Source organism: Pseudofrankia sp. EUN1h (assembly GCF_001854645.1).
In the GTDB taxonomy this organism is placed as follows: domain Bacteria; phylum Actinomycetota; class Actinomycetes; order Frankiales; family Frankiaceae; genus Pseudofrankia; species Pseudofrankia saprophytica.
Genome location: NZ_MBLN01000093.1, coordinates 1 through 57,671 on the forward strand (window position 1 = coordinate 1; position 57,671 = coordinate 57,671).

The 57,671-nt window shown below is 71.1% G+C and carries 49 protein-coding genes and 1 pseudogene (1 of these 50 running past the window's edge); 23 read left to right on the top strand and 27 right to left on the bottom strand.

Annotated elements, in window-relative coordinates; genetic code table 11:
• The first annotated feature begins 193 nt into the window (after nt 1-193).
• From BCD49_RS35520 to BCD49_RS35535, 4 genes are all read left to right on the top strand, one after another.
• Nucleotides 194-952 carry an ABC transporter permease gene (locus tag BCD49_RS35520; RefSeq protein WP_035928033.1) on the top strand — a complete coding sequence of 253 codons (759 nt, stop codon included), beginning with the start codon at nt 194-196 and terminating at the stop codon, nt 950-952.
• 80 nt (nt 953-1,032) lie between these two features.
• Nucleotides 1,033-2,241, top strand: coding sequence for an amidohydrolase family protein (locus BCD49_RS35525; RefSeq protein ID WP_007512438.1), 1,209 nt, complete (start codon nt 1,033-1,035; stop codon nt 2,239-2,241).
• An 8-nt stretch (nt 2,242-2,249) separates the two neighbouring features.
• Nucleotides 2,250-3,056 carry an SDR family oxidoreductase gene (locus tag BCD49_RS35530; RefSeq protein ID WP_007512440.1) on the top strand — a complete coding sequence of 269 codons (807 nt, stop codon included), beginning with the start codon at nt 2,250-2,252 and terminating at the stop codon, nt 3,054-3,056.
• 557 nt (nt 3,057-3,613) lie between these two features.
• On the top strand, nt 3,614-4,846 hold the full coding sequence (locus BCD49_RS35535; RefSeq protein WP_007512442.1) for a radical SAM/SPASM domain-containing protein: 1,233 nt from the start codon (nt 3,614-3,616) through the stop codon (nt 4,844-4,846).
• 50 nt (nt 4,847-4,896) lie between these two features.
• Here BCD49_RS35535 and BCD49_RS35540 read toward each other — a convergent pair whose 3' ends face one another.
• Both BCD49_RS35540 and BCD49_RS35545 read right to left on the bottom strand, forming a co-directional pair.
• The gene (locus tag BCD49_RS35540) at nt 4,897-5,700 is read right to left on the bottom strand and encodes an MBL fold metallo-hydrolase (RefSeq protein WP_007512444.1); all 804 of its coding nucleotides are present in this window, start codon (nt 5,698-5,700) and stop codon (nt 4,897-4,899) included.
• Between the two features lie 324 nt (nt 5,701-6,024).
• On the bottom strand, nt 6,025-6,630 hold the full coding sequence (locus BCD49_RS35545; RefSeq protein WP_007512446.1) for a hypothetical protein: 606 nt from the start codon (nt 6,628-6,630) through the stop codon (nt 6,025-6,027).
• Between the two features lie 184 nt (nt 6,631-6,814).
• On the opposite strand from BCD49_RS35545, the gene BCD49_RS35550 reads away from it, so the two are divergent.
• Together BCD49_RS35550 and BCD49_RS35555 are read left to right on the top strand one after the other, a co-directional pair.
• Nucleotides 6,815-7,939: a YeiH family protein gene (locus BCD49_RS35550; protein WP_007512447.1), complete on the top strand. Its 1,125-nt coding sequence runs from the start codon at nt 6,815-6,817 to the stop codon at nt 7,937-7,939.
• Nucleotides 7,940-7,953: 14 nt separating this feature from the next.
• Entirely contained in the window at nt 7,954-9,021 is a 1,068-nt protein-coding gene (locus tag BCD49_RS35555) for a LysR family transcriptional regulator (protein WP_007512449.1), read from the top strand.
• 59 nt (nt 9,022-9,080) lie between these two features.
• Here the strand turns inward: BCD49_RS35555 and BCD49_RS35560 are convergent, their stop codons facing one another.
• The 3 genes from BCD49_RS35560 to BCD49_RS35570 form a co-directional block, all read right to left on the bottom strand.
• A complete protein-coding gene (locus BCD49_RS35560; protein ID WP_007512451.1) occupies nt 9,081-10,250 on the bottom strand; it encodes an RNA ligase RtcB family protein in 1,170 nt (389 codons plus the stop codon).
• 351 nt (nt 10,251-10,601) lie between these two features.
• Nucleotides 10,602-11,834 (bottom strand): ABC transporter substrate-binding protein, encoded by a 1,233-nt coding sequence (locus tag BCD49_RS35565; protein WP_071042398.1) that lies wholly within the window; start codon nt 11,832-11,834, stop codon nt 10,602-10,604.
• A gap of 209 nt (nt 11,835-12,043) precedes the next feature.
• Nucleotides 12,044-13,609 carry a carboxylesterase/lipase family protein gene (locus BCD49_RS35570; RefSeq protein ID WP_071042388.1) on the bottom strand — a complete coding sequence of 522 codons (1,566 nt, stop codon included), beginning with the start codon at nt 13,607-13,609 and terminating at the stop codon, nt 12,044-12,046.
• A gap of 366 nt (nt 13,610-13,975) precedes the next feature.
• Between BCD49_RS35570 and BCD49_RS35575 the strand changes: the two genes are divergently transcribed.
• The 4 genes from BCD49_RS35575 to BCD49_RS35590 all read left to right on the top strand — a co-directional run bounded on the left by BCD49_RS35575 (nt 13,976) and on the right by BCD49_RS35590 (nt 17,246).
• The gene (locus tag BCD49_RS35575; RefSeq protein ID WP_071042389.1) at nt 13,976-15,523 is read left to right on the top strand and encodes an alpha/beta hydrolase domain-containing protein; all 1,548 of its coding nucleotides are present in this window, start codon (nt 13,976-13,978) and stop codon (nt 15,521-15,523) included.
• Nucleotides 15,524-15,651: 128 nt separating this feature from the next.
• On the top strand, nt 15,652-16,299 hold the full coding sequence (locus BCD49_RS35580; RefSeq protein ID WP_007512459.1) for a TetR/AcrR family transcriptional regulator: 648 nt from the start codon (nt 15,652-15,654) through the stop codon (nt 16,297-16,299).
• Nucleotides 16,300-16,590: 291 nt separating this feature from the next.
• A complete protein-coding gene (locus tag BCD49_RS35585) occupies nt 16,591-17,034 on the top strand; it encodes a VOC family protein (RefSeq protein ID WP_071042399.1) in 444 nt (147 codons plus the stop codon).
• Nucleotides 17,035-17,039: 5 nt separating this feature from the next.
• Nucleotides 17,040-17,246: a hypothetical protein gene (locus tag BCD49_RS35590; RefSeq protein ID WP_007512462.1), complete on the top strand. Its 207-nt coding sequence runs from the start codon at nt 17,040-17,042 to the stop codon at nt 17,244-17,246.
• A gap of 248 nt (nt 17,247-17,494) precedes the next feature.
• Here the strand turns inward: BCD49_RS35590 and BCD49_RS35595 are convergent, their stop codons facing one another.
• Nucleotides 17,495-18,007, bottom strand: a complete 513-nt coding sequence (locus BCD49_RS35595; protein WP_131803632.1) for a hypothetical protein — start codon at nt 18,005-18,007, stop codon at nt 17,495-17,497.
• A 319-nt stretch (nt 18,008-18,326) separates the two neighbouring features.
• On the opposite strand from BCD49_RS35595, the gene BCD49_RS35600 reads away from it, so the two are divergent.
• Together BCD49_RS35600 and rph are read left to right on the top strand one after the other, a co-directional pair.
• Nucleotides 18,327-18,734 (top strand): DUF6069 family protein, encoded by a 408-nt coding sequence (locus BCD49_RS35600; RefSeq protein WP_071042390.1) that lies wholly within the window; start codon nt 18,327-18,329, stop codon nt 18,732-18,734.
• Nucleotides 18,735-18,902: 168 nt separating this feature from the next.
• Nucleotides 18,903-21,509: a rifamycin-inactivating phosphotransferase gene (gene rph / locus BCD49_RS35605; protein ID WP_071042400.1), complete on the top strand. Its 2,607-nt coding sequence runs from the start codon at nt 18,903-18,905 to the stop codon at nt 21,507-21,509.
• Between the two features lie 60 nt (nt 21,510-21,569).
• On the opposite strand, the gene BCD49_RS35610 is transcribed toward rph, so the two are convergent.
• Nucleotides 21,570-22,913, bottom strand: coding sequence for a cytochrome P450 (locus BCD49_RS35610; RefSeq protein ID WP_007512469.1), 1,344 nt, complete (start codon nt 22,911-22,913; stop codon nt 21,570-21,572).
• Between the two features lie 300 nt (nt 22,914-23,213).
• Between BCD49_RS35610 and BCD49_RS35615 the strand changes: the two genes are divergently transcribed.
• Complete coding sequence (locus BCD49_RS35615) at nt 23,214-24,200, top strand: LLM class flavin-dependent oxidoreductase (RefSeq protein WP_232794293.1); 987 nt, start codon at nt 23,214-23,216, stop codon at nt 24,198-24,200.
• 191 nt (nt 24,201-24,391) lie between these two features.
• On the opposite strand, the gene BCD49_RS35620 is transcribed toward BCD49_RS35615, so the two are convergent.
• Nucleotides 24,392-25,870, bottom strand: coding sequence for a DEAD/DEAH box helicase (locus tag BCD49_RS35620; protein ID WP_007512473.1), 1,479 nt, complete (start codon nt 25,868-25,870; stop codon nt 24,392-24,394).
• Nucleotides 25,871-26,170: 300 nt separating this feature from the next.
• Complete coding sequence (locus BCD49_RS35625; protein ID WP_007512475.1) at nt 26,171-27,121, bottom strand: AraC family transcriptional regulator; 951 nt, start codon at nt 27,119-27,121, stop codon at nt 26,171-26,173.
• Between the two features lie 126 nt (nt 27,122-27,247).
• Between BCD49_RS35625 and BCD49_RS35630 the strand changes: the two genes are divergently transcribed.
• The 7 genes and pseudogenes from BCD49_RS35630 (at nt 27,248) to BCD49_RS35655 (ending at nt 35,170) form a co-directional block, all read left to right on the top strand.
• Complete coding sequence (locus BCD49_RS35630) at nt 27,248-27,913, top strand: NAD(P)-binding oxidoreductase (RefSeq protein ID WP_007512477.1); 666 nt, start codon at nt 27,248-27,250, stop codon at nt 27,911-27,913.
• Between the two features lie 200 nt (nt 27,914-28,113).
• Nucleotides 28,114-28,242 carry a hypothetical protein gene (locus tag BCD49_RS46030; protein ID WP_269799825.1) on the top strand — a complete coding sequence of 43 codons (129 nt, stop codon included), beginning with the start codon at nt 28,114-28,116 and terminating at the stop codon, nt 28,240-28,242.
• Complete coding sequence (locus BCD49_RS35635) at nt 28,239-29,231, top strand: polyprenyl synthetase family protein (RefSeq protein ID WP_007512478.1); 993 nt, start codon at nt 28,239-28,241, stop codon at nt 29,229-29,231. The genes BCD49_RS46030 and BCD49_RS35635 overlap by 4 nt, the downstream gene beginning before the upstream one ends.
• Before the next feature lie 8 nt (nt 29,232-29,239).
• Nucleotides 29,240-30,153: pseudogene (locus tag BCD49_RS35640) on the top strand (MerR family transcriptional regulator).
• Nucleotides 30,154-30,549: 396 nt separating this feature from the next.
• The gene (locus tag BCD49_RS35645) at nt 30,550-30,819 is read left to right on the top strand and encodes a WXG100 family type VII secretion target (RefSeq protein ID WP_007512482.1); all 270 of its coding nucleotides are present in this window, start codon (nt 30,550-30,552) and stop codon (nt 30,817-30,819) included.
• 39 nt (nt 30,820-30,858) lie between these two features.
• On the top strand, nt 30,859-31,791 hold the full coding sequence (locus BCD49_RS42820) for a hypothetical protein (RefSeq protein WP_007512484.1): 933 nt from the start codon (nt 30,859-30,861) through the stop codon (nt 31,789-31,791).
• A 100-nt stretch (nt 31,792-31,891) separates the two neighbouring features.
• Nucleotides 31,892-35,170, top strand: a complete 3,279-nt coding sequence (locus BCD49_RS35655; RefSeq protein WP_071042392.1) for an FtsK/SpoIIIE domain-containing protein — start codon at nt 31,892-31,894, stop codon at nt 35,168-35,170.
• An 82-nt stretch (nt 35,171-35,252) separates the two neighbouring features.
• Here the strand turns inward: BCD49_RS35655 and BCD49_RS35660 are convergent, their stop codons facing one another.
• The 13 genes from BCD49_RS35660 to BCD49_RS35720 form a co-directional block, all read right to left on the bottom strand.
• The gene (locus BCD49_RS35660; RefSeq protein WP_035924799.1) at nt 35,253-35,723 is read right to left on the bottom strand and encodes a MarR family winged helix-turn-helix transcriptional regulator; all 471 of its coding nucleotides are present in this window, start codon (nt 35,721-35,723) and stop codon (nt 35,253-35,255) included.
• A 50-nt stretch (nt 35,724-35,773) separates the two neighbouring features.
• Entirely contained in the window at nt 35,774-36,661 is an 888-nt protein-coding gene (locus BCD49_RS35665) for a 4-hydroxyphenyl-beta-ketoacyl-CoA hydrolase (RefSeq protein WP_007512489.1), read from the bottom strand.
• Nucleotides 36,658-38,166 (bottom strand): acyl-CoA synthetase, encoded by a 1,509-nt coding sequence (locus BCD49_RS35670; RefSeq protein ID WP_007512492.1) that lies wholly within the window; start codon nt 38,164-38,166, stop codon nt 36,658-36,660. Before BCD49_RS35670 ends, BCD49_RS35665 begins: the two co-directional genes overlap by 4 nt.
• A gap of 91 nt (nt 38,167-38,257) precedes the next feature.
• Nucleotides 38,258-39,079 (bottom strand): crotonase/enoyl-CoA hydratase family protein, encoded by an 822-nt coding sequence (locus tag BCD49_RS35675; RefSeq protein ID WP_007512494.1) that lies wholly within the window; start codon nt 39,077-39,079, stop codon nt 38,258-38,260.
• Between the two features lie 171 nt (nt 39,080-39,250).
• Nucleotides 39,251-39,820 carry a DUF3237 domain-containing protein gene (locus tag BCD49_RS35680; RefSeq protein ID WP_007512495.1) on the bottom strand — a complete coding sequence of 190 codons (570 nt, stop codon included), beginning with the start codon at nt 39,818-39,820 and terminating at the stop codon, nt 39,251-39,253.
• An 8-nt stretch (nt 39,821-39,828) separates the two neighbouring features.
• Nucleotides 39,829-41,172, bottom strand: coding sequence for an ABC transporter substrate-binding protein (locus BCD49_RS35685; RefSeq protein ID WP_027140614.1), 1,344 nt, complete (start codon nt 41,170-41,172; stop codon nt 39,829-39,831).
• A gap of 47 nt (nt 41,173-41,219) precedes the next feature.
• Nucleotides 41,220-42,905, bottom strand: a complete 1,686-nt coding sequence (locus tag BCD49_RS35690) for a CocE/NonD family hydrolase (protein WP_071042401.1) — start codon at nt 42,903-42,905, stop codon at nt 41,220-41,222.
• 438 nt (nt 42,906-43,343) lie between these two features.
• Nucleotides 43,344-44,852 carry an aldehyde dehydrogenase family protein gene (locus BCD49_RS35695; protein ID WP_007512498.1) on the bottom strand — a complete coding sequence of 503 codons (1,509 nt, stop codon included), beginning with the start codon at nt 44,850-44,852 and terminating at the stop codon, nt 43,344-43,346.
• Nucleotides 44,852-45,901 (bottom strand): branched-chain amino acid ABC transporter permease, encoded by a 1,050-nt coding sequence (locus tag BCD49_RS35700; RefSeq protein ID WP_007512499.1) that lies wholly within the window; start codon nt 45,899-45,901, stop codon nt 44,852-44,854. The genes BCD49_RS35695 and BCD49_RS35700 overlap by 1 nt, the downstream gene beginning before the upstream one ends.
• Nucleotides 45,898-46,776, bottom strand: a complete 879-nt coding sequence (locus BCD49_RS35705) for a branched-chain amino acid ABC transporter permease (protein WP_007512500.1) — start codon at nt 46,774-46,776, stop codon at nt 45,898-45,900. The genes BCD49_RS35700 and BCD49_RS35705 overlap by 4 nt, the downstream gene beginning before the upstream one ends.
• A complete protein-coding gene (locus BCD49_RS35710; protein ID WP_007512501.1) occupies nt 46,773-47,540 on the bottom strand; it encodes an ABC transporter ATP-binding protein in 768 nt (255 codons plus the stop codon). The genes BCD49_RS35705 and BCD49_RS35710 overlap by 4 nt, the downstream gene beginning before the upstream one ends.
• The gene (locus BCD49_RS35715) at nt 47,537-48,316 is read right to left on the bottom strand and encodes an ABC transporter ATP-binding protein (RefSeq protein ID WP_007512502.1); all 780 of its coding nucleotides are present in this window, start codon (nt 48,314-48,316) and stop codon (nt 47,537-47,539) included. Before BCD49_RS35715 ends, BCD49_RS35710 begins: the two co-directional genes overlap by 4 nt.
• Nucleotides 48,313-49,560: an ABC transporter substrate-binding protein gene (locus BCD49_RS35720; protein WP_083401897.1), complete on the bottom strand. Its 1,248-nt coding sequence runs from the start codon at nt 49,558-49,560 to the stop codon at nt 48,313-48,315. Before BCD49_RS35720 ends, BCD49_RS35715 begins: the two co-directional genes overlap by 4 nt.
• 184 nt (nt 49,561-49,744) lie before the next feature.
• On the opposite strand from BCD49_RS35720, the gene BCD49_RS35725 reads away from it, so the two are divergent.
• The 3 genes from BCD49_RS35725 to BCD49_RS35735 all read left to right on the top strand — a co-directional run bounded on the left by BCD49_RS35725 (nt 49,745) and on the right by BCD49_RS35735 (nt 53,267).
• The gene (locus tag BCD49_RS35725) at nt 49,745-50,593 is read left to right on the top strand and encodes an IclR family transcriptional regulator (RefSeq protein ID WP_007512504.1); all 849 of its coding nucleotides are present in this window, start codon (nt 49,745-49,747) and stop codon (nt 50,591-50,593) included.
• Between the two features lie 91 nt (nt 50,594-50,684).
• A complete protein-coding gene (locus BCD49_RS35730) occupies nt 50,685-52,142 on the top strand; it encodes an aldehyde dehydrogenase family protein (RefSeq protein ID WP_007512505.1) in 1,458 nt (485 codons plus the stop codon).
• 21 nt (nt 52,143-52,163) lie between these two features.
• On the top strand, nt 52,164-53,267 hold the full coding sequence (locus tag BCD49_RS35735) for an NAD(P)-dependent alcohol dehydrogenase (RefSeq protein WP_007512506.1): 1,104 nt from the start codon (nt 52,164-52,166) through the stop codon (nt 53,265-53,267).
• Nucleotides 53,268-53,305: 38 nt separating this feature from the next.
• Here BCD49_RS35735 and BCD49_RS35740 read toward each other — a convergent pair whose 3' ends face one another.
• The 5 genes from BCD49_RS35740 to pcaH form a co-directional block, all read right to left on the bottom strand.
• Nucleotides 53,306-54,490, bottom strand: coding sequence for a 4-hydroxybenzoate 3-monooxygenase (locus BCD49_RS35740; protein ID WP_007512507.1), 1,185 nt, complete (start codon nt 54,488-54,490; stop codon nt 53,306-53,308).
• A gap of 108 nt (nt 54,491-54,598) precedes the next feature.
• Complete coding sequence (pcaDC, locus tag BCD49_RS35745) at nt 54,599-55,774, bottom strand: bifunctional 3-oxoadipate enol-lactonase/4-carboxymuconolactone decarboxylase PcaDC (protein ID WP_071042393.1); 1,176 nt, start codon at nt 55,772-55,774, stop codon at nt 54,599-54,601.
• Complete coding sequence (locus BCD49_RS35750) at nt 55,771-56,982, bottom strand: lyase family protein (protein WP_007512510.1); 1,212 nt, start codon at nt 56,980-56,982, stop codon at nt 55,771-55,773. Before BCD49_RS35750 ends, pcaDC begins: the two co-directional genes overlap by 4 nt.
• Before the next feature lie 9 nt (nt 56,983-56,991).
• Nucleotides 56,992-57,540, bottom strand: coding sequence for a protocatechuate 3,4-dioxygenase subunit alpha (pcaG, locus tag BCD49_RS35755; protein WP_027140609.1), 549 nt, complete (start codon nt 57,538-57,540; stop codon nt 56,992-56,994).
• Nucleotides 57,541-57,542: 2 nt separating this feature from the next.
• Nucleotides 57,543-57,671: the end of a protocatechuate 3,4-dioxygenase subunit beta gene (gene pcaH / locus BCD49_RS35760; RefSeq protein WP_071042402.1), read on the bottom strand. It continues 654 nt past the right edge of the window; only the last 129 of its 783 coding nucleotides appear in the window; the start codon falls outside the window, past its right edge; it ends in the stop codon at nt 57,543-57,545.

Here is a 57,671-nt window from a genome sequence, read left to right on the forward strand (position 1 = left end):
CTAACCCGGACACCACGCCGTCCTGGTCACGGACTGACGGCGGACCTGAGGCGAACCCCCGACCTCATGCGGCCCCGACCTTCGATTGCGCCAGCGGACGGGCGTCACCACCAACCAGCCGATCAGCGTGTACACACTCGGAGCCACCGGAATCGCCTAGAGCCGAGGCGACGAGGAGGTCCGGTCGGTGCTGATGGACGCACATCTGATCATCGGGCTCGGCTGCCTCGTCGCGGTGGCGGTGGGGTGCCTGCTGTGGGCACGGGTCGACCGGGCACCGGCGGTGGTGACCGCGGTGGTGCGAGCGGTCATCCAGCTCACGCTGGTCAGTCTCGCGCTGCGCGGGGTGTTCGCGGCTCCGCCGGCCACCGCTGCGGCGTTGGCCCTGATGCTGACAGCCGCCGTGATCACAGCGGCCCGGAGGCTGACGGCCTTCCGACGGCCGGTCCTGGCCGTGGCCGGTTCGTGTGTGGCCGGCGCCGCCGTGACGCTGGGCATCGTCTTCGCCGTACCGGTGCTCGACCCCTCGACGCGGCACCTGATCGCGCTGTCCGGCAGCGTCTTCGGCGGCACCATGACGGCCTGCACCCTGGTCGGCCGCAGGCTGGCCGACGGGCTCATGCGCCGTCGTGACGAGGTCGAGGGGTGGCTCGCGCTGGGCGCCACGCCCCGGCAGGCCTGCGCGCCGATCGCCCGCGAGGCCGTGCGCGAGGCGCTGGTGCCAGCGCTGGACCAGACCCGCACCACCGGACTGGTGACCCTGCCAGGGGCGTTCGTCGGCGCGCTGCTCGGCGGCGCGAGCCCGGGAGACGCGGCCCGCTTCCAGATCGTCATCCTGACCGGCCTGCTCACGGCGGAGACGGTCGCCGCCGTCGTACTCGCCCACCTGCTCGGCGCGCCCCGGGTACTCCCCCTCAGCGGCCAGCCGGCTGACCGCCACAGCAACTCGTAGCACCGCCGGACCGGCTTGGCTCCGGGCGGCTAGGCGAGTAGAAATATCTACATCTCTTCACAGTCTGCAGGGAGGCTGCCATGGCGGCGCTACCAGGGCATGAACCGGCGGCGGCGCGGCCCGTCGACGCGGACAACCACTACTACGAGACGCTCGACGCGTTCACCCGCCACCTCGACCGGAAGTTCCGGCACCGCGGGGTGCGTGTCGTCCAGGACGGCCGCCACGTCGAGATGGTCATCGGCGGGAAGGTCAACAACTTCATCCCGAACCCGACGTTCGACCCCGTCATCGTCCCCGGCTGCCTCGACCTGCAGTTCCGCGGCCAGATCCCCGACGGCGTCGACCCGCGCAGCCTCACCAAGGTCGAGCCCATCCGGCCCGAGTACCGCGACCGGGAGGCACGGCTCGCCACGATGGACGCCCAGGGCCTCGACGCGGTGCTGCTCTTCCCCACGTTGGGCTGCGGCGTCGAACAGGCGCTCAGAAACGACATCCCCGCCACGATGGCGAGCCTCACCGCGTTCAACCACTGGCTCGAGGACGACTGGGGTTACTCCCACGAGGACAGGATCATCGCCGCGCCGATGATCTCGCTCGCCGACCCGGACGCGGCACTGGCGGAGATCGACCGTGTGCTCGGCCTCGGCGCCCGCGTCGTCCACATGCGCCCGGCGCCGGTTCCGACGGGGACCGCCAAGGGCCGCTCGCTGGGCGACAAGCTGCACGACCCGGTCTTCGCCCGCCTCGCCGCGGCCGGCGTGCCGGTCGCGTTCCACCTCGGCGACAGCGGCTACAACGCGATGATCGGAGCCTCCTGGGGTGGCGCCGAGGAGTTCGCCCCCTTCCGCGCGCCGGACCTCCTCGGCGGCGTCCTCATCGGTGACCGGGCCATCCACGACACCATGGCCAGCCTCATCGTCGGCGGCGTGTTCACCCGCCACCCGGACCTGAAGGTCGCCAGCATCGAGAACGGCTCCGACTGGGTCTATCCCCTGCTCAAGGGCCTGCGCAAGCTCGCGAACCGCGCCCCGTCGCTGTTCGCCGCCGACCCACTCGACACGATCCGGCGCCATGTCTGGGTCACGCCCTACTACGAGGAGGACCTGCGCAAACTCGCTGACACGATCGGCGTCGAGCGGGTCCTGTTCGGCTCCGACTGGCCACATGGCGAGGGCCTCGCCGAGCCGGCGTCGTTCACCGACGAGCTCACCGCCTTCAGCCCCGACGAGGTCCACCGGATCATGCGCGCCAACTGCGCGGAGCTGGTCGGGCTACCCACTTCCTAGGAGTCGAGATGGATCTTGGCATCCGCGACCACGGGTTCGTCGTCGTCGGCGGGACGGCGGGCATGGGACTGGCCACGGCGGAGGTGCTCGTCGCCGAGGGCGCGCGGGTGGTGCTCGTGGGCCGGGACGCCGACCGCGCGCGGGCAGCCGTCCGGCGGATCGATGAGGGAACCGGCGAGGGGCGGGCGACGGCCCTGGTAGGCGACGTCACCCACCCCGGCGCGGCGGAGCGGATCCTGGCCGAGGCGGTCGCCTCGCTCGGCTCGCTCGCCGGCGTCGCGGTGACGACCGGAACCTCCACGGCCGCGCATGCCGACCTCGACGGGGCCTCGGACGCGGTGTGGGCGAACGCGATCGACGACGTGCTGATGGGAACGGTGCGCACCGTACGCGCCGCCGTGCCGCACCTGGTCGCCGGTGGCGGGGGAACCGTGGTCACCACCGGGGCCTACGGCATGCGCGCCTATCACCCGGACCGACTGCCCTACGTCACCCTCAAGAGCGGCGTGGCAGCGTTCACCAAGACCGTCGCCCGCGCGTACGGCGGCTCGGGCGTGCGGGCGAACTGCGTCTGCCCGGGTGCCATCGAGACCGACTCACTCGCCGCCGTGCGCCAGGCCCTCGCGCGCGAGCGGGGCGTGCCGCCGGACGGGCTTCTCGAGCAGGTCATGGCCGACGAGTGGCACATGGACGTCGCCCTGCGCCGCCCGGGCAGACCCACGGAGGTCGGCGAGCTGTTCGCCTTCCTCCTGTCATCCCGGGCCGGATACCTCACGGGCGCCGTCATCAACATCGACGGCGGCACCCAGTTCTGATCGCCGGCCGGCGCGCGGGCGGGCCAGGCACCGCGCGGCCGAGGCCGGTGGGCGCGGGCAGGACGGCCGGCGTCAGAACCGGCCAGGCCCCAGTGTCCCCGGCGTACGGTCTGTCCTGGAAGCCGCCCCTACAGGACAGGAGACGTGCAGGTGATTCCAGCGGAGTCGTCCGAACCACGCCTGCCGCGAGGGCCTGGCCGTGACGAGCAGATAGGCCGTGAGCGGGACGACGCCATCGCGCGACGGCTCGCGGAGGAAGAGGACGCCGAGCGCGACGACACGATCCGTCTCGGTACCGACCGTTCTCCTTCCGGTTTCCCGCCACCCATCGCGCCGTCTCCCGACCCTCATCGGCTCGGCCCGCCGCCGGCGCCGGTCTACGGGGCACCGCCTCCACCGCCGCCGCCGTTTCCACCGCCTCCCATGCCGCCACCGCCGTTGCCACCACCGCCAGCGCCGGTCTACGGCGGTCCGCCGCCCTGGTCCCGTCAGGGCTATCCGCCGTCGCCTGGACCTGTTTCGGGATGGCGGCGGCTGCTGGACCGGCTGCGCCGTCGATGACCACCCCGCGTCGCACCTACGCGGTGTGGGAGCTGACGCTCGCGTGCAACCTGGCCTGCGGGCACTGCGGTTCCCGGGCGGGCCAGGCACGTCCGGCGGAACTCACCACGGCGCAGGCCCTCGACGTCGTCGCCCAGCTCGAACAGGCCGGCGTGGACGAGGTGACCCTCATCGGCGGTGAGGCGTTCCTGCGGCGCGACTGGCTGACGATCGCCGCCGAGATCACCCGTCGGGGAATGGCCTGCACCATGACCACCGGCGGATATCGGATGAGTGCGGCGATGGCCCGGGGTCTGCGGGCGGCCGGCATCGAGCAGTGCTCCGTGTCGGTCGACGGCATGACGGCCACGCACGATCGGCTCCGCGGCCGTACCGGCTCGTGGGACTCCTGCTTCGCCACCATCCGGCACCTGCGCGCCGCCGGGGTCACCGCCACCTGCAACACCCAGATCAACCGACTGACGGCGCCGGAACTGCCCGAGCTGTACCTCGCCCTGCGCGCCGCCGGGGTCGCCGCCTGGCAATGGCAGCTGACCGTCCCGATGGGAAACGCGGCCGACCACTCCGAGATGCTGCTCCAGCCGGTCGAGCTTCTCGACGTCTTCCCGATGCTCGCCCAGGTCGCGCGCCGAGCCGCGGCGGACGGCATCCGCATCCACGCGGGCAACAACGTCGGCTACTACGGCCCCTACGAACGGCTGCTGCGCTCGCCGGAAGGCACGGCATTCTGGTCGGGATGCCAGGCAGGGCTGACCACGCTCGGCATCGAGGCGGACGGCACCATCAAGGGCTGCCCATCGCTGCCCACTGGCGACTACGCGGCCGGCGACATCCGCGAGCGGGGACTGGTCGACCTGCTACGGGACGCACCCCAGCTGGCCATCAACATGACCGCCGGAACCGACGCCGCCACGGAGAACACCTGGGGGTTCTGCCGGTCCTGCGAATACGCCGACGTGTGCCGCGGCGGCTGTACCTGGACCGCGCACACCTTCTTCGGCCGCCCCGGCAACAACCCCTACTGCCACCACCGGGCGCTCACCCACCAGCGGGCAGGCACCCGCGAACGGCTCGTCCAGACCACACCCGCCCCCGGTACCCCCTTCGACCACGGCCTCTTCGAGATCGTCCAGGAAGAGCTCACCGCGCCGTGGCCCGCCGACCAGCGCCCCCGCCTCGCCCCCGAGGACATCCACTGGCCACCAGCGTGGGACAAGACGCGTCGTTGAGGAGTCGATTCCTCCGTCGCCGAGACTGTTTCCCCGGCGACGGGCCGCCTTCATCGCGCGATGCGCTGAAGTTGCCGTTCGTGCACGCCGGGAAGCCAATCCTTGCCGTACGCCGTCGGGCCGAGCCGCGGGTCGCTGGGAACCTCGGCATCGCGCAGGGAATGCAGGTACGCGCGATCCTGGTCGATCCGTGCGTGTACCTGACCACCTCCGCCGACGGACCCGTGACCCGGGATGACGACATCGACGCCGCCCGCCACGCCCTCGAGCAGCCGCAGCGCGACGAGGCAGTCCTCGACCGGGTCAGTGGTGCTGTTCAAGTCGAGCATAGGAATCAAGATGTCGGAAAGCATGTCGCCGGCGACGAGAACCCCGCGTCCCTCAATCAACAGCGCTGCATGGCCCGGGGCATGCGCTTGATGCTCGACAATCCGGACCTGCGGGCCATCCCAAGGAATCTGCGTCTCCCCGGCGGGCAGGCCGGTGATGACTCCGAGCAGGTCCAGCGGTACCTGCTCGGCGATGTCCGGCGGTATCAGCGAGGCGACGAAGGCCTTCGCGCGCGCGTCCGACAGCCGTTCTCGGACAGTGGACGCGCCGCGGGCCGTACCGTAACGAGGCGCCACGCCGAGCCGGGCGTCCCAGAGCAGGTGGTCCCAATGCGGATGCGTCGAAAACCCCGCCACCACAGGCTGGCCCAACTCGCGGAGGTCGTTCGCGAGGCAGGCGATTTCGTCGCCGGTCACCCCAGGGTCGATGAGCAACACGCCAGCCCGGCCCTGCACCACGATGGTGTTGCTCTGGAGGAACTCGCTCTCGTGGATCAGCACGCCCTCCACGACCTGCCTCAACACCGGTGGCTCCCTCCGCTTGTGGTTGCAACCGCTTGTCGGGAGCCTAGTGCCCGGCGCTCTGGCAAGAGTTCATGGACGAACCGCGCCACGCGCACCTTGGCTCCGGCACCCCACCGCGATCGCCCAGCGTTCGCGAGCGCCTGAACGCGGCCTACCGCGCTGCTACCAACTCCTCGTAGCCGTCAGGCAATCGACCATGTCCAAGGGCGACGACGGACGCCGCCCGAACCGCCTCACCTGTGGACCCCATGCCGACCCGGCAGCCCGCGACAGCGACCTCACCCGAGCAGAACAGGTGCCAGTCCCGCCGGCTACCGGTGCGTGCTAGCGGGCGACCACGCGCACGCCGATAGCCGCGGCTCTCGGGAAGTCGGGAGAATTGCTTACCACGACCGCTTCGTAGTCGCCGATCGGGAACGGTGGCGCCTCGCCGTTCTCGCACCGGGGCAGCGACGACCCGGCTACCGACGTCGACTCGTCCGAGGAGCAGCTGATGTACGTCGTGCGGATCGAGAGATCGAAACTCGTCGTGCCGGGCGGGAAGACGAGTGGCCGCAGTTCACACATCAGCGTGTAGGCGAACTGGACGGGCATCCCGGGTCGTTGGAGGCCGACCGTCCAGGCCGGGTGGCAGCCGTTTTTCTCTGTGATGCCGATGGCCTCGGTGGAACGATTGGTGACCGTGAGCGTGCCGGCAATCTGGCCGCCTTGAGCGACACTGGTCATGTCGAGGGCGATCTGCGCTGACAGCGTCGGCCCCTCGGCCGGCGGCTTGATGTCAGCCGGCGCATTGGTACTGTCCGCCGGCGCGACGGTGCCGGACGAGGTGAGCGAGGTCGCTCCGGTGGTTTCCGAGCAGCCGACCGCGCCGATGGCGGCGACGAATCCGATCAGCGTGACGATTCTTGCGTAGCGGGTCAGCCGCCGCACAGTTGTCCCCTCAACATCTCACGGTTCCACGACTCACAGAGGTCGAGTAGCCGGAGTTTTCCAGGCTGTAGCCCCATATGACAATGTTCGGCTAGTCCACGGGATCCAGCCATAGGGATTCCCTATGCCCATCCCTGGCAGTCGGTCGGTACCGAGGGGCCCGCGGCCGGCTGAGGCTGGGTCCATGACCACCGTCCCCGCCGGGCAACGCCATGTCGTCCGGCCCGCGCGGCTTCCGCCCACCGTGTCCGCCGTCTCCGGCGTGTCCGGCGGGCTGGCGTTCGCCATCGCGATCGGACTGGCCGCGACCGCCGTCGGCGTGGCCAGCCCGGTGATCGGCGCGCCCGTCGTGGCGGTCGTCGGGGGCGTCCTGCTCAGCCCACTCGCCCGGCGATGGCGGCGCGTCCTTCAACCGGGTCTCGACGTCGCCCGGACCCGGCTGTTGCGGGCGTCCGTCGCCTTGCTGGGCGCGCAGCTGTCCCTGGGTGAGGTGGCCGACGTCGGGGTGGCCTCGCTGCCGGTCATGCTGACCACCCTCGCCGTCTGCGTGGCCGGTGCGGCGCTGCTCGGCCGATGTCTCCAGGTCGGCCGTGACCTGCGCATCCTCATCGGGGTCGGGACGGCGATCTGTGGGGCGTCGGCGATCGCCGCCACGAGCCCGACGATCAGAGCCAAGGACGCCGACGTCACCTACGCCGTCTCGACGATCTTCGTGTTCAACGTCGCCGCGGCCCTGGTCTTCCCGCCGCTCGGGCACGCGCTCGGCCTGAGCCCGAGCGGGTTCGGCCTGTTCGCCGGGACCGCGGTCAACGACATGTCCTCGGTCGTCGCCGCGGCCAGCGCCTACGACCCGGCCGCCGTCCAGCAGGCGGTCGTGGTCAAGCTCGTCCGCACACTCATGATCATTCCGATCGTGCTGACGCTGGGCGCGCTCGCCTGCGACCGCGTGGCCCCTTCCGGCCCAGACGGTGGGCCGTGCCACCGGCCTCGCGGCCAGTCGCGCCGCCAGCCGCGGCACCGGTCACGTCGCCTGCTGGCCGTGGTGCGGCGCGGCGTCCGCCTCGTTCCCGGGTTCCTCATCGCGTTCGTGCTGGTGGCGTCGGCCAACTCGGCCGGGCTTCTCCCCGCCGCGAGCCACGAGCCGCTGCATCGCGCCACGATGATTCTCGTCGCCGTCGCCCTAGCCGCGACCGGCCTCGCCACGGACGTCGCGGCGCTGCGCCGCACCGGGTACCGGCCGCTCCTGCTCGGTCTGCTGCTGTGGGTCACGGTGAGCCTGACCAGCCTCACCGTCGCCAGGGTGGTGTGACACGCTGTCCGGCGATGTCCCTCCCGAGCTGGGCCACCGACCTGGCGACGCTCGACCTGCTCCTGTCCGTCGCCGAGACCGGCAGCGTCGGCCGCGCCGCCCAGGCGCACGGCATCAGCCAACCCAGCGCGAGCGAACGGCTGGCCCGGCTGGAACGGCGTCTCGGGGTGCCACTTCTGGTCCGGACCCGGCGCGGCAGCACGCTGACCCCGACCGGCGAGGCCGTCGTCGCCTGGATCCACCCGGTCGTCGACGCGGCCCAGACGCTGGCCGACGGCGTGCTCTCACTACGGGCCGACCAGCGGGCCCGCCTACGCATCACGGCCAGCCTGACCGTGGCCGAGTACCTGCTGCCCCGTTGGCTGCTGGTCCTGCGGCGCGGCCACGCGGATCTGGAGATCTCGGCCAGCGTCGCCAACAGCGAGGACGTCTGCGCGGCGATCCGCTCCGGCCGGGCCGACCTCGGCTTCGTCGAGTCGCCCGACGTCCCGGCCGACCTCGGCCGCCGAGTGGTCGGCACGGACGGCCTGGCGCTGGTCGTGGCCGCCCGCTATCCCCTGGCCGCCCGGGCCGAACGGGATCTGCGCGCCAAGGATCTCACCGAGGTGCCGCTCCTGCTGCGCGAACCCGGCTCCGGCACGCGCGAGACGTTCCTACGCGCTCTCGCCGGCGCGCTCGGTCGCACTCCGCCCATCCAGCACGTGACCAGCCTGGGCTCGACGGCGACGATCCTGGCCACCGTCCGGGCGGGCGGCGGCGTGGGCGTCGTGAGCGCCCGGGCCGCGGCGGCCGGCCTGGCCACCGGCGAGCTGGTCCGGTTGCGGGTGGCCGACCTGGAGCTGGTCCGACCGCTGCACGCGGTCTGGTCCGGTCACGCGCCGACCCCGCTGGCCGCGGAACTGATCGAACTCGCGATCGGCCGGCTCCCCTCCACACCTCGGCCGGGGCAGTCTCGGCCAGCCAGAAACAGCCGGGCCGGACCAGGCGCCGCCCCGGAGCCGACCGAAGGGCCACCAGACCCGACCGAGGCCTCTGACCAGCGAGAACATCGCCTGATCAGGCACAGGCCAGATGGCGGCTGATCACTGCCCAGTGGCCACGATCGATCCGCGATCCGCGATCAGCGATCGACGCGACGACGTCACCGCCGGCCACGCTCGCGGCGGTGGTTCTGGCGGTCCGGGAGGTCGGGCGTCTTGTAGGTGACGAGGGGGATCGTGGTGGCTATGGGGGTGGCCAGGCCGTGGCCGACGAGGTCGGCGATCACCTGCTCGATGCGCTTGTAGGCCGTCGGGGCCTCCTCGAAAAGGAGCTGACGGTCGCCGCAGATCACCAGCGACCCCACCGGGGTGCGGCGCAGCTGCTCGACGGTGTGCTTGGCCCGGCCCCGGCGCAGCGCGTCGGCGCGCGACATCTTGCGGCCCGCGCCGTGTGCCACGGAATGGTTGGCCGCCGCCCCGGCGTGGGCGGCCACCAGGTAGGAGGCGGTGCCGCGGGTGCCGGCGACGAGCACGTCGCGGCCATCCCCGGGCGCGGCGCCCTTGCGATGCAGGTAGACCCCGTCGCGGATCTCGACCAGGTTGTGGCACTGGTCGACGACGGCTTCGGTGGGTTCGGTGCCCAGCGCGTGGGCGACCCGGGCGGCGATCAGTCGGCGGTTGAGCGACCCCCAGCGCACGGCGTCGTCGTGGGCCGCCAGGTAGGCGGCGGGGTCGGGAGCGGGGCCGGCGCCGTGAACCTCGGTGTGCGCCCGCAGGATCCGTTCACCCAGCCCGCGGGAGCCGCTGTGGACGACGAGCACCAGGTCCCCGACGGCAAGCCCGAGGCGGCCCGCGTGCTCCAGCTCGTCGACGGTGGCGATCCGCGCCAGCTCGACGAAGTGGTTACCTCGACCGACCGTCCCGAGGCCGTCGCCATGGCCGGCGGGAATGTCGCCCCGGGCGGCGTCCCAGGCGGGGTCGTCGACATCCCGCTCGGGATCGAGCGCGCGGTCGAGGTCCGGGAAGCGCCTCGCGAGCTTCTCCGGCGCGGCGCGGCCAAGCCTGATGGGGAACACGGCGATACCGCAGCCGATGTCGGATCCCACCAGCGTCGGGTACAGCACGCTCGACGCCATCGCGGCACCGATCGGGGCACCCTTCCCGGGATGCAGGTCCGGCATCCCGGCAACATGGATCATGCCTTCGAGGGCGGCCACCTGGTGGCACTGCGCGACGGCGTCCGACTCGATCCAGCTCGCGGGCGAGGCGAACACGGTGACCGACGCCGAATCCCTGACCGTCGCGGGCGGGCCGGATCGCTGCGAGGTCACCTGGCTGGAATGTCGCTGAGACAAGAAGGATGCTCTTTCACCAGGAGGGGAACATGACCGACACCCGCGGTGCGGACTGGCACCACGGAGAAATAGCGCTGTCGGTCAGAGCATCATGCGATCACCTTCCCGGAACCCTCCGGGCATGGCAAGCGGTTTACCTGGGGGCGACGACGGGGGCAGGGCTGATGCGGGCCGTCGCTGGTGGTGATCGCGCTCGCTGTCTTCCGTTCGCCCGTGGCGATCGACACCGTGCCAGAACCCCGTTTGGCTGTCGCTCCACGGATGGCCTGGCAACGAGGCCGCGGGACGTGTCCGCGGCCGGGTACTGGCACGGTGCCGAGGTGACGCTCAGTCCGGGATCGGCGTGTTACCGAGGACCTTGTAGTCGGCGGGCTGGCCCTTGTCGTCCAGGGTCGACGCCAGGCCACCGCGGACGCAGACGGCCTGCTGGTCGGGGATGGCCTTGCCGTTGCAGCGGAACTTGAGGCCGCCGGCGCCGGGCAGCTCGGTCTCCTTCATCGCCTTGATGGTCGAGGTGATTGTCGCCGACGTGATGTCGCCTGTGATGCCCTGCGTCGCCGTCTGGAGGCCGGCGAGGAGCGTGAACATCGTCAGGCTCCCCTGGTTGCTGGTGTCGATGTCCTTGCCATAGGTGTTGGCCACAGCCAGGAACAGGCGCATCGACGGGCTGTCCGGGCCGATCGGCGCGGTGGCGCTGACGACCATGCCCTTCAGCGTGCCGCCGGGCACCGCCTTGCGGGTGGCGTCGGTGATGCACTGGGAGATGGCGCTGATGGTGCCGGTGAAGCCGACGGCCTTGAGGCCGTTCATCGCGCTGATGCAGAAGGCGTCGTTGCCGATGATGAAGACCTCGTCCGAGCCGTTGTCGGCGATCTGCTGCATCTGCGGCGTCATGTCGGCCGTAYCCGGCGCTACGCGGACGAGCACATAGCCGATGCCGGCCTTCTCGAACAGCGGCGGCGCGACCTCCTGGGCAGAGTGCAGGGCGGCCGGGACGTCGATGACGATGGCGCTGACCTTCTTGTTGCCCTTGTCCTTGGCGACCTGGATCGGCAGATCGATGACCGAGAAGGTCGGGTCACCCAGGGAGAAGGTCGTCGGGCTGGACAGCAGGCCGGGGTCGCTCGAGCCGTAGACCATGACCGGGACCTTGGCGTCGTTCAGTGGTTTCCAGGCGCTCTCGACGACGCCGGACGTGCCGATGATGACCGCGGCGACCCCGTCATCGATCATCTGGTTGCCACAGTCGGAGGCCTTGGACAGGTCGCCGAGGGTCTCGCAGACCGTCAGCTCGACCGGCCGGCCGCCGATCCCGGCCCTGTGCTCGTTCAGCCATTTGACGGTGGCCTGCGCGATGCGGGCCTCGTCGCTGGCGTCCGCGACGGGGTTCGCCCCTTCTGAGATCAGGCCGATCTTGACCGGTGCACCGGTCGCCTTGGAGATCGGACCGAGGACGTCCGCCTGGCTGGCGGAGCCGCTCGCCGACGGGGCGGCGGAGCCACCCTTGTCGTCGGAGCCGCCGCCGCAGGCCGCGACGACGCACAGGGCGGCGGCCATCATCGCGGCGGCGGTCGAGCGTAAGCCGGCCGGGCAGGTGTTTCTCCAGATGTGTTTCACTTTTCTCCCTGATCGTAGGATCGGCCGCGAAAGGGGCCGAGCTTGCCGCGAATCCATTGCGAGGTGYCTTCCATGAGTCGACTGCGCTTTGGTCATCCACCGGCTGCGTCGGCATCAGAACCGCGACGCGCCAACCTCCGACCGGACGTCGGTCACCCGAGGCCGACGGTGACGATGTCCTGCCAGGCCCGCCGTTCCGCTCCCATCGGGTCGGGCTCGACGCGGGACTCGACATCGAAAATCATGGTCGGCCGGTTGGTGGTGTCGTAGGGGGGCCAGGTCGCCAGGCCCTGGTGGTTGGGGTCGCCTTGGCGCGCAAGGGCGACCAGCGAGCCCGCCATGGCCTGGACGAGCGGAGCGGCGTGCGGACCGTCAAAAGCGGGCCCCACGCTGACGTTGTCGAAGAAGTACCACATGTCACTGCCGTGCCCGGCGCGCACGACACCGTCGGGACTACGCCTTCCGAACGCGTAGAGATAGACATACGGGGGCAGGCCGCCACCGGCGAGGAGCGCCTCGGCGATCCGCACCGTTGGGATCCGGAAAGCGTGGTCGGAAGCGATCAGCAGGTAGAGCGAGACAAGACTGTCATCGGGTTGGGCACTGCGGTAGGCGGTGAGCACATGGTCGGTGTCGTCGCCCAGGAAGCCCCGCAGCCGCCCCATCAGGAACGTGTCATCGGCGCTCCATACCTCAGGTGTCCCCAAAAACGGTTCCAGTTCGTGCGTCGTGCAGCCGAGTGCGACGCGCACGTCAGCGGCGGAGCCGTCGGCGATCGCGTCCACGGGATCGCGCGGAAGACTTGGGCATCGGGCCGGGCTGAACCGCCCACGCATCTCGGTGATCGCCCGCAGGCCCAAGGGGTGGGACAGTTGTGAGTTCACGAGGGTCATTACGTCAAGCTTGCGCAGGGCATCGACAGCGGCGTCATCGGTCACGTCAGCGAGCCCCGTGAGCTGCAGCGTAAGGTCCGTCAGCTCCCGTGACTCCGCTGGGGGCATGCAGTCGAGKAAGGCGCCGCTCATGGCGAAGGCACGGTGGAACAGGCCCCGAGCCGCCGACATGGCGAGCAGCACGCTCACCTTCGCGCCGCCCCCGGACTCGCCGAAAATGGTTACATTGCTCGGATCACCACCGAACGCGGCGATGTTGTCGCGGACCCACTCGAGCGCCGCGACGATGTCAAGCATGCCGGCATTGGCCGAGTCGGCGAACTCGTCGCCCAGGTGGGACAGGTCGAGAAAACCCAGCGCACCGATCCGGTGGTTGACTCCGACCATGACCACGTCGTTGTTGCGAGCGAGATTCGTGAAATCGTAGAGCGGCCAGGACGCCGAACCGATGGTGAAGGCGCCGCCGTGCAGCCAGACCAGGACTGGGCGCCGCGCACCCGCGCCGGGCGCGCCTACAGCCCCGGTCGGCGCCCATACGTTGAGGACCAGGCAGTCCTCGCCCAACTGACGCTCGTAGTTCCAGATCCCGGTCATCCGTTCCATGTCGATCGGTCGGCTGGCTCCGGTGACCTCCTCGCTGGACGGCTGTGGGCAGGACGGCCCGTAGGTCAGACAGTCCCGCACGCCGGACCACGCGGGTGCCGGGCGGGGCGGGAGGAACCGGGCGTCTCCACCGGTGTCAWCGCCGTAGGGAATGCCCTTGAAGGAAACGACGCCATCGTTCTCAGCGCCACGGACAGCGCCCGACGCGGTCTCGGTGATCATTTCATGGATCCTCTCGCTGTACGCCGCTGGCCTGAGGCACCGTTCGCGGACCTCCCGCATCAGGGCGGTCGAGCGGATCGGTGAGCGGCCTGACTGTCCGACCCAGGCACTCGATCCCGAGCGCCGGCGCCGCGCGTGGAGCGCAGCGTAGGACCCACAGCGGCACTCGCGAACACCACGATTCCGCTGAGCGGAAGAACTCCCGCCTGACATCCACGCCGCCAGGCGCGCCACGGTCCATCGCGCGTCGACAGCGTGGCGCGGTCTTGACCACCCTTCCACTATGGCACTAGTGTCGCATCTCTCGCGACGGGTCGTTCACATCTCCTTGGTGGCGCTCGCCGGCCGAACACCTCGGGAGTCCGCATGAGCCGAATCAGGCCGGGTCGACTAGCCGTGTTCCTGCTCGCCGCCGGAGCGGCCTTACCTGGCCGTACCGCGCGCGGCGACGGTGGCGATGGCGGCGCGGCCGCCGGCACAACGACACCGACCGGCAACGCGGCCGAGCTGGCCGGGGTGACCGTGACCGGGCCGACAGCCAACGGCGAGCGCCCGAACCCCTTCTCGCTGCCGGTGTTCGACCTCGACGGCTACGGATATTCCGCGCGGGAGTACTTCTTCGGCGGCGACGCCGTCTCCTACGCCCCGGCGCCTGGCACGCAGCTCGGCACGGACGGCCGGTGGGCATTGCAACCGTCTGGCACGGCGCCGTTCAGGTCCCGGATGCTCGTCCTGCGTCCGAGCGATCCCAAGAAGTTCAGCGGGACCGTCTGGCTGTCTTGGCTCAACGTGACGGCCGGATTCGAGATTGGCGACTTCACCCGCGCGAGTGTGCGCGAAGGCGACGCCACCGTGTACGTGTCGGCGCAGAAGATCGGCCTCGACGGCGTTCCTGGCGCCGAGGGGAACGGGCTTAGAAGGTGGGACCCAAAGCGGTACGGATCGCTCGCCCATCCCGGGGACGACTTCTCCTACGGCATCTTCACGAAGGCCGCGCTCCTCGTCGGGCATGACCGCGGAAAGCTGCCGGTCGACCCGATGGCCGGATTCGACGTCAAGCACGTGTTCGCCACCGGTGCGTCCCAGTCCGCCATACGCCTGACCTCCTATCTTGACGGCGTGCAGCCACTGAGCAATGCGCTCGACGGTGCGCTCCTGATCGCCAACTTCGGCCGTGCGGCCAGGGTCGACACAGGCTCGGACACCGACGACGCGGACACGCTTCTCACCCGGCCGCCCGTGCGCATCCGGGACGACCTCGACATTCCCGTCATTCTCGTGAGCACCGAGACCGAGGCCGAATCGATCTACCCCGTGCGCCAACCGGACTCGGCCACCTTCCGGTACTGGGAGATCGCTGGCGCGGCCCACGCCGGCGCCGGCGCCGACAGCATCGGGGACGTGGTCACGCTCTTCGTGCGCGACGGCCTCAAACTGCCCTCGGGCGACCTCGGATCGACGTCAGGAGCGGTCGGCGCGACGTCGGCTCCGAACTCCCTCGACTGGCTGCCAGTCATATCCACGGCCCGCGTCGGCCTGACGGAATGGGCATCTGGGAACACCCCACCGCCTGTCCTGCCTCGCATCTCCCTCGGCGAGAACCCACCGCGCATCGAGCGAGACGAGTACGGCAACGCACTCGGCGGCATCCGGATGCCCGAGCTGGAGGTACCCGTCGYGACCTACAGCGGCGTCGTACCGGGCRCATCCGCGATGGAATCCCTGTTCGGGTCGATGTCCAACTTCTCACCCGACCGCCTRCACTCGCTGTACCCGGACGGCCAGGCCTATCTCACCGCCTACAACCACGCCGTCGACGAGGCCGTCAGCGCCGGATACCTCCTGGCCCAGGACGCGGACTCCATCAGGGCGGCCGCGGCAACAAACGCAGCCAAGCTTTTCCCCACGAGCTAGGCCGCTCGGCGCCGGCACAAGCTCGCTCACGTCGGTGACCCGGGCCGCTGCGCCGACAGGTGGCACGGACCTGCGAGCGTCACGACGTCGAGCGACGAGACCATGCCTGGTCGGTAACATGTCGCCGCGTGTCAGCTGCACCGACCCGCGAGCGAGACCCGACGGCGAAACGGGCGCGCATCGCCGCCGCGGCCCTGAAGTTGTTCCAGACCCAGGGCTACACCGACACGACGATCGACCAGATCGCCGCCGCCGCCGATGTCGGCCGCCGCACCGTCTTCCACCATTTCGCGACCAAGGAAGCGATCCTGGTGGACCACCTCGTCGTCCGGCGAGAGGTCGCCCTCGCTCGTCTCGCCGAGCGGCCAGCCACCGAGGCGCCGCTGGGAAGCCTGCACGCGGTCCTGCGGGAACTGTGCGACCAGGGCTACGACCGAGGCCTGCTGACCCAGATTCGCGCCGTGCTGACGACCGAGCCACGACCCACGATCGAGCCACTTCCGCTGGGAATCGGCGGGTTCATCAGGACGGCCACCGAGATCCTCCTCGGTCGTGCCGGCACCCGCTGGTCCTCACTCGAGATCCACGCGGTGGCTCTGATGGCGATGAGCTGGTTCACGACTGCCACCCACCTCTACCTGACCGAGGACCGACCGTCACTCGTCGCCTGCTTCGATGAGGTCGTCGCCGCATGCGCCGACGCGACCGCCACCCTCGCCACGGCCGTCCCGCCGCCGACGGACAGTCAGTCGCCGACGCCGCCGAGCGGATGCTGATCGTCGGTTCACTTCAGCGACCCCACGAGCTTGATCGCCATCCGCGCCCTCCCGTGGTCGCGATCCGGCCCGGCGGACAACCATGGGAGGGCACGGACGGCGATCATCAACCGGGCCGGCGGACCGCGCCCACCTGAACAGGCCCGCCGCGGCGAGAACAACCGCCGGCCCCTTCTCCACCCACCTCGTCAGGCCATCGCCCGACTTGGGCCAACTGAGCCCTGAGAGACGCGGGCCACGCGAAGATGAGCACGCCAATCGCACCACCTCCGTGTGAACGAGGTAGCCGACATGGACATGAAGCTCGAGGTCGTCGTCATCCCTGTCTCCGACGTCGACAAGGCCAAGGAATTCTATGTGTCGCTGGGGTGGCGGTTGGACGCCGACTTCGCCACGGACGAGCCGTTCCGCGTCGTCCAGGTGACGCCACCCGGGTCGCCGTCCTCGGTCATCTTCGGTACCGGCCTGACGACCGCCACGCCGGGTTCCGCGCAGGGCCTGCACCTGGTCGTCAACGACGTCGAGGCGGCCAGGKCCGAACTCGCCGGGCTTGGCGTCGACGTGAGCGAGGTCTTTCACGACGCGGGCGGCGTGTTCCACCATGCGGGAACGCAGGGGCGGGTGCCCGGGCCGGATCCGGAGCGTCGCAGTTACTCGTCGTTCGTCTCCTTCAGCGACCCGGATGGCAACGGCTGGGTCGTTCAGGAAATCACGACCCGGCTTCCCGGACGCTAAGGCCGATGAACGTCACGGCACTGGCCGGACTGCTCCGCGAGGCGGAGGAGCATCACGGCGCCTATGAGGCAGTCGCTCCCGCGCACCACTGGTCGGACTGGTACGCCGCCTATATCGTTGCCCGCGACGCCGGAGCCGCCCCGGACGTGGCTGTCCGCGAGGCCGGCGCACATCTGGAGTCGTTGCTGCGAGGAGATCAGAGCACAGCCTGATCCGTCCCGGTCAGGACCACGGGACGCTCGGGCCCGCCAGGACGACGAGACTGCGCTTCCCGCCCGGGCGGGCCGGCGACCTCGGTCCGGCCGGCGCGGCATGCCGGGCGTGCCGCGCCGTCCGCTCTCCCCTCCGCCGTCGAACGCGCCGTCGCCCGCCGCCACGCCACAACCTGCGCCGACCATGATCAACCCGAGGTGTGGCCAGCGCGGAGATACTCAGGCAGGCCGCGGGCGCGATCCGAGATTCATTTCTTAGGATCTTTGATGGCCAGTCCCAGGAGCAGCATCGACAAGATCAAAACCACGAACAGCCCGACGAGCATCAGCGGCAAGGTGATCGCGACGCTGAGCACCGGATGCAGCCCCCAGCCGTGCAGGCCGATGTACAGCCAGGAGCCCAGGGCAACCATGGACAGGCCGAACATGGCCATGGCGCCGGCGCCGAAGGAAGCGGCGACATAATCAAACAGCCGCGGCGGGGCGGATGTCTCGGAGTCCCGCGCCAGGCCCAGCGGGCGAAACGCCGCGTAGACAAGGCCCAGGACGATGAGATCCGCGACGGCCGCGGCGAGAAAGAGGAGTATCGCCAACCCCAACGACGGCTCGAGATAGCCAGCTATCAGGATGAGCTGGCCGAGGGCGAGGGTGGCGCCCAGGGCGTACACGCAACCGGCCCTTCCCGCAGAAGCCAGCCGCGACCGTTTTCGATAGTGCAACACGTCGCGCGCCCAGCGCTCCAACCGGCTGAGCGCTGACACGGTAACACGTTTCCATCCCCCGAGGAATGCCTCCCGTCCACCATCGACGGCGCGAGATGGTCGCCTCGTACCGGCCGGCGCGGGCCTGGCGCCAGGAACCGTTCACCGGCATTCCCGGCCGGCGTTCGGCCATTCGGCCACCACGTGGCGACACAGCTTCGGCCGGTCCTGGAGCGATGAAGTCGGATCCGTTTCCCGACGGCACCAGGCGGAGGATTCTCAGAAGACTTTCGCCGGACCTGTCGATCGGGCCCGGTCGCGTTCGTAGCTCTGGTGAGAGACCGGCACCGGGCCGGTCGCCACCGCTACGGAGGCCACGATGGCCGTCACCCCCACCGCCACTGTCACCACGAAGACCGGCCCGCTCGTCTGGACCGGTGTCGCCGCCGCTGTCGTCGCGAGCGCCGCCACCACGACGGTCGCCGCCGCCGGCCATGCGGCGGGGATCAGCCTCGACATGAGCGGCGAGGCGATCCCGGTGCTCGGGTTCGCCATGCTGACCGCGGTGCTCTCGCTGGTCGGGCTGGTTCTCGCCGTGGTGCTGTCGCGCGTGACGCGGYACCCGCGCGGCATCTTCATCCGCACCACCGTGGTGCTCACCGCGCTGTCTCTGGTGCCGGATCTGCTGGCGGACGCCACCTGGGTCACGAAGCTGCTGCTCATGACGACCCACCTGGTCGCCGCCGCCATCGTGGTGCCGGCCGTGGCTCGCCGACTCCCTGTCTGAGACAGGACCCGTCGAGGCAAGACCCGCCCGAGGCAAGGAGATCCCACTCCTTGCCATCTTCAACGTACAGCGGCCTGGGGGGCTTGCCGCAAGACCCGGGTCGCGCCGCAGAATCGTCGGCCTGACCAGCAGCGGACAACGAAGCACGGCTGCCCCGGAGGTATGGCGATGAGCGAGCAGTACGTGTTGGATCTTCAAGAGGTTGACGAGACGCAGGTCGCGGTCGTCGGCGGCAAGGGCGCGCACCTGGGGGCGCTGTCGCGGATCGAAGGCATCCGCGTGCCGGCTGGCTTCTGCGTGACGACGGACGCCTTCCGGCGGATCGCGGCGGAGGCGCCGTCGATCGACGATCGGCTCGATCAGCTGTCGCGCCTGGACCCGGACGACCGGGAGACGATCCGCGCGCGCAGCGCGGAGATCCGCCGGACGCTCGAAGGGATCGCCATCCCGGGCGATCTCACGGCGGCGATCACCGGCTCGCTCGCCCAGCTCGGCGAGCAGGCCGCCTACGCCGTCCGATCCAGCGCGACGGCCGAGGACCTGCCGACGGCGTCGTTCGCCGGCCAGCAGGACACGTACCTGAACGTCGTGGGGCCGGCGGCGATCCTCCAGCACGTCAGCCGTTGCTGGGCCTCGCTGTTCACCGAGCGGGCCGTGACCTACCGCCAGCGCAACGGCATCGACCACCGCACCGTCCACATGGCCGTGGTCGTGCAGCGGATGGTCTTCCCGCATGCGGCCGGCATCCTGTTCACAGCCGACCCCATCACGTCCAACCGGAAGGTCGCCTCTGTGGAGGCCAGCTTCGGCCTCGGCGAGGCCCTGGTCTCCGGCCTGGTGAACCCGGACGTCTTCACGGTGCGCGACGGTGAGGTCGTCGCGAAGGCGGTCGGCGCCAAGCAGCTCGCCATCCACGTCTCGCCGGCGGGCGGGACGCAGGAACAGGCGATCGCCCCGGAACGGCGGGAACAGCCGGCGCTGACGGATGCGCAGGTCGTGCGGCTCGTCCAGCTCGGCCGGCGGATCGAAGCGCACCTCGGCCGCCCTCAGGACATCGAGTGGTGCCTGGCCGACGACGGTTTCCAGATCGTCCAGAGCCGGCCGATCACCACGCTGTTCCCCATCCCCGAGTCCGGCGACCGGGAGAACCACGTCTACCTCTCCGTCGGCCATCAGCAGATGATGACCGACCCCATGAAGCCCCTGGGGCTCTCCTTTTGGCAGATGACGACCCCCGCCCCCATGGCCGAGGCCGGCGGCCGCCTGTTCGTCGACGTCACCCAGAGGGTGGCCTCGCCGACGAGCCGCGCCGGCCTCCTGGAGCTCATGGGGAAATCCGATCCGCTGACCGCGGACGCGCTGCAGACGATCCTCGAGCGCGACGGCTTCATCCGGCCGCTGCCAGACGAGGGTCCCCCCGGCCCGCTGTCGGGCGGCGCGTCAGCCCCGATCGAGACCGATCCGGCCATCGTCACCGAGCTGATCGGGCGCAGCGAGGCATCCCTCGCCGCCTTGGAAAGTGACATCCGGACGAAGTCGGGAGAGGCGCTGCTCGACTTCATCCGGGCGGACATCCAGGAGCTGAGGCGGATCTTGTTCGATCCGCGGAGCCATCAGGTGTTCATGTCGGCGATGGATGCCACGTGGTGGCTCAATGAGCGGCTGGAGGCGTGGCTGGGCGAGAAGAACGCGGCGGACACGCTCACGCAGTCCGTGCCCCACAACATCACGTCGGAGATGGGGCTGGCACTGCTCGACGTCGCTGACGCGATCCGCCCGCATCCGGGCGTGGTGGCGTTCCTGCGGCGCGTCGAGGACGAGGGTTTCCTGGATGAGCTGCCCAAGCTCGCGGGCGGGCGGGCGGCGCGGGACGCCATCGAGGCCTGGCTCGACAAGTACGGCATGCGCTGCGTCGGCGAGATCGACATCACGCGGCCGCGTTGGAGCGAACGCCCCTCCACGCTCGTGCCCATGATTCTCGGCAACATCAGGAACTTCGAGCCGGGAGCCGGCGAGCGGCGCTTCGAGCAAGGGCGGCAGGAGGCCTGGAAGAAGGAGCAGGAGCTGCTGGAGCGCTTGCGGGCCCTGCCGGACGGGGAGCGCAAGGCCGAAGAGACGAAGCGGATGATCGATCGGGTCCGGACCTTCATCGGGTACCGGGAGTATCCGAAGTACGGCATGGTCAGTCGCTACTTCGTGTACAAGCACGCCCTGTTGGCAGAAGCCGAGCGCCTCGCCCAGGCCCACGTACTTCGCGAGCGGGAGGACATCTTCTACCTCACGTTCCAGGAGCTCCACGACGTCGTGCGCACGAACCGCGTGGATGCCCAGCTCATCGGCCGACGCAAGGACGCGTTCAGGTCGTATCAGGCGCTCACGCCGCCCCGGGTGCTCACGTCGGATGGGGAGGCCATCACCGGGGCCTACCGGCGCGACGGCATGCCGGCCGGCGCGCTGCTCGGCCTACCGGTCTCCGCCGGGACCGTCGAAGGGCGGGCCCGCGTCATCCTGGACATGGCACGGGCCGACCTCGAACCGGGTGACATCCTCGTCACGGCTCACACGGACCCCAGTTGGACGCCCCTCTTCGTCGCCATCGCGGGCTTGGTGACGGAGGTCGGAGGACTGATKACTCACGGCGCGGTGATCGCACGGGAGTACGGACTGCCCGCCGTCGTCGGCGTGGTGGACGCCACCCGGCTGATCCCCGACGGGCAGCGGATCCGCGTGCACGGAACCGACGGATACGTCGAGATCCTGCCATCCCCTCAATGAAGTCAATGAAGTTCAGACTGCTGAGAACCACGCTCAGGACGGCCGGTGTGGCCGCTCAGGTCAGGTGATCGCTTCGAGCTGGACGGGCAGACCGTCACGCGGGACCGGGAGCGGGAACCGGTCGAGGGAGAGCCGGTAGCCCGCCGGCAGGCTCCACCGGTAGCGCAGCAGCAGTTGGTGCAGGATCGCCTTGACCTGCTGGCCCGCGAAGTGCAGGCCGATGCAGGTGTGCGCGCCGCCCCCGAAGGGCTGCCACGCGTGGGGGTGCGCCTTGTCCTCGCGGCGGTGCTCGGCGAAGCGCTCCGGGTCGAAGCGCTCCGGATCCGGCCAGTATTCGCGCATCCGGTGGCTGAAGGCCAGCACGACGGCGACGAGGGTGTCAGCCGGTATCGGCACACCCAGCACGTCGACGTCGCGGACCGTCCGACGCACGAGGAGCGGCACCGGGGTGATCAGGCGCAGCGACTCCCTCATCACCATGTCCAGCGCCGGCAGCCGGGCCAGGTCGGCGTGGTCCACCGCGTCCGTGCCGAGGGCGCGTGACTCGTCGCGGCAGCGCTCCTGCCACTCCGGATGCCGGGCCAGAAAGTAGATCATGCTGGTCATCGTGCCCGTCGACGTGTCGTGCGCCGCCGCCATCATGAGGATCATGTGGCTGACGACGTCGTCGTCGGTCAGCGAGTTGCCGTCCTCGTCCCGAGCCCGGCACAGGCGGCTGAACATGTCCGGGCCGTCGCCGGCCCGCCTCGCCGACACCTGTGGCCGTAGGAACTCCTCCAGCCGCCGGCGCGCGGCCAGGCCACGGGACCAGCGCAGCCCCGGGACCGGTACCCGGACCACCGAGGCCGCCGCCCGGAGGCAGTCGAACAGGTCCGCGTTGAACCGGTCGGCCTCCGGGCCGAGCCGCTCCCCCATGAAGATCTCGGTCGCGAGCTCGAGGGTCAGCTGCTTCATCGCCGGATAGACCCTGAACCGCTCGTCCGGCCGCCAGCCGGCCAGGCCTCGCGCGATGGACGGGTTCATACCCGCCAGGTAGTCGCGCAGCCGGTCGGGGGCGAAGGCGGCGGCGATGATCCGGCGATGGTGGCGGTGCTCGTCGAAGTCGAGCATCGTCAGCCCGCGGCGGAAGAACGGCCCGGCGAGCAGCTCCTGGCCGGGGCCGTTGGCGAAGGCCCGCTCCTGGTTGCGCAGGGCCACGCCCGCGGCGTCCGCGCCGAGCATGGTCACCACCCGCAGCCCGAACGTCCGCTCCCACGACACCGGCCCGTACCGGTCATAGCGTGCCCGCCAGTGCGGCGCCGGGTCCCGCAGGTACCGCAGCGTGTACCCGACCAGCGGCGGACCGCCGTCCCCAGGCAGCCTCGCGTCGCCACCCCGCCACAGGTCAGCGCCGTCAGCGCTCATGAACACGCCCACCAGCCGGGCACGTCCGGTCCCCGCCGAGCCCGGCCGGCGGTGTCTCCTGGGCAGCTGTCCCCCACACGGGCCGACGGTACGTCAGCCAGCCCCCAATCCGAACCGCGACGACCGACCGGCGCTTCGGGCGTCGCAGGGCGAGCTGACCGGCGAGGGCGCGACCGGCGCCGACACTCGCCCGCAGAGCCCCGCCGCCTACCAACGGGAACGTCGAGGTCGGGGAATGCGGCTGGCGGGCCTGCCCTTGAGCTGAAGGTGAGTGGTGCCGAGGGTTCGCTTCCGTTGGCCGTGTTGGACTTCGTCGGGATCGAGCACGGCGAGAGCCCGAGCGCGGCGATCGCCGGCGCGGTGAGTATCGCCCAGACCGTCGAGGCGGCCGGGTACCGGCGGTACTGGGTTTCCGAGCACCACAACATGACCAGCCTGGCGTGCAGCGCCCCGGAGCTGCTGACCGCGCACGTCGGCGCGCACACGTCCCGGATCCGGGTCGGCGCGGCCGGGATCATGCTGCCCAACCACACCTCGCTGAAGGTCGCCGAGACCTTCCGGACGCTGCTGGCGATGTACCCCGGACGGATCGACCTGGCGCTCGGCCGGGCGCCGGGAACCGATCCCCTGACCGCGCACGTGCTGCGCCGCGGGGCATCCGCCGATCCAGGCGCGGAGTTCCCCGGGCAGGTCGGCGAGCTGCTGGCGTTCCTCGGGGACGGCTTTCCGCCCTCGCATCCCTACTCGCGACTCGTGGCCGCTCCCGTGGTCGACGAGAGGCCCGAACTGTTCGTCCTGGGATCGAGCCCCTACGGCCCGCGGTTCGCCGCCGTCAACGGCCTGAGCGCCGTGTTCGCGCACCATATGAGCCCCGACCTGGCGTTCGAGGCGCTGCGCGGCTACCGGCGCGAGTTCACTGCCCGGGCCGAGGGCGCGGCACCGTACTCGGCGATGTCCGTGCTGGCCTTCGCGAGCGAGGACGAGGAAGCGACCCTCGAGTTCACGGCGGCGTGGACCCTGACCATCCAGAACATCAGCCGCGGGATACGCGAGCCGCTGCGGCCGGAGGACGTCCGCGAGTTCGCCAGGTCGCCGCAGTTCCGCTCCACCCGCCACGACGACGGCCGGATGGTCACCGGCGAGCCGAAGGCCGTAGCCGAACGGCTCCTGGAGATGAAGCGGGAGGCCGAGGTCGACGAGATCGTCATCGTCACCCCGAGCCTCGACCGCGATCGTCGCAAGGCCAGCTTCGCCGCACTGGCCGAAGCGTGGCGCCAGGCCGCGTAAGCCAGCGCCAAGGATGGTCAGCGGCCACGGGTTGGGAATGCTCGGAGCCCCTGGGGGGCACACTCCGGGCATCCCCAACCGCTGTGGCCGCTGTCGCCGCACGTCACCGGCCTGACCAGGCCGCCTCAACCGGCGAACAGCGTGCGGACTCGGCGATCACGTGACCGCTGGCGCGTCGTGACCGGGTCTGGTCAGCGGGCGCGGCGTGCGCTGAACGTCGCGGCGCTGTGGGTCGGTCGCGACCCAGGTCGCTGGGCGGGCGACGGGGCGGCCTCGTGATCAGGTGAGCCGGCACGAGCCGTGGCCGTGGCCGCACGCGGTCGAGACGCCGTGGTCCGCCCGGAAGACGCCGTGGTCCGCCCGGCAGACGCTGTGGTCCGCCCGGCGCCGCGGCTGTGGTTACCGGCGGGGCGGCGTCCACGTCGTCTGCCTGTTCGAGGTGTCGGCTCGGTGCCGCGGTTTCCGTCTGCCGGCACCCGTTGGGCTGGGGCGGTTCGGGTCTCCGGCTGGATCGCGGCCGCGGGGCTGGGCAGCGACCGGGCGCCCGGGGCGAGCGAGGCGAGCACCGGGTGATCGGCGGATGCGACCCGGGTGGTCGTCGGCTTGATGCCAGCGGCGCGGGCCAGTTGCGTGACCTCACGGATCTGCTCCGTGGTCGCCACGGTGACGACGGTGCCGCTGTTGCCGGCGCGCGCGGTACGCCCGGAACGGTGCAGGTAGGCCTTGTGGTCGGCCGGCGGGTCGGCGTGGATCACGAGGGCCACGTTGTCGACGTGGATGCCGCGGGCGGCGATGTCCGTGGCGACCAGCGCCGAGGCGCGGCCCGCCTGGAAGTCGTCGAGGTTGCGGGTACGCGCGTTCTGGCTCAGGTTGCCGTGCAGCTCGACCGTGGGCACGCCGGCGCGGTTCAGGTGGCGGGCCAGAGCCTTGGCGCCGTGCTTCGTGCGGGTGAACACGACCGTGCGGCCTGGTGCGCTGGACAGGTGCACGAGCACGGGAAGCCGGCTGTCCCGCTCGACGTGCAGCAGATGGTGCGTCATGGTGCCCACCGGGGACTGGGCCGAGTCGGCCTCGTGTACCGCGGGTCTGGTGAGGTACTGGCGCACCAGGGTGTCGATGGCCTTGTCCAGGGTGGCCGAGAACAGCATGCGCTGCCCGCCTGCCGGGGTCTGGCCGATCAGCCGGCGTACAGCGGGCAGGAACCCCAGGTCGGCCATGTGGTCGGCCTCGTCCAGCACGGTGATCTTCACGTGGGCCAGCGAGCAGTGCCGCTGATCGAGGAGATCCTCGAGCCGGCCAGGGCAGGCCACGACGATGTCGACGCCCCGCCGGATCGCGGCCACCTGCGGGTTCTGACCGACGCCGCCGAACACGGTGCACGAGGTGAGGCCGGCCGCGGCGGCCAGCGGCCGCAGCGCCGTGTCGATCTGCGCGGCGAGCTCGCGGGTGGGCGCCAGAATCAGCGCGCGCGGGGCCCCGGCCCGGGCCCGAGGCCCGCCGGACAGCCGCGCGACCACGGGCAGGAGGAAGGCGAGTGTCTTGCCGGAGCCCGTGCGGCCGCGGCCGAGGATGTCACGTCCGGCGAGCGCGTCCGGCAGCGTCGCCCGTTGGATCGGGGTGGGGGTCTCGATGGCGAGACGGGTGAGAACGTCGGTCAGGCGCGCGGGCACGCCAAGATCGGTGAACGAAGACAAGAAAGATCGCTATCTGTGCGGATGTCCCGCCGACAACCAGGGACCCGAGGATCTCGACCGGTTACGCGCGGAGCGGAGGCCCGATGCCGAGAAGCGGATGTTGAGAAGCCGCTGCTAGAAATCGGGTGCTGCGACGCACGGACAACTCGCGGCAGGAGCTCGACGAGCTGATGGCGCCATCATAACTGGTCCGTGCGCCGCACCCGCGCTGACCAGCGTGTGACATCGCCGGCGGACGACGAGCGGCGGGCGACGGGCGGTCTGGACCGGTCCTGTTCAGTCGACGCCGGTCAGTGACGCCGGGGCCGCGTCCTCCAGCGGGGACGGTCGCCGCCACCGGCCCGGGGTGGCCCCCTTGATCCGCTGGAACGCCCGGTTGAACGCCGCCTCGGAGGCGTACCCGACCCGGGCCGCGACCCGACCGACGCTGAGCTCGCCGTCCTCCAGCAGCCTGGCCGCCAGATCCATCCGCCACGACGTGACATAGGCCATCGGCGGCTCCCCCAGCACCTCGGTGAAACGGGCGGCGAACGCGGACCTGGACAGTCCGGCTTCGGCGGCGAGGGCGGGCAGGTCCCAGGCCCGGCTGGGCGCGGCCTGGAACGCGGCCAGGCTGCGGCCGAGGTGTGGGTCGCGGACCCCCGCCACCCACCCGCGGGTCGGCTGCTCGCGGTGCAGCCAGTCGCGGACGGCGTGGACGACGAGGACGTCGGCGAGCCGGGCGGTCACCACCGCGCTGCCGGGCGCCGCCGCGCGGCACTCGGCCGCCATCACCTCGACGGTCGAGCGCAGCCAGCCGTCGCGCTGCTCGGCGACCAGCAGTGGCGGCAGGCTCGCCATCAGCCGGCCGACGGCCAGATCGGTGAACTCCACCGCCCCGCAGATCAGCCGCGCCGGCGCGCCGCCCCCGTCGATCCGCATCCGCTCGTAGCGCTCGGTGACCTCCTCGCGGGGCAGGTCCCACAGCGGCACCGCCGGCCCGTCCGCGTCGGAACCGACGACGTGGCCCGCTCCGTGTGGCACGAGCACCAGCTCACCAACACCCGAGGTGGCCCGCTGGCCCTCCACGTCGACGACGAGGGACTCGCCCTCGGTGAGCAGGTGGAACATCACGGTGTCGCGGATCGGCGGGATGCCGATCCCCCACGGCGCGCTCAGCTCCGAGACCGCGTAGAAGACGCCGGTCATACCGAAGTGGGCGAGCGTCTCGTCAAGAACGTCGGCCACCGCGCCCCCCTGGACGGATGAGCAATCGAGCCGGGCTTCCGAGCATTGTACGTCCGACCGCGTCGCGTGATCGTGGAACCAGGTCCGAACGGCGGACCGCGGGGAACCGCGAGAAGGAGGCAGACGATGAACGTGCTGGTCGTAGGAGCGAGCAGGGGCAGCGGCGCCGCGGCGGTCCGGGCGCTGGCGGCCGAAGGCCACCGGGTGACCGCGTTCGCGCGATCGGCGAGCGCCGCGGACCTGGGGCCGGCCGACCGGGACCGGGAGGTGGTCCGCGTCGACGGCGACGTGCTGGACGCCGAGGCACTCGCGAAGGCGATGGTCGGCCAGGACGCGGTGGTCGTCACGCTCGGGATCAGTGACAACCCGGTGAAGGTCCGGCTGGCGCGCCGCGCCGCCACCCCGCTCGACGTTCGGTCGACGGGAACGGCGCGCGTCGTCGCGGCGATGCGACAGGTCGGCGTGCCCCGCCTCGTCGCGCAGACCACCTACGGCCTCGGTGCGGGCCGCCGGCTGCTGCCCAGGTCCCTCAAGCTGGTCTTCGCGCTGCTGCTCGCCCCGCAGATCCGCGACAGCGAGCGCCAGGAGGAGATCGTCCGCGGCAGCGGCCTCGACTGGACGCTGATCCGCCCGGTCTCGCTCACCGACGACCAGACCGACGCGCCGGCGCACGTCACGACCGACGACACGACCGCCGGGATGAAGGTGGCACGGTCCCAGGTGGCCCGGGTCGCCACGAACGCCCTCACCGACCCGGCCACGATCCACCGCACCCTGAGCGTCTCGGCCTGATCCCCCGGGCGATCTCGGTGAACGGCGGGTCCGCATGACGGAACGTTCCGCCGAGACAGCCCTCGACCGGATACGTCGGCTACCCCCTGGCTGACAGCCCTGGGTGAGTTCGGCGTCGACCAGACGGCGCACCAGCCACGATCGGCCAGTGTTTCGACGCACAAATCGACGCAACCTGTCGGCAGGCGTACGCTGTCGGCGTGGCAGAGGACGCCCTTACCAGGTCAATCCCCGACGCGCGCCGCGCCGTGTCACCGCGTTCCGGGGAGATCGCCACCTCCGTCGACCGGCTGCTCACCGAGTTCCTGGACGCGAGTCAGCGTCGTTGACGGGCCTGGATCCCGGCCTCGAGGTACTGGTCACCGTCGCGCGGCAGATGGTGCTCGGCGGCGGTAAGCGTCTCCGGTCCGCGTTCGCCTTCTGGGGGTGGCGTGGCGCCGTCGGGCCGGGTCGGCCCGCCACGTCGGTTCTGCCGGCGTTGGGTGCGTTGGAGCTTCTGCACACGTGCGCACTCGTCCATGACGACGTCATGGACGCCTCGGCCACCCGGCGCGGCCTGCCGACCGCGCACCGAGCGGCTGCCCGCCGGCACGTCGCCCTCGGACTGCCCGGCGACCCGGACGAGTTCGGGCGCAGCACCGCGATCCTCGTCGGCGACCTGTGCATGGTCTGGGCGGATCGGCTCGCCAGCCGCGCGGACCTGCCCGCGGCCACGCTGATCGCCGCTCGTCAGGGCTACGACCGCATGCGCCTGGAGGCGATTGCCGGGCAGTTCCTGGACCTGCTGGGTGACGGCGCGCTGGAGTCGTCCTCGATCGGGCGCGCGTTGCACGTCGCTCGCCTCAAGACGGCGAGCTACACGGTGGCAAGACCGCTGATCTACGGAGCCGTGCTCGGCGGTGCGGCCGCCGACGGTCCGCTGGCGCGGGCATATACCCGGTATGGCATGGCGGTGGGCGAGGCATTTCAACTGCGGGACGACCTGCTCGGTGTCTACGGCGACCCGCGGGTCACCGGCAAGCCGGTCGGCGAGGATCTCGCCCGCGGGAAGTCGACCGTGCTGCTGGAACTCGCCCGCGCCATGGCCACCGGTGCCGAGGCCGACGAGCTGCGGCGACTGCTCGCCCGCCGGGCTCCGGAGGATCTGCCACGACTGGCCGCGCTGCTCACCCGGACGGGCGCGGCGGCCGAGCTGGACCGGATGATCTCCGAGCGGGTCGCCTGCGCGTTCGCCGCGGTCGACGAGGCTCCGCTCGACCCGGCGACCCGCGAGGCGCTTGGCTGCCTCTGCGCCGCGGCCAGCCAGCGCGAGTCATGACGCGAGTCATGACCGGCCAGCCGACACCCGAACAGGACACCGCCAGCGCCGGTGACGTCGCCCGCCGGCTGGGCGTCGCGGTCACCACCCTGCGGACCTGGCATCAACGCTACGGCCTCGGACCCAGCCACCACGCCCCCGGGCAACACCGCCGCTACACCGAGAGCGACATCGCCAGGCTCGACCTGATGGCCCGTCTCACCGCCCGCGGCCTGCCGGCCGCCGAGGCTGCCCGGACCGCCCTCGCCGAGGACCACGCTCCGAGGAGCTCACCCGCCGCCGTCCGCGACGGCGGCGGCCGCACGGTCCCGGTCGGCCGCGCCGACCCGGCCGCCCGTGGCCTCGCCCGCGCCGCGATGCGGCTCGACACGCTCGCGATGCACGAGATCATCGCCGCGGCCATCCAGGAACGAGGAGTCGCCGGCACCTGGGACGAGGTCCTGCGGCCGGTTTTCGCCGGCCTTGGGCGCCGGCACGCCGCCACCGGCGGGCTGATCGAGGTCGAGCACCTGCTGTCGCGGTGCGTCTCCGAAGCACTCGCCGCCGTGCCCCGACCCACCGACCGCGCACGACCGCCCCGGCTGTTGCTCGCGTGCGCCGCGGACGAACAGCACAGCCTGCCGCTCGAGGCACTCGCCGCCGCACTGGCCGAACACGACGTGCCCAGCCGCCTGCTCGGCGCCAGCGTCCCCACGCCGGCGCTCACGGAGACCGTCCGCCGGACCCGGCCAACCGCCGTCGTCATCTGGTCACATACGGAACCACCGCCGACCCGCACCAGCTTCAGGCCTGCCTGCGCCACCGGCACCGACCCGTGCTCGTCGCGACCGGCCCCGGCTGGCCGGACCTGCCCCCCACCGTCGAACGACCCGCCGACCTCCCCGCCGCCGTGGCGCTGCTGCGCCCACTCGCCCACGGATGATCTGCCCGGCCACCGGCCACTCCGGCCTCGATGACCACAGGTCCGTAAACGAAACAACGGAACGGCGCCGGAACAACCAAAAGGAGAACTCGCTGCCCGCCGGCCGGCCCGCGTGCCATTCTGTTGGTAACTGCCGCGAGCCGTGACCACCGGGGACGCAGGACCCCCGAGACCCGGCCCGCGGGAGGAAGAACCATGACCCCGTGCGGACTGGAAGGGAACCCGCCGATGGCCACTCGCTCTCACCCGACAGCGGTTGGGCGCGGCAGGGTCGCGCCCTGAATCCGGCGGGTCCAACCGCTCGGTGCCACCTTGGCCGGCTCAGCCACCGGTCTCTTTCTTCCGCGGCGTGTCCCTGCCGCGGGCATCCACGTCCTTTCTTCTGAGCGAGGCAGCATGTCCGGACGCGTACACGCGGACCCGACTGAGCTACGGGATTTCGCCGGCGAAATAGAGACCTTCGTCGAAAATACCCAGGCCGAGTTGGAGAAGCTGCGCAAGCGCTTTGACGATCTCGAGTGGGACGACGACGCGCGGCGGCACATCGCCGACCTGCTGGAGGAATCGACCAGCCGGCTCAAGCCACTTTCGGACAAAATGGGCGAAATCCCGCCGAAGCTGCGAAACAAGGCGCAGAAGCTCGCGGAGTATCTCGARGCCAGCTGACCGGCGGCCAGGTCAGGCACGACCAGGAGTGGATGCCAGGTGGCGCTCGTCTCGGTGGTCCCAGCGGTCCTGGTCGCGCACGCGCACCAGCTCGCCGCCCTGGCGGCCAGCGTCAACCGCGCCATCGTGACGCAGCGTGACGGGCTGACCGGCCTCTACGAGCAGACCGAGGAGCGGGTGCGAGCCACGAGCCAGGATCTCACGAGGGCCGAGAATGCCGTACGCGCGGCCGAGCGGGCGCTGGAACGCGCGCGTGAGGAGGAGGAGCGGGCCGCCTGTGCGCTGCGCGAGGCCGAGGCGGCCGTCGGCCAGGCAAACGAAGGCGCGACAGCCGGTGTAGAGGGTGTCGACACCGAGGCGGCGCTCCAGGCCGAACGCCGGGCGGCCAAGGCGCTCGACGTGGCCGGGCGCAAGGTCGAGGAGGCCGAGGCGGAGCTGGAGCGCGCGAGAGCGGAACGGACTGTCACGGTCCGGCTACGGGAGAACGCGCTCGCGCTGCGCGGCCGGGCCCGCGAACAGGTCGACCGAGGACGGACGTTCTCGACGTGCGCCACCCGGTTCGGTGACCTCGCGGCGGACGCGATCTTCCTCCTGGCGGAGCTGCTGGACCTGCTGGACGTGTACCTCGCGGACGTGCCGGGGCAGGCCGCGAGCGCGACGAGCCTGCGTCAGCCCGCGTTCATGGCGCAGATCGCCGGAGCCCCCGCACGGCACGGCCTCAGGACGTTCGCCGGCGAAGGCGCGGGCGTCGGCGGTGTCGCGGACCTCCTCGGCGACCTGCTTGCCGGACTCGACGTCGGCACCGCGGATCTGGAGAAGGGCTGGAACGACAGTGTCGGCCGGCGTTATCAGGAAAACCATCTGGCTCCGATGATCGGTGGGCTGCGTGAAGCGGTGACCATGGCCTTCGACATTCAGGCCGCCGTGCACTGGATACTCGGCGGTCTCGCGAACCAGGGCGGCGGTCTCTAACAAGACCCGTCCGATTCCGACCGGTCGTGAATGGGCGCGAGTGGGCGCGAGGGAACTGACGCAGCGCGCGAAGGATCCCGGGAAAGGGTGAACGGGACCTATGAGTGAGACGGCCGCGGGCGGTCCGGTGCGAGATCTGGCCGGCCGGTGGGACCAGGTGCGCACCGACGCCCACCGCGTCATCCAGCGAACCGAGCAGGCGATCGAGAAGGCCGACACCGCGCTGGCCACGCGCCGCGGCGAGCTGGACAAGGCGCGCGGCCGAGCACTGACCGGCAACGCCGACTGGCGTGCCCGCGAGGTCGACCACCTGGTGGGTCGCGCGCGCGAGGCGCTCGGTTCCCGTTGGTCGCTGTGGGAGGAGGCGGAACGGGACGAGACCGGCCCGTCGTCCGAGGTCAGCGCCGCCGCTGCCCTCGCCGAGCTCACGCTGGCCGTCCGTCGCCTGCGCTCGCCGCTGCGCAGGAAGCGGCACTGGGTCGCGGTCGCCGTCGCGGCGGTACGCCGCTGCGACGACCTGATCGCGCGTTCGGGCGCGGACGCCGCGCGCAAGTGGCAGGAGGGCATGCAGGCCGCCACGCGAGGCCGGAACGAGGCCGTCCAGGACGCGCTGAACGCCTGGCGGCGCGACCTCGCCCAGCTGCGGCGCACCGTCGACGCCCTGCGCGCCGAGCTCGACGCGGCCATGCCACCCGCCGACGCCGACTGGAGCGCGTGGCACCCGCTCTCCCAACCTGTCGACGCGCTGCGCATCGGCACGTACTCGCGGCGCGGGTGCGAGGACGAGCCGCTGACGGTGCCCGCGCTGTTCCCGTTCCCAGGGACGACCAACCTCGTCGTTCGGGCCGGCCGGGGGGTTCCCGGGCGCGCGGACGCGGTCCTGGGTGTGGTCGGGCGCATGCTGGCCTCGATCCCCGCGGGCCGGCTGCGCCTCTCGGTGATCGACCCGATCGCGCTCGGCAGCGCGGTGCGGTCGCTCGCCGGCCTCAACTCCGACGACGTACGGCTGATGGACGACCCCCTCGTGCGCCCACAGGAGATCGAGAACAAGCTCACCGAGCTGGTCGAGCGGATCGGCCGGGTGGACCGCGACCTGCTGGGACCGCACCGGCTCGGCTCGCTCGTCGAGTTCAACCGACGGCCTGGCGCCCGGCCCGAGCCCTACCACGTCGTCGTCGTCTTCGACTTCCCTCGCGGGTTCACCACCCCGGAAAGCCGCACCCGGCTCGACCAGGTCATGCTGAACGGCCCGCGGTGCGGGGTCTACACCATCCTCGTGATCGCGCAGGACAGTGCTGACTACCCCCATCACCTGGCCATGGGCGAGGACGGGCAGGTCACGACGGGTCCGGCGGTCCTCACCCCGGCCGCCGTGGGTGAGTGGACGTTCGAACTGGAGCATCCGGCCGCGTCGAGCTGGGAGGCGTCGGAGGTGCTGCGGACCGTCGTGGACCGCGTCGCCGACGCGGCGAGGGACGCGGATCGGGTCGTCGTCACCCCGAAGCGGATGTTCGACCTGCTCCCGGTGGCGACCCGGCCGGAGCTGGGTGGCATCGCCGGTGTCGAACGGCTGGTCCGTCTGCGTGACCCGTCCACCTGGTGGCAGGCGGACGCGACCGAGAGCCTCGCGGTTCCCCTCGGTACGTACGGCCTGGACGACCTGATGGTCATGCGTCTGGGTGACGGCACCMGCAACCACGTCATGATCGCCGGCATGACCGGGGCCGGGAAGTCGACCCTGCTGCACACGCTCATCACCGTGGCCGCGGTCCTCTACTCGCCGGCGGAGCTGGAGCTCTACCTCATCGATATGAAGCAGGGCGTCGAGTTCCAGGAGTACGCGCGCCGGGCGCTGCCGCACGCCCGGGTCGTCGCCATGCACAGCCAGCGCGAGTTCGGCCTGGAGACGATGCGGACGCTGACGATGGAGATCGAGAGACGGGCCGCCCTGTTCAAGAGGTACCAGGCGGCGGATCTTGCCGGCTACCGGCGGGCCCGGGCCGAGGCCGCCGGCACCCGCACCGGCACCGGCACCGGCACCGGCACTGGCGCGGACGCGGACGCGGACGCGGACGACCCGATGCTGGCCCGGGTGCTGCTGGTCGTCGACGAGTTCCACGTCCTGTTCGACGCCGACGACGAGACCGGGCGGGAGGCGGCCGGGCATCTGGCGACGCTGGTGCGGATGGGCCGCGCCTACGGCGTCCACGTCCTGCTCGCGTCCCAGACACCGAGCAGCCCGGTCAGCATGGGCAGCGACGCCGTGCGCAACATGGAGATCCGTATCGCGTTGCGGTGCCACGACCAGGTGAGCCGCCGCATCCTCGCCGAGAACAACCCGGCCGCCACCGAGCTGGCGCCACGCGGTGAGGCCATCTACAACGCCAGCTCGGGCCAGCGCGGCCGGGACACGAAGTTCCAGGTCGCCTACCTCGAGACAGCCGACCGCGCCGCCCTGCTGGACACGTTCCGCGCGCTCGCCCGGTCGCGGGACTTCCCGCGTGATCCCCTGGTCTACGACGGCGACCGGCCCGGCGACATCACCAGCGGCGTCTTCGCCGAGCTCGCCGGCGCGCGGCGGGAGCCCGCCGCGCCGTTGCGCATCTGGCTGGGCGAGCCGCTCGGGCTCTCGGCACCGGTGCACACCGACTTCGCCGCCCGCGCCGACCGCGCGCTGCTGGCCATCGGCGACGACCCGGCGAACGTGGGTGTGCTGACGGCCGTGTGCGCGTCGCTCGCCGCCGGGGGTGTAGGCCGTGGCCCGGGCCGCCTGGYGGCGGTCTCGGTCGTCGACTTCACCGCCGTCGACCAGCGGTACACCGCGGTGCATGAGGAACTCGTGACGCTGTTGCCCGGGCTGCGGCGGTGCGGCGCGGCGGACGCCCTGGCGCACGTCGGAGAGCTCGCGGAGCTGGTGGAGAAGCGGACCATGAACGACAGCTACACCGTCGACCTGGTCGAGGACTGTCGGTTCCTGCTCCTCAACGGCCTGCACCGCTGCCGCGGGATCTCCGCGGCACCGTCCTGGAGCGGCGGTGCGGCGGGGCTGGGCGTCCCGCTCGACTACCTGCTCCGAGAGGGACCCGAGGTCGGGGTGTTCGTCGTCGCGACCATCGACGGCAACGGCCTGCGCCGCGTGCACCGCGACATCCTGAACCAGTTCGGCATCGTCCTGACCCGTCAGCGCCCGCAGCAGTACGACCGGGTCGACGCCCTGTCCGGACTCGCGACGAACCGGCTGCGCGACGGCCAGGCACTGCTCAACGACGACGGCGACGTCATCGGCCTACGCCCGTTCCAGATACCGCCACCCGGCTGGCTGGCCGCCTTCGCCCGCGGCCTACCGCCACTCCCCCGAGGACCCGAGCCCAGCTCATGACGACCGGGCCGGCGCGCGGCCGCGGCTGGCGACCACGTCCACTGAACCGCTCCGCCGTGGGGCAGGGTGTCAGGCGGCCTGGTCACGGTGCCCACTCCACCAGCGCGGCTCGGCAGGATTCGAGCACTCGTCGGAGTTCCATGGCCTCCGTGGCGGAGAGGTCATGCAGCATCCGTGCTTCGAGGGCAGCGACCTTGGGGCGGTACTCGTCGAGTACCCGCTGGCCGGTCGCGGTAAGCGCGAGCAGGAGACGCCGCCCGTCGGCGGGGTCGCGGCGGCGTTCGACGAGGCCGCGGTCGAGCAGCGCGGTGACCATGTCGGCCATGCTCTGGGCGGTGACGAACGAGCGGCGCGCCAGCCGCGCCGCGGTGAGGTCGGACTGGCGCTCCAGCACCGTCATCGCCGTGTACTGCAGCGCGGTGAGATCCGCCGGGCGGACGAGGTCGTCGAGGCGGGTGCGGATCGCGAGCTCGACCTGCTTGACCAGGTAGAGCATCGTCGGGCCCGGGCTGAGATCCGGTTGCGGCGCTCGGCGCTCGTGTGCGATGCCCATACAGCGAGATTTTGCCTGCCCGGGATCTGCCCCGGCATCGGCTGACCGGCTCAGACCAGGCCGATGAGCCGCGCGGCGGTGAGCTTGTCGATGGCGGGGCGGATGTCGGCGGGCCAGCCGAGCGCGGCGGCGTCCTCCATCCACCGTCCTGGTGGGATGAGGGGGTAGTCGCTGCCGAACATCACCTTGTGTCGCAGCTGGTGGCCGGCGGCGTGGGTGAGCTCGGGCGGGAAGTACTTCGGCCGCCAGCCGGACAGGTCGATGTAGACGTTGGCCTTGTGGGTGGCCATCGAGATCGCCTCGGCCTGCCACGGCACGGACGGGTGGGCCAGGATGACCGTGAGCCGCGGGAAGTCGGCCGCGACGTCGTCGAGCAGGAGTGGGTTGGAGTAGCGCAGCTTGATGCCGCGCCCGCCGGGCAGACCGGCGCCGATGCCGTTCTGCCCCGTGTGGAACAGGGCAGGGACGCCGAGCTCCTCCAGCCGGGCCCACAGCGGGTAGTACGCGGGATCGTCGGGTGCGAATCCCTGCAGGCTGGGGTGGAACTTGAAGCCGCGTACGCCGAAGTGCTCGACGAGCCGGGTGGCCTGGTCGAGGGCCGCCGCGCCGCGCAGCGGGTCCACGGAGCCGAACGGGATCAGGACATCGGCGTGCTCGGCGCACTCCTGCGCGATCTGTTCGCTGGACAGCGCCGGATGCCCGAGGTTGGTGGCCGCGTCGACGGTGAACACCACGGCGGCCATGCCCAGCCCGCGGTAGATCGTGGCGAGGTCGGCGACCGTGGGGGTGCGGTTGTCGACGGCCCGGAAGTAGCCGGCCGATGCCTCGAGCAGTTCGTCGTCGAGGGCGCAACAACCGTGGCTGTCCTTCTCGACATGCACGTGGATGTCGAGAGCGCGGACAGCCTCGACGTCCACGGCGGGGGTGTAGACGGTCACCGGTACTCCTCCCGGAGGACGGACTTGAGCACCTTCCCCGCGGCGCTGTGCGGGAGCTCCGCCACGATCACCACCGACCTCGGCAGCTTGTAACGGGCGAGCCGGCCGGCCAGGTGGGTGAGCAGATCGGCTTCGGTGAGCCGCCAGCCCGCGCGCGGCGCGACGATGGCTCGGCCAACCTCGCCCCAGTGCGCGTCGGGCACGCCGATCACCGCGCACTCGGCCACCGCGGGGTGGGTGTGGATGGCCTGCTCGACCTCGACGGGGTACACGTTCTCCCCGCCGGAGATGTACATGTCCTTGAGGCGATCGACGATGCGTAAGAAGCCGTCGTCATCGACCACGGCCACGTCGCCGGAGCGCAGCCAGCCGTCGGCCGTGAACGCGTCCCGGGTCGCCTGCTCGTTGCGCCAGTAGCCCTCGGTGACGTTCGGGCCGCTGATCTGTACCTCGCCTGGCTCTCCGGGACGGACCGGGGCACCGTCGGGCGCGACGACCCGGACGTCGGCGAAGAACACGCCGGCCCCGGCCGAGCCGAGTCGTCGCAACGCGTCCTCACCGCGCAGCAGGGTGGCGCCCGGCGCGGTCTCCGTCAGGCCGTAGCCCTGGATGAGCGGCAGCCCGCGGTCGGCCCAGAGCCGCAGCACGCTCTCGGGCACCGGCGCGCCGCCGGTCATTGCTATCCGCAGCGACGTGAGGTCCGCGTCGGCGAAGGTCGGCACGGCGGCGAGCGCGAGGTACATGGAGGTGACCCCGAACAGCATGGTCACCCGTTGATGCTCGATGAGCCACAGCGCGCGGTCCGGGTCGAAACGTGGCTCGATCAGCGACGTCCCGCCCTTGAACAGGGTCGGGAACAGCACCTGGTTGAGCGCCGCGGTGTGGAACAGCGGGGCGGTGACCAGGGAGATCTCATCGGTGCGGACGTCGAGGTCGCTGAGCAGGTTGACGACGTTCCAGGTGATGTTGCCGTGGCTGAGCTGTACGCCCTTCGCCCGGCCGGTCGTCCCGGACGTGTACTGGATCATGAACCGGTCGTCGAGGCCGATCGGCTCGTCCCACGGCGTGCCGTCGTCGGCCATGAGGCTGGCCAGACCCGACGCTGCGGGTCCGCCCACCTCCACGCGCGCAAGGCCGAGGGAAGCCACGTCCGCGGACATGACCAGATCGGTGAAGACCGTGTCGTGCAGCAGCAGCGCCGGCGCGCAGTCGCGCAGGATCGCGGCGAGCTCGGGCTGCGCGAGGCGGGTGTTGAGCGGCACGAACACCGCGCCGAGCTTCGCCGTACCGATCATGCAGACGATCAGGTCGATGCTGTTGAGCCCGAGGTAGGCGACCCGGTCACCACGCTGGACGCCGCGAGCGGCGAGGCCGTGGCCGACGCGGACCGCGAGCTGGTCGAGCTCGCCGTAGGTCACGGTCCGGTCGCTCTCGACCAGCGCCGTCTTGTCGGCGACCATGCGGGCCCGCCGCCGGGTCCACGACCCGATCCCGTGATCGTTCACTGCCGCTCCTCGGAGATCTCGTCCAGCGTCACGTTGCCATCGGCGGTCCGGCTGCCATCGGAGGTCCGCGTCGCGGCCCGGCTGGTGTCGCTCACAGGTCGGTGACCTTCGGCGCCCGCCCGGCCAGGAAGCTGGCCATCCGCTGCTTGGCGTCCTCGGTGCTCTGGGCCACGGCCGCCATCAGGGACTCCAGCAGATAGCCCTCATCGGGACTGGCCTGCGCGATGCGCGGCAGGGCCCGCAGCACGGCGAAGTTCGTCTGGGGGGCGTTCCCCGCGATGCGCCGCGCGAGCTCGAGGGCCGCGGCACTCGCGGTGCCGGTCTCGACCAGGTACTGCGTCAGGCCGGCCGCCTGGCCCTCGTCCGCGTCCAGGCGGCGGCCGGTGAGCATGAGATCCATGACCCGCGCCACGCCGATGAGCCGAGGGAGTCGCACCGATCCGCCACCACCGACGAACAGCCCACGCTGCCCCTCGGGAAGGGCGTAGAACGCCGAGCGGTCGGCGACCCGGAGGTGGCACGCGGCGGCGAGCTCCAGCCCGCCGCCGACCACGGCGCCCGTGAGTGCGGCCACGGTGGGTACCTGCCCGCCGTCGATCGCCTCCATCGCGCGGTGCCAGAACTGGGAGTGGGCGACGCCGGCGAAGGCGTCGCGTTCGGCGAGTTCGTGCAGGTCGAGGCCGGCCGAGAAGTGGTCGCCCTCGGCGTCGAGGACCGCGGCGCGGTAGGCCGGCGCGATCTCCCGGAACACCCGTTCCAGGGCACCGATCGTCGCGTCGTCGAGGGCGTTGCGTTTGCGCGGCCGGGCGAGGGTCACGACAAGGACCTGACCCTCCGCCCGCACCCGCACCGAGACGGGCAGGGCCGCGGCCTGGGGTGGCACCACGACCTCGGCCTGTGACTCGATGTCCACCGCCACCACCAATTCATCAGGTTTCCTGTCTATCTTTCGGCATCATGGCACAGCGATCTCCCCGGGTTCGCCGATTGCGCGAGGGCGGCCGGGTGGATCCGGGCCGTCGGTGCGGCGGGCGGCGGGCGGCGGGCGGCGGGCGGCGCCTCGTCCGACGATGGCGGCGCATCGTCAGGTGATGCGGTAGAGGTCCAGCACCACCCGCCGCGGCTCGCGCCGGCCCACGGCCAGCGCGAGCGTCCGATTGAGGTGCAGCCTGGCCGGCGCGCCGGTGGTGAAGCGCACGATGGTGCGGAAGAAGTACTCGCGCGGCGCGACAGGTTCCCCGCGCGCCAGGCGGTCCATCACCTCGGGTGGGCCGTGGCGCAGGCCGTCGCTGCGGACCTCGATCAACGCGCCGTCCTCGGTACGGATCACGTAGTGCGCGGCGATCTCCAGGACGCCGTCGGCCCGCGCCACCTGCCAGTCGATGCCGCCCTCGACCAGCCGCCCGTTGAGTTCCGGCCCTCGCACCGTGCCACCGGCCAGTGGCACGTACCGGCGCTCGCCGTAGGTGGCCTGCCCAAGCGAGACGACCGCGCCGACGTCGCAGCGCACCTGCGCCAGGGGCACCAGCGGCGGTGGAGGCGGCATCCCGGCTGGAAGGTCGGGCAGCGCGGTGCCGGGTGGCAGGCCGAGCCCACCGCCGGGCATCGCCGGGTCCGGCGCGTCCGCGCCGCTCGTCGCCTCCGTGGCCGCCATCCGGGATGTCAGTCCGCGATCGGGGTGTTGCCGAGGACCTTGTACTGGGTGGGCTGGCCCTTGTCGTCCAGGGCGGTCGTCAGGCCACCGAGGACGCAGACGGCGGGCTGGTCCGGGATGGCCTTGCCGTTGCAGCGGAACTTCAGGCCGGCACCGGCGGGCAGCGCGGTCTCCTTCATCGCCTTGATCGTCGAGGTGATGGCCGCCGGCGTGATGTCGCCCGAGATGCCCTGGGTCGCTACCTGGAAGCTGGCCACAAGCGAGAACATGATCATTCCGTCCTGGGCGCTGAGGTCGATGCCGTCGCCGTAGGTCTCGGCGACCTTGGTGTAGAGGCGCATCGAGGGGCTGTCCGGACCGATGGGCACGGTGGCGCTGACGACGACGCCTTTCAGGGTGCTGGCGGGCACCGCCTTGCGGGTGGCGTCGGTGATGCACTGGGAGATAGCGGTGATGGTGCCGGTGAAGCCGACGGCCTTGAGGCCGTTCATGGCGCTGATGCAGAACGAGTCGTTGCCGATGATGAAGACCTGGTCGGAGCCGTCGTCGGCGATCTGCTGCATCTGGGGGGTCATGTCGGCGGTGCCGGGAGCGACGCGGACGAGCTCGTAGCCGATGCCAGCCTTCTCGAACAGCGGCGGCGCCACGTCCTGGGCGGAGTGCAGGGCGGCCGGGACGTCGATCACGATGGACGCGACCTTCTTGTTGCCCTGGTCCTTCGCGACCTGGATCGGCAGGTCGATGACGGGGAAGGTCGGGTTGCCGAGGCTGAAGGTCGTCGGGCTGGTCAGCAGGCCGGGGTCGCTCGAGCCGTAGAGCATGACGGGGATCCTGGCGTCGCTCAGCGGTTTCCAGGCGCTCTCGACGACGCCCGAGACACCGATCAGGACGGCGGACACACCTTTCTCGACCAGCTGGTTGCCACAGTCGGTGGCCTTGGACAGGTCGCCGAGGGTCTCACAGACCGTGATCTCGATCGGCCGGCCGCCCATCCCGGATTCGTGCTCGTTGAGGTACTTGGCGGTGGCCTCGGCGACCTTGTTGTCGTTGGTGTGGTCGGCGACCGCGCTCGCCCCGTCCGTGATCACGCCGATCTTGACGGGCGCGCCCGTCGCCCTGGCGACCGGGCCCAGGATGTCCGCCTGCGCGGTGGGCGCACTGGCCGTCGGAGCGGAGCCACCTGTGCCGTCGGAGCCGCCGCCGCAGGCCGCGAGAAAGGCCAGGCTCGCGGCCAGGACCGCGACGCCGGCCGGCCGTAACCCCGCCGGAAGGGTGGGTAACCGGGTGGAGATGATGAATGGGAATGGTTGCGCGCCTGGCCGCCGAGCCGCCGGTCTCCGGATATGCGACATGTTTACCACCTTGCCGTTGACGTCGAGTGGCCGCGAATATCGATGGTTCATTCGCCGGAATGACCGAGGCTGGTAACCGGGAGTATTAGGGATGAGGAGGCGAGGTGGATCGTGCGGCGTGAGAGTGCCAGCTTCGTGCTGGTGGCCGGGTCCTCGTCCGTGCCGAGGTTGCGCTCCCAATGCGGGAAGGATCCGCCCGCGATGAGCAGCCGGATTCTGCTTCCCGCCGCGAACCGGTGGGCGACGGGATCGAGCTCGATGCGGATGGGTCCGTTGGCCCGCTCGGGGGCGAGGCGGAGGAATCCGTCACTGACGTTCTGGGATTTGCCCTTGCGGTCCACCTCGCTCAGGCGGACGAACAGGTCGGCGTGTGGGTTGTCGGTGGTGTGGGACAGCTCGACGACCGGCGTACCCACCACCTCGATGGGCGCGGTGATCTCTGTTCCAGTGAAGGCGAGCACGTCGGCGCGTCGGCCGAGCTCGGTGTCGTCCTGGTAGCCGCCGAGGGCGGGTGAGCTCCCTCGGCCGCCCCGGGTCGGCGTCGGATCCGCGGGATCGTAGGTGARCGATGCCGTGGCGTCGGCCTCGGTTACCGCGTCGGTGCTCAGGCCGCGGTCGGGCTGGGGAAACAGCACCTGGTCGCGCGAAGGCGGGGGCCAGGTGGGCAGGTCACGCCACTGCCCGGCTCCCGTGAGGTAGGCGTGCACGGGTTGCGACCGGTGGCGGGCGCCGTCCTGGGCGAGATGTTCCGCGAGCCAGTCCAGGGATTCCGGCTGCACTGTCCGGGACCCGCGTACCGCGAGCCCCAGGTGCGTCCAGGGCCCGACCGTGAGCGCCACGTCGATGCCTCGGCGGTGCAGGTGCTCATACTGCTCGAAGGTCTGCTGGAGGAACATGTCCTGCCAGCCGGTCTGCAGGAGTATCGGTACCTGGACGCGGTCGAGGGCCGCGGCCAGCTGCATGGGCGCCCAGAACGGGTCGTCCAGGTCGCGCCGACCGATCCAGTCGTGGAACCAGGTGGCGCGCCCGTCGCAGAGCTCGTCCGCGCAGTTCGTGACCGGAAGTCCAGCCACTGCCGACGCCTGCCGCCGATCCGCCGTCGCCCGCCGCCGCAGTGAGTTGAGAAAGCCGGCCTCCTGGTGGGTGACGCTGTCGCTCCAGCTCAGAAAGTCGCTGAGCGTGAAACCGCCGTTCAGGTATGCCACCCGACTGAAGTCATGCGGAGCGACCTGGATGACGGCGGTCGTGAGCTCGGGCGGTGGGTCCATGAGCAACGCCCACTGGGTGAAGCCGAGATAGGAACCGCCCACGGTCGCGAACCGGCCGCCGAACCAGGGCTGTTGGCGCAGCCAGGCAACGGTGTCCGCAGCGTCGTCGATCTCGGTGACCATGGGGTCGAATTGGCCGCCAGAGCCGAAGGTTCCCCGGCATCGGACCATCACCACGTCATACCCGCGGGATGCGTAGATTCCGCCGGTGATGGAGGCGACCAACGGGCCGAAGCCATACGGACCGCGGACCAGGACCGTTCCGCGGCTCTTGCCCATGGGCGCGAGGTGGTCGGCCAGTAAGACCTCGCCGTCGCGCATCGGGATCCGCAGGTCACTGGTCACCCGGTAGTCGGTGGTGGCCTGGTGACGGCCCTTGAGCCGGCCATGGGTCAGGCTGTCGAAGAAGCGCCGACGCCTCGATCGGGGCCGGGAATCAGGAATTGCGGGCGTCGCGGTCGGCAACGTGTGCTCCTCAGAGTTACTGATCACTTCGGCCTACCGCGCGGGTGACGCCTCCGCACCCGACTTTCGACGAGCACTGGAGGGGCCTGGTCGTCGGCGACGACGGCGCGGGCCTGCATCGCCAGCGCGCCAGAACCCAGCCCGCAACGTCGCGGATCGTCGTGTTCATCGGTCGTCCGATCAACAGGAAACCTGAAGATCTCGCATGATGGTCCGCCGTCAGGAAACCTGTCAACAGGGTCAACAGGCAGGAGAGCTGGCCGCGGCGGAGCCGGGCAGGTGGCGTGTCGGCCGCCAGCTGGCCCGGCGCTCCCTCGTCACGCCGCCGTCCATGGCGGCGATGCTCAGGCCGCTGGAGACCCGTGGGCCGATCTTCCGCGCCCCGAACCCACGGAGAAAACAGCCGGTTGACGCGACGGGCCCATGCCGGCTAGCTGCTCAGAACGGAAACTCGCGCGCCTGCCGGCGTACGGTGATCCACCGGGCCTCGGTGAACTCTTCGACCGCGAAGCCGACGCCGAATCGTCCCCAGCCACTTTCCTTGACGCCCCCGAAGGGCATCTGGGGTTCGTCGTTCACTGGCTGGTCGTTGACGTGGACGATTCCCGCCTGAAGCTGACGTGCCACTTCCAGACCTTCCTGCGGGTCGGCCGCGAGCACGGCCGCTGTCAGTCCGAAGCCGGAGGCATTGGCTCGCGCGATGGCCTCCTCGCGATCTCTGACGACCTCGAGGACGACGACCGGCCCGAAGGTCTCGTCGACGGCGAGCTCGATGTCGTCCGGCACGTCGGTGAGGATCGTCGCCGGAAAACAGGGCGGCGAGGGGGTTCCGCCGGCCAGGATACGTGCGCCTCGTTCGACCGCCTGCTCCACCCGGCGGGTGAGCAGCGACAGCGCCCAGTGGTTGATGATGGGCCCGATGACGGTGTCGGAATCCTCGGGATCGCCCATGGGCAAAGCGGATACCTTGGCGGCGAATCGCTGGGAGAACTCCTGCGCGATGGACTCCTCCACGAAGATCCGCCGCGCGCACATGCACACCTGGCCCTGGTGCACGAAGGCACCGTAGGCGGCGGCGTTGACCGCGTAGTCGAGGTCGACGCCCGCGAGGACCAGAAGCGGGTTCTGTCCGCCGAGCTGCAGCACGACCCGTTTGAGGTGCCGGCCTGCGGCCTCCGCCAGCCGCCGCCCCGTCGCGGTCGAACCGGTGAAGTTGATCCGTCGTACCAGCGGGTTGGCCAGCAGCTCGTCGCCGATGAAACTCGCCTCGCCCGGCGCGTGCGTGACGACGTTGAGCACGCCCGGTGGCAGGCCGGCCTCCTCGAACACCTGGGCCCACACCGCGCCGGCGGTGAGCGGAGCCTCCTCCGAGGGTTTCAGCACGACGGTGTTACCCAGCGCCAGCGGTCCCGCGATCGCCCGGGCCGACAGCGTCAGGGACGCGTTCCACGGCGCGATCGCGCCCACGACGCCCACGGGCTGACGCACTGCCAGCGAGTAGGTCCCCCGCTGGTCCGACGGCAGCAGCTGGCCCGTGGCGGCATAGGGAAGGGCCGCGCACTGCCGCAGGAGGGCGCCCGCGAAGCGGACCTGCACCTCGGCGAAGTGACGGCCACAGCCAGTCTCTCTGGCCAGCAGGACGATGAGCTCGTCCCATCGCCGATCCAGCACCTCCGCCGCTCGCAGGAAGATGCGCTGACGCTCATGCGGCAGCGAGCTCGACCAGTCAGTGAGCGCCCGCTGCGCGACGTCGATCGCGGCGCGGGCGTCGTCCGCGTCCCCAGCGGCGACGGTCGCCATGACCTCGCCACTCCACGGGCTGTGGCTCTCGTAGGTACGTCCGTTGAAGGAGTCGACCCACTGGCCGTCGATGTAATGACGGATGGTGGTTGGTCCGCCAATCGCCCCGTTGCGCCGCGTGTCGCCGGACGTCGCGGACTGGGCCATCAGCTGCGCCGCTCCTTCACAGGTTGTGGGGCCGTGTACAGATGATATCCGAGTGGCAACTGGACGGGCAGACGGTCACTGACGACCGTCCACAGCCCGCGTGGTAGGAAGAGCGCGAACAGGACCGCGATCACCCCGAGGCCGATGAGATACCAGGCCCCCTGGTCGGCGAATTGCTGTTGGACGACGAAGAAGATGATTGCCCCGAGAATCGGCCCTTCGAAGGTACCCAGACCGCCCACCAGCACCATGAAGATCATGTAGGCCGAATACTGGACCCCGAAGATTGACTGCGGCTGGATGAACAACGTGTTCGCGAGGATGAGCGCACCCGCCGCGCCGCAGCCGAATCCCGCGAGAACGAAGATCCCGAACTTCAGCGGCCGGACCCGTACCCCGAGCGAGGCCGCCGCCTCCTCGTCGTCCCGGATGGCCTGGAGCGCGGAGCCGGTCTTCAGCCGGAGCAGCAGGAACAGGGCGCCGAGCAGGACGATCAGGACCGCCAGCGTCAGCCAGTAGATGTAGGCGCGGCGCAGCTCCGGGGCGTAGGAGTTCAGACCCTGCAGCGAGACCCCCGTGCCACCGCCGAGGCCTTTGTCGAGTACCACCAGAAGCCCGAGCGCTTCGGCGACCACCCACGTGCCGACGGCCAGGTGACCGCCTTTGAGCTGCAGCACGAGAAGGGCCACGACCGCAGCGAGAACCGCAGACAAAGCGGCGGCGAGAATCATGGAAGGGAACGGCGAGATGCCTTGATGGGTAAGCCAGATCGTCGCGTAGGCGCCGAATCCGATGAAGGCCTGCTGCCCGACCGATACCATCCCTCCATAGCCCGCGAGAGCGTTCCACATGACCGCGAGAATCATGAATATGAACAGGTTCGTACATTGCAGGACGACATTCGTGGTGAACAGCATGGGCACCGCGAACAGCGCGGCCCCGAGAACCAGGAGGACACCCGACATCGCCTTCGATGCCGGGGTCGAGCGGGCGATGCGGGACTGGGCTGGGTGGCTGGCGGCCCGGGTCGCGACGGGCGTGGAAGTCATGCGAGGGCCTTCCGGGGAGCCAGGGCCTTGATACGCGGGAGGACGAGCGCGACGAGGAAGAGCAGGTGGCCCGCGAGGATGGAGTACTGAGGGTCGATCGTGGCCCCGATGGTCTGCGCCACCCCGAGCGCGATGCCGCCGACCAGCGTTCCCCACAGCGAGCCCAGGCCACCGATGATGACGGCCTCGAACGCGAAGATCAGCTGGGCCGGGCCGCTGCCTGGGCCGAAGGAGGTCCGGATGGCGAGGAAGGCACCGGCGATGCCCGCGGTGGCCACGGCGATGGCGACGGCGCGGGCATACACCGCCGAGGCCGGGATCCCGACCAGTCCAGCGGTGTCCGGATCCTGCGCGGTGGCCCGCATCTCGCGGCCGAACGGGGTCCTGCGCAGGGTGTAGTGCAGGCCGCCGAGCACCACGACCGAGACGACCAGCAGCACGACGCCCAGATAGGGGATCGACAGGTCCTCGGCCACCTTCCAGCTGCCGGTCGACAGGGTGCCGACGTCGGAGCCGAGCGAGCGCACATCCGGGGAGAACACCTGCAGGAACCCGTTCTGCAGCACGATCGACAGCCCGAACGTCGCCAACAGCGGCACCAGGGGTCCGCCGCGGAGGCTGCGGGCGAGGACCGTGCGCTGCAGCCCGTATCCCACGGCGAGCATCGCGGGAAGAACCAGCGGGATCGCGAGGAACGGTGACAGGCCCGTCTGGTCGGTCACCAGCCAGACGAGGAACGCGCCGAGGATGGCGAGGTCGCCGTGCGCCAGGTTGATGATCCGCATGACTCCGAAGATGAGTGACAGCCCGCAGGCGAGTAGCGCGTAGAGACTGCCCAGGAAGATGCCCTGGACGACGGCGTTGACGATGTTCACGATGTCCCTACTTCCGCGCTGGCGACGTCGGTTGGGTTCGACGCGCGGTCGGGTATGGGCGCGGACCCGATTCCGAAGTAGGCGGCGGTGACCTGCTCGCGGGTCACCGACGGCGTGGGTGCCTCGAGTGCGACGCGGCCTTCGAGGACGCAGATGACCCGCTGACTGACCGAGAGCGCGCGTTCGAGGTCCTGTTCGACGAGGACGACGGTCACGCCGGCCGTCAGCAGGCGGGTCAGGGACTCATAGACGGCGTCCACGGCGACGGGGGCGAGCCCGAGAGACGCCTCGTCGATGAGGAGCACTCGCGGGTTGGTCACCAGGGCGCGCGCGATGGCGGCGGCCTGCTGCTGGCCGCCGGAGATCCGCGACGCCAGCCTTCCGGCAATCGGGCGCAGCATGGGGAAGGCGTCGAGAACCGTGGCGACGGTCCATTCCCCTTTCCGGCCGCGCCGCGCGGCCACCTGGAGGTTCTCGAGCACGGTGAGCTCGGGGAACAGCCGACGGCCCTCGGGGACCAGAGCCAGCCCCCTGGCCACCCGCCGGTGAGCCGGGACGGTGGTGATGTCCTCGCCGAACAGCCGGACGTGGCCCGCGTCGATGGGATGCGCGCCGGCGATCGCCCGCAACAACGTCGTCTTCCCCGACCCGTTGGCGCCGACGAGCGCGAGCGTCTCCCCCTCGACGAGCGAGAGGGAGACCCCTCGGACCGCGTGGAGCAGGCCGTGCTTCGCATGCAGATCGGTGACTTCCAGCGCCGTCATGAGCGTGTCTTCCCGAGGTAGGCGTCCACCACCGTCGCGTCCCGCAGCACCGTGTCCGGATCACCGTCGGCGATGATCTTCCCGGCGTCCATCGCGACGAGACGGTCGATGACGCGGACCAGCACATGCACGATGTGCTCGATCCACACCAGGGACATTCCGCGCTCGCGAAGCCGCAGGATCGTGCCGACGAGCTCGTCGGCCTCCGAGTCGGTCAGCCCCGCGCCGATCTCGTCGAGGAGCAGGACCGTCGGACCGGTCGCCAGCGCCCGGGCCAGTTCGAGCCGCTTGCGGTGCAGCAGTCCGAGCGTCTCGGCGCGGCGGTTGGCGAGGCTGGCGAGGCCGCACACCTCGACGACCTCGATGGCCCGGTCGAAGCGCTCGCGTCGGCGTAGCTGGCCGCCGTGGGCCGCGCCCACGATGACGTTCTCCAGCACGGTCATCCCGCCGAACGGCTTCGGCACCTGGAACGCCCGCGCGAGGCCCAGCCGGCAGCGGCGTTCGGCGCCGAGGCGGGTGATCTCCGTGCCGCGCAGGCTGATCGTGCCCGCGGCCGGGCGCACCGTACCCGACAGGGCGGACAGCAGGGTCGTCTTGCCCGCGCCGTTGGGTCCGACGATGCCGACCGCCTCTGCGGCGCCGACGTGGAAGTCGACGCTGTCGAGGACCCGCACGTCGCCGTAGCGGACCGACAGGCCGCGCGCGACGAGCTCTCCCTGCGCCTGGCTGTCGCGCGTGGACGCGTTCCCGGCCGCCACCGTGGTGCCCGCCGTCATGTGCCGTAGGGCTTGAGCTGCGCGGCGACCGGAACCTTCAGGTCGGAGGAGTTCTCGCACAGCACGAAGTCGAGCGGGTACTTGCCCGAGGTGGCTGGGACCCACTGACCGCCGAGGATGGGGGTCGCGACGACGTTTCCGTTGGGGCCCTTGCCCCACTGCAGGTTGCCCACCGACGTCTCCACCGACAGGGCGCCGATCGCGTTCGCCACCGCGCTCTTGTCCTTGGGGTCCGGCGCCGCCTTCAGCGCGGCCGCCGCGACGTCGAACAACGCGAGACTCGGGCCCAGCTGCTGGGTCCACTGCTTGCCGGTCTTCTGCTGGTAGCCCGCGCCCAGGTCCTTCGAGGAGATGCCCGTCAGCGAGGAGGTGTACGGGTAGGTCGGTGTCCAGTAGGCGCCACCGGCCAGGCCGACGCCGATCGAGCCCAGGGACTCGACCTGGGAGGCGAACAGGCCGGTCTTGGCGACCTGGGCGATCTTCGGTTTGTATCCCTGCTGGGCCGCCTGATGCCAGAAGGTCGCGAAGTCGGGCGGAAGCGGGAAGGTGTTGAAGATCTCCGTGCCCTCGGCCTTGAACCTCGCGATCTGCGACGAGTAGTCGTTCGTGCCGTCGGTGTAGGCACCGGGATCGGTGATCGTGTATCCCGCGCTCTGCAGCTTCGGCCCGAGCGCCGCGCGGATGGCGTTCCCGTCGGCGTCGTTGGGCCACATGACGCCGACCTTGCGGTTGGTCGCGACCTGCGGCCACATCGTCGTGTAGGCGTTGGCGAACTGCTCGACACCGAAGCAGAAATGATAGACGTACTTGAAGGCCTTCTTGTCCGACTCCTTCGCGCCGCGGCCGAAGTACCAGGCCTCCCACGGCACGACCGTCGAGATGCAGGGCACCCCGGCCGCCTCGCAGGCGTCGGAGACGGGGTTCACCGTCTCGGGGGTCGATGTGGTGAGCATCAGGTCGACGCCGGTCCCGCTAATGAGGTCGTTGGCGACCTGACCGCCCCGTTGGGGGTCCGACTGACCGTCCTTGTCGAAAATCTGCACGTCGTATTTCTTGCCGCCGATGGTCAGGCCCTTGCTCAGCACGCCCCGGGCCAGGCCGAGCACGTACGAGTCCGGCTCACCGAAGGCCGCGGCCGGCCCTGTCCGCGGGCTGACGAAACCAATTTTGATTGTCTGCGTCGAGCCGCCGCCCCCACCGCCCCTGACCGAGCACGCCGACAGAACCGGCCCGGCCGTGGCCATCGCCGCGACACCCAGGCCGGCCTTCAGAAGTCCTCGCCGGTCCGGAACCCAGATCTCGGGTCTACCTAAAGGGGTCACCGGTGTCCTCCATGGGTTGTGGGGTCGCCGGATGATTCGCGTGACGCACGCCACGTGTCAACAATTCGTTCCAGCAGCTGGAACCGCGTTCCGCTACGGTGCGGGCATGGCCTCGAACGGCACCGGCGCGCCGGCAACGCCCGATGGCGACCCGATCGCCTCCACCAGCCAGGCACTGGAACGCGGGCTCTCGGTCCTGTCGGCCCTGGGCGCCGAGCGGGCCCCGCTGGGGCTGGTGGAGATCAGCCGCGCGGTCGGGCTGAGCAAGAGCACCTGCCATCGCTACATGGCGACCCTGGTGAGCCTCGGCTTCGTCGAACAGGACGCCGGCACGCGGCGCTACGCGCTCGGCCCGCAGGCACTCCAGCTCGGCTTCGCGGCGCTGTCCTCGCTGGAGCTCAGCAAGGTCGCGGCCCGGCCCCTGCAGACCCTCGCCGACGAGACGGGCCACACGGCCAACATGGCGGTGCTCGACGGCGCGGACATCGTGTACATCGAGCGCAGGCGCCCAACGCGGGCCGCGTTCCGCATCGAACTCAACATCCAGGTCGGGGCGCGGCTGCCCGCGTACTGCACGTCGATGGGAAAGGTCCTGCTCGCCTACCGCGATCCCGCGACCGTGCGCGCGATCCTCGACCGGACCGACCTGGCGCGTCGCGGGCCCAAGACCGTGACGGCCCGCGAACAGCTGACGACGATCCTGGCCAAGGTGGTGGCCGACGGCCTCGCCGTCAACGACGAGGAACTCGCTCCCGGCCTCCGCTCGATCGCGGCGCCGGTACGCGACCGCTCGGGGCAGGCCGTCGCGGCGGTCAACATCTCCGTTCACCTCGGCGCGTGGAACGCCTCGATGGAGGCTGTGGCGCGCCGCCTCGAGGGACCACTGCGGCGGACAGCGGGAGAGATCTCGTCGCGGCTGGGGTACCTCGGCACCCTGGACGGTTCCGGTGGATAGAACAGCAGTTCCTCGAACGGAACTCTGGATTGCCTTGCTGTGATCGTCGCCATAGCGTCCCGGACGACCATTCGGGAGCTAGGGAGACGCTGTGCTGCTCGAACCCGCCACCTGGACCGGCAACATCTTCATCGAGGGAGCCTGGGGGCCTGGTTCTGCCGGAATAGCCAAGATCATCGAGCCGGCTACCGGCGACTCGCTCGGCGAGATCGGCATGGCCAGCGCCGCCGACGTCGCGCGCGCCGGCGCGGCCGCGGTGAAGGCGCAGCGCGCATGGGCCGCCCTTCCTCATCCCGAGCGCGCAGCCGTGCTGCGCCGCGCGGGCGCGCTGTTCGCCGAGCACGCCGCGGAAATCACCGGATGGAACATCCGCGAGGTCGGCGCGATCCCGGCGATGGCGGGGTTCTCGGTGCACACAGCCGAGCAGGAATGCTTCGAGGCAGCGGCGCTGCCGGGCCGGCCCACCGGCGAGATCCTGCCGAGCGAGCAGCCCCGGCTCTCGCTCGCGCGCCGCGTCCCGGCCGGCGTCGTGGCGGTCATCTCTCCGTTCAACGTGCCGCTCATCCTCAGCATCCGCTCGGTGGCGCCCGCCCTGGCACTCGGCAACGCGGTCATCCTCAAGCCCGATCCGCGCACCCCCGTGACGGGGGGCGTGTCGATCGCCCGTGTCTTCGCCGAGGCGGGCCTGCCCGCCGGCGTGCTGCAGGTCCTCCCCGGCGGGGCCGACGTCGGGGAGGCACTCGTCGTGGACCCGGCGGTGCGGGTCATCTCCTTCACGGGCTCCACCCAGGCCGGCCGCCGCGTCGGTGAGCTCGCGGGCAGGCACCTCAAGCGCGCCCACCTCGAGCTCGGTGGCAACTCGGCGATGGTCGTGCTGGAGGACGCGGACGTCGACGAGGCCGTGACGCTGGCGGCGTTCGGCTCCTACTTCCATCAGGGCCAGATCTGCATGACGACCGGGCGGCACGTCGTGTCCGAGCGGCTGTATGACGAGTTCGTCGCGAAGCTCGCCGCGAAGGCGGCGGCCCTCCCCGTCGGCGACCCCGCCGTCGCCCAGGTCGCGCTCGGCCCGCTGATCGACGCCGGCCAGCGCGACAAGATCCACAAGATCGTGACGGACACGGTCGCCGCGGGCGGGCGCGTCGCCGCGGGCGGCACCTACACGGGGCTCTTCTATCAGGCCACGGTGCTCGCCGACGTGCCCCCCGACTCACGCGCCTTCGCCGAGGAGATCTTCGGCCCGATCGCCCCGGTGGCGAAGTTCTCCACGTTGGACGAGGCGGTCGAGCTGACCCGCGGCGAATACGGCCTCGCGCTGGGAATCGTGACCAGAAACGCCGTCGGCGCGCTGGCACTCGCGGATCGGATCCCGACCGGAATCGTGCACATCAATGACCAGACCGTCAACGACGAGGCGAACAGCCCGTTCGGCGGTGTGGGTGCCTCCGGAACCGGTGCTCGATTCGGCGGGCCGGCGGCCAACGTCGAGGCATTCACGGAGACCCGATGGATCACCATGCGCGATCAGCCAGCCACCTATCCTTTCTGAGTCGGACGGGGAACCGCGCGCATGAAGATCTCCGCGGCTGTCGTCGAGGAGCATGACGGCCCGTTCAGCATCCAGACGGTCGAACTCGACGAACCGGGTCCGGGAGAGGTTCTCGTCCGGCTCGTCGCGACCGGCATCTGCCACACCGACGGGCTGGCTCGCCACGGCGACCTGCCTTTCCCGTTACCGGGCGTCCTGGGGCACGAGGGCGCCGGGCGCGTCGCCGCGGTCGGCCCCGGAGTCACCGAAGTCGGCGTCGGTGACGGTGTCGTCATCGGCTGGCCGTCCTGCGGCCAGTGCCGCAACTGCCACCGGGGCCAGCCCCGCTACTGCGCCCGGCTGGGCGATGCCCTCGCGGGCGGTGGCCGCCTCGGTGGCGAATCCGCGTTCCGCCGCTCCTCCGGCGCTCCGCTGCACAGCCACTTCTTCGGGCAGTCGTCGTTCGCCAGCCACTCGCTCACGACAGCCGCCGCGCTGGTGAAGGTTCCCGACGACCTCCCCCTCGAGCTGATGGGCCCGCTGGCCTGCGGGATCTCGACCGGGGCCGGCGCCGTGTTCAACGACGCCCGCCCTGGCCCGGGCGACAGCCTCGTCGTCTACGGCGTGGGCACCGTCGGGCTCGCGGCCATCATGGCTGCCCGCAACTCCCCCGCGACCCGCATCATCGCGGTCGACCGGCACGACCGCCGGCTGCGGCTGGCGACCGAGCTCGGGGCGACGGACGTCGTCAACGCCGCGGACGTCGATCCCGTCGCCGCCGTCCACGGCATCTGCGGCGGCCCGGCGGACCTCGCCCTGGAGTGCACCGGAGTGATCAGCGTCGTGCGGCAGGCCGCCGACTCGGTCGGGATGCTCGGCACCTGTTACCTGATCGGGGGTGCACCGGCCGGCGCCGCATTCACCCTCGACCACATCTCCACGCTGTGGGGCAAGCGGATCATCGGCCTTCTCGGCGGCAGTGGCCTGAGTTCCCAGCTCATTCCCGCGGTGATGGACCTGTTCGCCCAGGGCCGCTTCCCCTTCGACCGGCTGGTGGAGTTCTTCGACTTCGCCGACGTGGAGAAGGCACTCGACGCGTCGTACGCCGGCACCGTCGTCAAGCCGGTCCTGCGTCTGCCATCCTGACCGTCGGCGGGACCGGACGGGCTATCGCGACGCGCCGGTCAGCGCGTGGGCCAGCCTGTATAGCCCTCGGCGAGATAGGTGGTACCGGCCCGGGAGGAGACGAGGCTGTCCAGCTCACCCAGCTGGCGTAACTCGTCGAACGCGGTCGCGCCCGGGACGAGGTGGAGCATGCTGGTCATCCAGTACGAGAAGTGCTGGGCCTTCCATACCCGGCCTAGCGCCTGGCCCGCGCAGCGGTCCAGGGCGGCCTGGTCGTTCTTGACGAGTGCCCGCTCGATGGCCTCGGCGAGGAGCCGGGCGTCCGCGAGCGCAAGGTTCAGGCCCTTGGCACCGGTCGGCGGCACGGTATGCGCGGCGTCGCCGGCGAGCACCAGCCGGCCGTACCGCATCGGGGCCTGAACGAAGCTGCGGAACGGGAGCACGGTCCGCTCGATGACCGGCCCTTCCTGGAGCCGGAAACCGTCCTCGCCGGCCACCCGGCGCTGCAGCTCGTCCCAAATGCGGTCGTCGGACCAGTCGTCGGCGTTCTCGCTCGGGTCGCACTGGAAATACATTCGCTGTATCGACGCGGTGCGCTGGCTGATGAGTGCGAATCCCTGCTGGGCCCGGGTGTAGACCAGTTCGGGCGCGCTGGGCGGTGCCTGGACGAGTATGCCGAACCAGGCGAACGGATATTCGCGGAAGTACTGCGTGGCCCCGTCGACCAGGGCTCGGCAGATGCTCCGCGAGCCGTCAGCACCGACGACCAGATCCGCCGTGATCTCGTGGCGACGGCCGTCCACGTCGGTGTACCGGACCCGGGGCGCGTCCAGAACGTCGAGGACCTCGGTGTCGCTGATGCCGTACCGCAGGTCCGCGCCGTCGCCGGTGCGGGCCCGGTGGAGGTCGACGAACACGTCGGTCTGCGGATACAGCCAGCACGAGGCGCCGATGAGGCCCTCGAAATCGATCCGATGGCTGGCCCCGGCGAACCGCAGGGAGATGCCCTCGTGCCGGTGCCCGTCCGTGAGCACCCGGTCGACGCCCGAGTCGACCAGGAGGCGGACGCTGTCGCGTTCCAGGATGCCGGCCCGGTGCGTGGTCTCGATGGTGTGGGCCGTCCGGTTGTCGACGACGACGCTGTCCAGCCCGGCGAGGTGGAGCAGGTGGGAGAGCATCAGCCCGGCCGGCCCGCCGCCGACGATCGCGACGCGGGTGCGAGTGATGGTGGCGATCACGGTCATGAGCGCTCCGTTCGAGGCCCGAGGAATCTGAGCACCAACGCGCGCACCGGCCGCCTGCCGGCGGTGCGTCGGCCCAGGAGGGCGTCGCGGGTCGCCGTCGGCGCCCGGTCACTGCTCCCCCTGCGTCCGCAGTGCCTGCGCGGCGATCCTGAAGGCCGTGTTCGCGGCCGGGACCCCGCAGTAGATCGCGCTCTGCAGGATGACCTCCTTGATCTCCTCGACGGTCAGCCCGTTGCGCAGCGCGGCCCGGACATGCATCTCGAGCTCCTCGTGATGGCCGCGGGCGATGAGCGCGGTGATCGTGATCATCGAGCGGCTGCGGCGGTCGAGCCCGGGCCGGGTCCAGATGGAGCCCCAGGCATACCGGGTGATGAACCGCTGGAACTCGTTCGTGAAGTCGGTGGCCGCCGCGGTCGCGCGGTCGACGTGGGCGTCGCCGAGGACCTGCCGGCGCACCGCCAGGCCGGCGTCGTACAGCTCGTCGACGGTCGGCGACGGGGCGGGCGGCTGGCCACGGAGCAGGTCCGCGACCTGCCGTGGCTGCTCGGCCGGGGCCAGATGCGCGGCGCCGTCGAGCACGGCGAGCCGTCCGTCCCGCACGCCGTCCGCGATCTGCCGGAGGCTGGCCGGCGGGGTCACCACGTCCTGAGCACCGGCGAGGGCGAGCACCGGCGCGGCTATCTCGGCCAGCCGGTCCCGGACGTCGAAGTCGGCGAGCGCCTCACAGGCCCACGCGTATCCCTCCGCGTCGACAGAGGCGAGATCACGCAGCAGCTCCGCAACGACCGCCGGCTGCCGGTCGGCGAAACCGGGCGCGAACCAGCGCTGGGCCGAGCCGGTGACCATGGCGGCGCAGCCGGACGCGCGCACGGTCACGGCTCGGTCGTGCCAGGCCCCCGCCTCACCGATCTTCGCACCGGTGCACAGGAGCGTGGCGCGCTCCACGCGGCCCGGGGCGTCGAGCAGCAGCCGCAGGCCGACGGCGCCGCCGAGCGAGACGCCCGCGTAGGCGAACCGGGGCGCGCCGTCGCCACGGGCCGCGCCTACCTCGTCGACATAGCCGAGGACGCCCTGGGCGAGTTCGGCGACCRTGAAGGACCCGGCGACGGGGGCGCCGCCATGGCCGGGCAGGTCCCAGCCGACGACGTGGAAGACGTCGCCGAGCAGACCGGCGGCCGTGGACCACAGAACCGCCGACGACGTGCCCAGCGATGGGCCGACCACCAGGAGTGGCTGATGGGGGCGGCCTGAGAGCCGGGCGCCCGTGAGGCGCGGAACCGTCATCGCGTGTCCTCCAGGTAGCCGCGGGCGCGCGCGAGCACGTCGGCGACGACGGTGTCGGCCACACCGAGGTAGTCGTCGCCGGACGGCTCGCCGCCGGCGAAGGCGGCGATCGAGCGGCGCTCAGCGGTCAGCTCGGCCCAGGCTTTCCTGGCCGTGGCGCCCATCCGGGCGTCGTCGACCCGCAGCCCGCGAAGCAGCTCGCTGGTCTGGCTTGCCGCGACGACCGTCCGGCGGGCCAGGTCACGGACCGCCGGCCACTCGGCGTGCCAGGCGCCGTCCGGCCGCTCGTCCCCGGCGAGCGCCGCCGCCAGGTGCAGCGTCGACGCCAGCGGCGGCGCCGTGAGGGCCGCGCGGCGGATGAGCACCGACAGGACGGGGTTGTGCTTCTGCGGCATCGTCGACGATCCACCGCGCCCGTCACCGGAAGGTTCCGCGAGCTCACCGATCTCGGGACGGGACAGTGTCGCCGTGTCCGTCGCGATGTGCCCCCAGGCGTCGACACAGGCGACCAGCGCGTCGCCGATCGCGGCGAACGCCGTGCGGGTCGTGTGCCATGCAGGCGCGGCCCGCAGGCCGAGAACGGACGCGGCGTCCGCCACGGCGCCGGACACGGCGGCGACCGGATCAGCCACCCGGCGCAACCTGGCGAGTTCGACGGCTGCCGACAGGGTCCCGGCCGCGCCGCCGAACTGCGCCGGCAGCGGCACCCGCCGCAGGGAGTCGGCCGCGTCGAGCACGCCGGTGAGCCAGCCGGCGGCCTTGAGCCCGAAGGTCGTGGGGACGGCGTGCTGGGTGAGGGTACGTCCGGCGATCACCGTGCCGCGGTGCGCGTCGGCCAGCGTGGCGAGCGAGCCCACCTGGCCGCGCAGCTCCTGGAGCAGGCGCTCGACGACGTCGCGCAGCAGCAGGACGAGGCTGGTGTCGATCACGTCCTGGCTGGTCAGGCCACGGTGTGCCCAGGGCGCGCGTTCCCGCCACCGCGTCACGAGCGCTGGCACCGGGTTGCCGGCGCCCTCCGCCTCGCGGGCCACGGCGGCGAGCTCGCCGGGTCCGACGATCCCGGCGAGGTCGACGGTCTCCGGAGCGATGCCCGCCCGCGCGAGCGCGTCGAGCCACGCCTGCTCGACCCTCGTCATCGCCGCCAGCCACGCCGCCTCGGTGACCAGATCGCCCGCGCGCTCGTCACCGGGCCAGAAGAGATCACTCATACCGCGGCGTCACTGATCCGGGTAGCGCAGGAAGACGGTCTCGCCGGACCCCTGCAGGCGGATGTCGAACACGAGGCCCTGCTCGTCGCGCACGGCGATCAGGGTMCGGCGAGCCTCGGCGGGCAGCGCGGACAGCAGCGGGTCGGCCGTCAGCGCCGCGGGGTCGTCGGGTAGGTAGGCGCGGGTGAAGAGCCGGTGCAGGAGGCCACGGGCGAAGACCGTGACGGCGAAGAACGCCGCTCGGCCCGGTTCGGTCGATCCGGGCACGAGGGTCCTGAACACGTACGACCCCTCCGGTCCGGTGGCCGCCCGGCCGAATCCGCTGAAGGTCCGGCCGTCGCGGCGCAGCGAACCGGTGTCGCGCGGAACCGTACCGTCGGGGCGGGCCTGCCAGATCTCGACGAGCGCGTCCGGCACCGTGTCGCCCGCGCCGTCGAGCACCCGGCCCCGCAACAGCACGGCTCCCGGGCTGTCCAGCGGCACCAAATCGTGATCGCCGTCGTACGGCAGGCCAAGGTGGAAGAACGGCCCGACAGTCTGGCCAGGAGTCGCGATCATTGTCATGGGGCGTCCTCGGACTCCAGATGGGTCCGCCCGGCGCCGGTCACGACCACGTCCCACCGGTAGCCGGTTGCCCACTCATGGCTGGTCAGATCGTGGTCATAGCTCGCGACCAGCCTCTTCCGGGC

Bases quoted from the DNA above. Each gene is read 5' to 3' on its own strand.
- BCD49_RS35520 (WP_035928033.1), top strand. From the start codon at position 194: ATGGACGCACATCTGATCATCGGGCTCGGCTGCCTCGTCGCGGTGGCG.
- BCD49_RS35525 (WP_007512438.1), top strand. From the start codon at position 1,033: ATGGCGGCGCTACCAGGGCATGAACCGGCGGCGGCGCGGCCCGTCGAC.
- BCD49_RS35530 (WP_007512440.1), top strand. From the start codon at position 2,250: ATGGATCTTGGCATCCGCGACCACGGGTTCGTCGTCGTCGGCGGGACG.
- BCD49_RS35535 (WP_007512442.1), top strand. From the start codon at position 3,614: ATGACCACCCCGCGTCGCACCTACGCGGTGTGGGAGCTGACGCTCGCG.
- BCD49_RS35550 (WP_007512447.1), top strand. From the start codon at position 6,815: ATGACCACCGTCCCCGCCGGGCAACGCCATGTCGTCCGGCCCGCGCGG.
- BCD49_RS35555 (WP_007512449.1), top strand. From the start codon at position 7,954: ATGTCCCTCCCGAGCTGGGCCACCGACCTGGCGACGCTCGACCTGCTC.
- BCD49_RS35590 (WP_007512462.1), top strand. From the start codon at position 17,040: ATGAACGTCACGGCACTGGCCGGACTGCTCCGCGAGGCGGAGGAGCAT.
- BCD49_RS35610 (WP_007512469.1), bottom strand. From the start codon at position 22,913: ATGAGCGCTGACGGCGCTGACCTGTGGCGGGGTGGCGACGCGAGGCTG.
- BCD49_RS35630 (WP_007512477.1), top strand. From the start codon at position 27,248: ATGAACGTGCTGGTCGTAGGAGCGAGCAGGGGCAGCGGCGCCGCGGCG.
- BCD49_RS35660 (WP_035924799.1), bottom strand. From the start codon at position 35,723: ATGGGCATCGCACACGAGCGCCGAGCGCCGCAACCGGATCTCAGCCCG.
- BCD49_RS35680 (WP_007512495.1), bottom strand. From the start codon at position 39,820: ATGGCGGCCACGGAGGCGACGAGCGGCGCGGACGCGCCGGACCCGGCG.
- BCD49_RS35685 (WP_027140614.1), bottom strand. From the start codon at position 41,172: ATGTCGCATATCCGGAGACCGGCGGCTCGGCGGCCAGGCGCGCAACCA.
- BCD49_RS35695 (WP_007512498.1), bottom strand. From the start codon at position 44,852: ATGGCCCAGTCCGCGACGTCCGGCGACACGCGGCGCAACGGGGCGATT.
- BCD49_RS35700 (WP_007512499.1), bottom strand. From the start codon at position 45,901: ATGACTTCCACGCCCGTCGCGACCCGGGCCGCCAGCCACCCAGCCCAG.
- BCD49_RS35710 (WP_007512501.1), bottom strand. From the start codon at position 47,540: ATGACGGCGCTGGAAGTCACCGATCTGCATGCGAAGCACGGCCTGCTC.
- BCD49_RS35715 (WP_007512502.1), bottom strand. From the start codon at position 48,316: ATGACGGCGGGCACCACGGTGGCGGCCGGGAACGCGTCCACGCGCGAC.
- BCD49_RS35720 (WP_083401897.1), bottom strand. From the start codon at position 49,560: ATGGCCACGGCCGGGCCGGTTCTGTCGGCGTGCTCGGTCAGGGGCGGT.
- BCD49_RS35725 (WP_007512504.1), top strand. From the start codon at position 49,745: ATGGCCTCGAACGGCACCGGCGCGCCGGCAACGCCCGATGGCGACCCG.
- BCD49_RS35735 (WP_007512506.1), top strand. From the start codon at position 52,164: ATGAAGATCTCCGCGGCTGTCGTCGAGGAGCATGACGGCCCGTTCAGC.
- BCD49_RS35740 (WP_007512507.1), bottom strand. From the start codon at position 54,490: ATGACCGTGATCGCCACCATCACTCGCACCCGCGTCGCGATCGTCGGC.
- BCD49_RS35750 (WP_007512510.1), bottom strand. From the start codon at position 56,982: ATGAGTGATCTCTTCTGGCCCGGTGACGAGCGCGCGGGCGATCTGGTC.